The following is a 55,525-nucleotide window of genomic DNA, read 5'->3' as shown; positions in this document are numbered from 1 at the left end:
GGTGCGCCCGACCGCCGACGAAGGCGAGCAGGCCGGCAATGGCGGCAGCTATTACCTCTGCGACGGCGTGTCCCTGCCTTAGAGCAATATAAGAGGCTGAAATTGCTGCCGACGGCATGATGCACCGCACACATCTGCGTGCTAGCGTGGCCCCATGGGGATGCTGAAACGGGTGAGATCGCTTCTGCGGGAAGAGCAGCCGGTGTTCCGGAAGCTCGAACTGCATGTCGCGCATGGCTGCAACCTGGCCTGCGAAAGCTGTTCGCACTATTCCAACCATGCCCATTCCGGCACGGTGTCGCTTGAGGATGCCGACCGCTGGATGGGATTGTGGAGCCGGCACGTCTCGGTCACCCGGTTTTCCTTGCTTGGCGGCGAGCCCACCATCCATCCGCAATTGCCGCAATTTGTCGGTCTGGTGCGGCGACATTGGCCGCATACCCAGATCGAGATCGTCTCGAACGGCTTCTTCCTGCACCGCCACCCGACACTGCCGGTCGTCCTTGCGGCGGACCCGGACGCGCGCCTTGTGATCTCCGTGCATCACGATTCCGAGGAGTACCGGGACAGGTTGAAACCGGTCTTCGCGCTTCTGGAACAATGGCGCCAAGAACACGGTTTCGTCGCCAAGGTGCGTCCGGCGCACAAGAACTGGACCCGGCGTTACGAAGGTTTTGGCGACACCATGCTGCCATTCGAGGATGGCGACCCGCGTGCCAGCTGGGAGGCCTGTCCGGCCCGCCACTGCAAGCAGCTCCTCGATGGGCGCATCTGGAAATGCGCTGCATTGGCTTATTTGCCGATGCAGAAGGCAAAATACCGCCTTGCCGACAAATGGGATCGCTATCTCGCCTATCAGCCGCTCGACCCGGATTGCTCGCGCGCCGAACTTGACGCTTTCGCCGTCCTCGAGGACGAAGCTGCGTGCGGCATGTGCCCGGCCAAGGAGCGCCTATTCGAATTGCCGCTTCCGCTGCGCATGCCGAAGGCCCGGGCGGCCACCGCAGCGCAGCCCTGAGCACGATCCATGCCGGTTGCGGCATCACCCGAGTCGGCTGCCGAGGACCGCATCAAGGGCGTTTATCGTCGGCCCAAGTCCGGCAACACCGGCAGCTATTACCCGTACGACGGCGTCAATTTGCCTTGATTGTCGATGATCGTCTCAGAATGCAGACAAGGCACGGAGAGCGGCATGAACAAGGCGTCAAAGTTGAGTGCTGTGTTGGCATCAATCTTTTTGAGCCTGTTTTCACTGCCCGACACAGCCACAGCGTGCGCGACTTTTCACGAGCTGGATCTGAATTACATGAGCAATGCGCAGGTGATAGTCCGCGCCAAGATGACGTCCTACGAACCGCTATTCGACCCGGAAATACAGGAGCGGCAGCGCAAGTTTTTCGAAACACTGAGTAGGAATGGCAATCAACAACTGGCGGAGGAGCTATCGGGTCCCTCTGCGAATAGCATTCGTATCAAGTTCAAGGTTGTAGAGACGATTTCCGGTTTTCCCCGATTGGACGATTGGGATGCCAATTGGGTCCATTCGACGTTTGCTATGCCGGAACAATGGTCCGGTCGGGAAGATGTGATCGTTGGTTTGCGCACCGGCAATGATCCTTGGAGATACTCCAGACAACCGCAAACTGGTGATCGATGCGATCTCGGCGCAAAGCCGTAAGCGCGCAAGCTACGTCTTTCAGTAGGATACAGCCTGGCTGAGGCGTCAAATGTTGCCCGATATGTTGCGCGCGCCGCTCTGCGCCGCTATAGCGCGGGCTGGTTTTTCGAAGGTTTCAAAATGTCCGTTGATCTGCAGACAGTGAAGCGCGTTGCGCGTCTCGCCCGCATTGCGGTGAGCGAGGAGGATGCCGAGCGCATGACCGGCGAGCTGAACGCCATTCTGGGCTTTGTCGAGCAACTGAACGAGGTCGATGTCTCCGGCGTCGAGCCGATGACCTCGGTGACGCCGATGGAGATGAAGAAGCGCGAAGACATCGTTACCGACGGCAACAAGGCCGCCGACATCGTCGCCAACGCGCCGGCCACCGACGAGAATTTCTTCCTCGTGCCGAAGGTCGTGGAGTAGCCGGCCGATGGCAATCGAGATCGCCATCGAAACGCCGCTGCAGGACGACGTGCGCACCCTGGTCGAGGAGCTCAACGCGACGCTGCTCGAACTGACGCCGCCGGAGCACTGTTATCACCTGACCGTCGAGCAGATGGCGGGCGAAGACACCACGGTCTTCATCGCCCGCGACGAGGGCCTTGCCATCGGCTGCGGCGCGCTGAAGCGCCATGATGCCAGCGTCGGCGAGGTCAAGCGCATGTACACGCGGCCCTCGTATCGCGGGCGCAAGATCGGCGCGAAAATCGTCGAGCACGTCGAGACGCTGGCGCGTCAAGAAGGATTGAAGCGGCTGGTGCTGGAAACCGGCGATCGCCATCCCGCGGCATGGGCCGTCTATGAGCGCGCGGGCTTCTCACGTTGCGGCCCGGTGCTGGATTATCCCGATTCCGAGTGGTCGGTGTTTTACGAAAAGAGCCTTTGATGAGCGAACTGACCCATCTGACGATTTCGCAGGCCCGCGCCAAGCTGCGCGGCAAGGAGATCACCGCCGCCGAGATCACCGAGGCCTATCTCTCGGCCATCGAGCGCGCCAATCCGTCGCTGAACGCCTATATCGTCGTCACCGGCGACAGAGCGCGCGACATGGCCAAGGCCTCGGATGCCAAGCTGGCGAAAGGCGAGGGCGGTGCGCTGGAAGGCATCCCGCTCGGTATCAAGGACCTGTTCGGCACCGAAGGCGTCCACACCCAGGCCTGCAGTCATGTGCTCGACGGCTTCAAGCCGCGCTACGAATCGACCGTCACCGCCAATCTGTGGGCCGACGGCGCCGTCATGCTTGGCAAGCTCAACATGGACGAGTTCGCCATGGGCTCGTCCAACGAGACCTCCTACTACGGCCCGGTCGTCAACCCGTGGCGGCGCTCGCGCCTCGACACGGTGGTGATGCCGACCACGCATCAGGGCGATGGCGGTTTTGTTTCGGCCGGCGGCACCAAGACCGCGCGCACGCTGGATAATGCCCAGTTGGTGCCCGGCGGCTCGTCGGGCGGCTCGGCTTCGGCCGTCTCGGCCTTCCTGTGCGCCGGTGCCACGGCCACCGACACCGGCGGCTCGATCCGCCAGCCTGCCGCCTTCACCGGCACCGTCGGCATCAAGCCGACCTATGGCCGCTGCTCGCGCTGGGGCATCGTCGCCTTCGCCTCGTCGCTCGACCAGGCCGGTCCGATCGCCCGCGACGTGCGCGACGCCGCGATCCTGCTGAAGTCGATGGCGTCGGTCGATGCCAAGGACACCACCTCGGTCGACCGGGCGGTGCCGGATTACGAGGCGGCGATCGGCAAGCCGATCAAGGGCATGAAGGTCGGCATTCCCAGGGAATACCGCGTCGACGGCATGCCGGAAGAGATCGAGGCATTGTGGCAGAAGGGCATTGCCTGGCTGAAGGATGCCGGCGCCGAGATCGTCGATATTTCGCTGCCGCACACCAAATATGCTTTGCCGGCTTATTATATCGTCGCACCCGCCGAGGCGTCGTCCAACCTCGCGCGCTATGATGGCGTCCGCTACGGCCTGCGCGTGCCGGGCAAGGACATTGTCGACATGTATGAGAAGACCCGCGCCGCCGGTTTCGGCCGCGAGGTCAAGCGCCGCATCATGATCGGCACCTATGTGCTGTCGGCCGGCTACTACGACGCCTACTATCTGCAGGCACAGAAGGTGCGCACTCTGATCAAACGCGACTTCGAGACCGTCTTTGCCGCCGGCGTCGACGTCATCCTGACGCCTGCGACGCCGTCCGCCGCTTTCGGCATCGCCGACGAGGACATGGCCGCCGATCCGGTCAAGATGTATCTCAACGACATTTTCACCGTAACCGTGAACATGGCCGGGCTTCCCGGGATCAGCGTGCCCGCCGGCCTCGACGCCAAGGGCCTGCCGCTCGGGCTGCAGCTGATCGGCCGCCCCTTCGACGAGGAAACGCTGTTCCAGACCGCCAGTGTCATCGAACAGGCGGCGGGCACCTTCCAGCCGGAGAAATGGTGGTAGCATGCTGCCCCCGTCTCGCATTTCCATCGTCGAGACGGAAGACGAACTGCTGATCACGAACCCACCACGCACCTCGGATTTCAGGACAGGCTTTGTGCTGATCGGGGCAGCGATCGTTGCCTACACCGGCTACATGGGATTGACCGACACGTCGCCCGCGACGGTCACCAGCGGCACTCTCGGCCTGCTGTCGTTCGTGGCGGTTATTGCCCTCTTCACCTATTTCCTCGGCAAGGATTTCATCTGGCTGGTGTTCGGCAAGGAAACCCTGCGGCTGACCGAAGCCGCAGCCGTGCGCAACGTCAGGGGTTCTTTGCAAAATCGTTCGTCATTGCCTTTGAAAGGGCATCTTAGGGTCGAAATCCTCGACCATACCTATCCGACGGACGAAGTGGGACTGTCAGAAGTCATGAGCTTGACCAACGCGAATGGCGTCCTTGCTTTCGGCCGGGAGTTGAGCCGTTCCGAGGCGGAAGCTGTGGCAAGTGCGGTCGAGCATTTCATCGGCCGTGAAAATGCGAGCTGGCGATATGGCAGTTTCCCAGCTGATCGGCCGGCCCTTCGACGAGGAAACCTGTTCCAGACCGCCCATGTCACCTAACAGGCGGCCGGTACCTTCCAGCCGGAAAAGTGGTGGTAGACGAAAGTAACTTGAATTCTACCTTGAATAGCGGTTGACTGCCCGTGGGTGGGTTAAGGGCGGTTTCAATATGTCTAACTTTGGCATCGCGGCCTTTTTCTTGGCTAGTTTGCCTATTGGTGGAATGCTCGGTTCGTGGAGTCGCAAGTTTGTGACGACCACCCATAGCAGCAACGTTGTGGTGGATACGAAATTGGATATCCAAGACATACCGCCGAAATTGCATGAAGTTTTCTTAAGAGTAGGTGTGCCGGGTATCGCTGCAGCTTTTGTTGTTCCGCTTTTCTTGTCGGTCGGCCAAAATGAGATAATCTCTCAAATACTTGCTTCTGATGATATTCTTCCAATATTGGACGACATGCTTGTGGTTTTTGGATTCTGTATATTAGCTGGTGCAACGGCGTCAAATTTTATCGATAGTATGGCTGCCCGGGCACTGGAAGTTTCTGACCAAAATCGCAAATCGATTTCAAGTATAAAGCAAGAAAACAACGTACAAAGCGATTTGATTGCAGAGATAATAGAAAACAAAGGCCAGAGAGTGGAGTCTTCCACCGAGAGCCTAAATTACGATCCTAAGATTTTAAACGCAAAAGAAAACTCCGTGATGAGCGCGCTGCGCAATGATGAGTACGTCAGGAGATCGATAACGGGGATATCAAAAGAGACGGCGATAAGCATCCCGGAGCTTCGATCAATTTTGGCCGGACTCGCAAGAAAGGGTTTGGTAAAAGATTATATATCGAATAGGACAGGGTCTATTCTTTATCAAGCAATTTTGTGAGAGTATTTTTTGTTCTTCTATCTTTCCAAGATATTCTGGTTTTTCGTCCAGCCGCTCAATCTGGCGATCTTCCTGCTGCTGGCTGGCTTGCTCGCGGCGCTGTTCGGTCGCCGGCGGTTGGCCGCCACTGGCAGCGTGCTCGCCTTCCTGATACTCGCGCTTTCGGCCTGGACGTCGCTCGGTGCCATGATGCTCAATCCGCTTGAAGAGCGCTTTCCGAGGCCACCGCTGCCGCAAAAGGTCGACGGCATTGTCGTGCTCGGCGGCGGGTTCGAGGGCGCCATCAATCTGGTGCGCGGTGGTTATGAGCTGAATTCCGGCGGAGACCGTATGGTCGAGACCGCAATTCTTGCACGGCGCTTTCCCGACGCGAAGGTGGTTATCTCGGGTGGCACCGGCGAACTGTTCATCGAGGGTGAGGGCGACGCGGCCACCGCGCCACGCCTGCTCGACGCGCTCGGCGTGAGCGCCGATCGTCTGATGCTCGAGAACAAATCCCGCAACACCTATGAGAATGCCGTCTTCACCAGGGAATTGGTGACGCCGAAGCCGGGTGAGACCTGGCTGCTGGTGACCTCCGCCTTCCACATGCCGCGCGCCAAGGCGCTGTTCGACAAGGCCGGCTTTCCGACGGTTCCCTGGCCTGTCGATTATCGCACCTCGGGTACGGAGGGTATTGGCCTGTTCCGCGACAACGCACCCGATTCGCTGCAGACCACGACCATGGCGATCCGCGAATGGATCGGGCTTGCCGCCTATTGGCTGTCAGGCCGGATCGACCAGCTTTTCCCCGGACCGGGCGGCTGACCGATCACTGCTTGCCGCGCCGCCGAGAAGAACTGGCGCCGCACCAGCACCGCCAGAAGCAGCAGCGTCGACAAAACGAACACGATCGGGTCGACGAACCAGCCGAGATAGCCGATCGAGAAGAACACGGCGCGCAGGCCTGAGTTGAAATGCTTGCCGGCCAGCATGTTCATGCGCGCCGCGCGCCACACCGCCGTTTCGCTGACCGGATTGCGCGATGCTTCGCCATGTGGGATCGGCACCGCGCCGATCAGGATCGTGCAATAGTTGAAGAGACGGTAGGCCCAGCCGAACTTGAAGAAGGCGAAGGCCAGGATCAGCACCAGGCCAAAGACCTTGATCTGAAAGGCCGACCGCGACGAGGTCGCGTTTAGCGGCAAGTCGTTCAACACAGCAAGCACCTGGTCCGAGGCGCCGAGCAGTGCAAAGCAGCCGCCGAGCGCAATCAGCGAACTGGAGGCGAAAAAGGCAGTGCCTTGCTGCAGGCCGCTCATGATGGCGGTATCGACGATGCGGATCTCGCGCTCGGCCATGGTGCGCATCCAGGCCTCGCGCTGTACGTTCATCGCCATCGTCAGCGACACCCGGCTGACCAGTCGGCCGTCGGACGCCAGCGTATGCAGCACCCATGCGAGGAGGAAGAAGGCCAGCGCCGCGAGATCGGCCGTCGAAAGATGGAAGGAATCGCCCATGCCCCCTTTTATCACAGGCAACGCGGTCAGTTCGACGGTTGGCTCAGGCCGGCAAAGGCGCGGCGGTTTCCATCTGCAACGCCTCGACGACGCTGTCAGTCCTGGTGATCCATCCGAAGGCGTGTTCGAAATTCCACAGCGTCGACTGGCGGTTGAAGTCGGGGCCCGAATGGTTCATCGCGTCCTCGACCAGGATCGGCCAGAATTCCAGCATGTAGGCGTCACGCGCGGTTGCATCTACGCAGACGTTGGTGGCGACGCCGGTGAACAGCAGATTTCGGATTTTGCGGGCGCGCAGGTACGATTCCAGGCCAGTGTTGCCAAAACCGCTATAGCGCGATTTGCGGATGATTTGGTCGCCCGGCTCGGGCTTCAGCGCGTCGACGATCTGCCAGTCCCAGCTGTTGTCGATCAACAGTTTGCCGGCAAGTTCCGGACGCTCGCGCATCATGACCATCCCCAGTTCCTTGTGATGGTTCGGGGACGAGGCGTCTCCCGCATCGCTGAGATCGGGCTTGTACGACATCTGCAGGTAAATGACGCTGACGCCAGCCACGCGTGCCGCCTTGAGCAAGCGCCTGTTGGCGTCGATTGCCGGTGCGGCGCCGGATATGTCGAAGCCAGCGAGGTCGAACATGCCGCCTTTTGATGCAAAGGCGTTCTGCATGTCCACCACGACGACGGCGGTCTCGGCAGGCGCGATGCGCACCGGCTGCGGCCTGGCATTCAACGTAAGCACGGCTCTCTCCCTCGGCAGACGAGAAACGAACGCTGCGGGCGCACCCCGGGGCGCACTGTTCAGGATAGCCGCGCCGTCATGGTCGAGCAATCAATGTCGCTGCCGGAGCAAACAAGGTCGGCGGGTGCAGCGCCGCGTTTGTCAAAACAGCACAAACATCTTGGAAAGTCCTATATGTAGGTCTTGATCCCATTCTCGGAGACGGCGCAGCGTGTTCCTTTCGGTTTTCGACCTGTTCAAGATCGGCATCGGACCGTCGAGTTCGCACACGATGGGGCCGATGACAGCGGCGCGGCGGTTTCTCGACGAGATCGCCGGAGATGACTGGCCACGCCCGGCAGGCGTCAAGGTCGATCGCATTGCCGCCAGCCTGCATGGCTCGCTCGCCTATACCGGCATCGGCCACGGCTCCGATCGCGCCGTTGTCCTCGGCCTTGCCGGCCTGACGCCGCAGACGGTCGATCCCGATCAGGCTGACGGCATCGCCACGCGCATCGCGGCCGACAAGCGGATTTCGCCGCCTGGCCATCCCTCCTACCGCTTCGATCCGGCAACGGATCTGGTGCTCGACCGCAAGACACCGCTCACCGGCCACGCCAACGGTATGGCGTTTTACGCCTATGATGCCGGCGACCGGCTGCTGCTCAAACGCATCTATTATTCGATCGGCGGCGGCTTCGTCGTGTCCGAGGAAGAGCTGCAGCGGATGAAGGTGAAGGGTTCGGTGACCACCGAAGGCAAGAAAGTGCCTTATCCCTTCAAGAACGCCGTCGAGATGCTGAAGATGGCCGGCAAAAGCGGTCTGTCGATTGCCGACATGAAGCGCGTCAACGAGGAGTCGCATATGTCGCGCGAGGAGCTCGACAGCGGCCTCGACGCCATCTGGGGCGCCATGAAGGGTTGCATCGACCGCGGCCTGTCGCAGGACGGCATCATGCCGGGCGGCTTGAAAGTGCGCCGCCGTGCCCGCATGCTGCACGACAAGCTGCAGGAACAGTGGCAGCAGAACAAGCCCAACCCGTTGCTCGCCAATGACTGGCTGTCGATCTACGCCATGGCGGTGAACGAAGAAAATGCCGCCGGCGGCCGCGTCGTCACCGCACCGACCAATGGCGCTGCGGGCACGCTGCCGGCGGTGCTACGCTACTGGCTGCATTTCCACCCCGAGGCCGACCAGCCGAGCATCCGCGACTTCCTGCTGACCGCCGCCGCCGTCGGCGGCATCATCAAGACCAACGCCTCGATCTCCGGCGCCGAAGTCGGCTGCCAGGGCGAGGTCGGTTCGGCCTCGGCGATGGCCGCGGCCGGCCTCTGCGCCGTCATGGGCGGCACGCCCGAGCAGGTCGAAAACGCCGCCGAGATCGCGCTCGAACACCATCTCGGCATGACTTGCGATCCCGTCGGCGGCCTGGTTCAGGTGCCCTGCATCGAGCGCAATGCGCTCGGCGCCGTCAAGGCGGTGACCGCCGCATCGCTCGCCATCAAAGGCGACGGCATCCACTTCGTGCCGCTCGACGCGGCGATCGAAACCATGCGCCAGACCGGCCTCGACATGAACGAGAAGTACAAGGAAACCAGCCTGGGCGGGCTGGCCGTCAATGTCGTCGAGTGTTGAAGGGGCACAGCCCATTTTTCCATTGAAGCCTTGCGAAATGATACCATTTAATGGTACTAGATTGGCATGAAGCGCAAGCACCAAGCGACGCTGGTCCAGATTTTCGCGCGCCCCGTAAGCGGCACAATCCGATGGTCGGAAATTGAGGCTCTGTTCGTGGCCTTGGGTGCCGAGGTGAGTGAGCGCGAAGGATCACGCGTCGGTGTGTTTCTGTTCGGGGAGATTCGTGTCTTTCATCGACCACATCCAACACCGGACACGGACAAAGGTGCAGTGTCGAGCATCAGGAAATGGCTGGAAAGCCATGGAGTGAGACCATGAAAAACATCATAGAGATCGACGGTCACAAGGCGCTGGTGTCTTTCGATCCGGAGATCGAAATGCTCAGGGGCGAATTTCTGGGGCTGGCCGGGGGCGCGGATTTCTACGCCAAGGACGTCCAGCAACTCCATGTGGAGGGTGCGAAATCCCTGGAGGTGTTCCTCACCCTGTGCAGGGAGAAGAACATCGAGCCTTTCCGTGAATTCTCCGGCCGCTTCAATCTGAGGCTAGAACCCAGTGTGCATGAAGCGGCTGCGACCGCAGCGGCGGCGGAGGACAAGAGCCTCAACGAATGGGTTGCGGAAGCCATCAAAACAGCCGCTCAAGCTTCCTGAGCTGACGGGCTCTGCCTGTGCAAAACCTTCCAAAGCGTTGAAGGCTCGGCGTGCAGCCGCTAGATTGCCGCCATGGCACTCAATCTCCTAAAACTGTGCGTCGGTTGCGACAGCGTCGAGGATCTCGAAGAGTGGATCGCCTTTCGCCTCGATGAACGACGCCGCGCCGGCGAGCCGGCCGAACACTGGCACACGACCCGCATGGTGCCGACGCGCGGCGCCGAAGTCACCGATGGCGGCTCGCTCTATTGGGTGATCAAGGGCAGCGTCCAGTGCCGCCAGCTGATCACCGAAATCCGCCCCTTCACCGACGATGAAGGCATCGGCCGTTGCCGCCTGATGCTCGGCCTCGAAGTCGTGCGCACCGACTGGCAACCACGCCGTGCCTTCCAGGGCTGGCGTTACCTGAAACCATCGGATGCGCCGGCCGATATCGGCAAGAGTAAAGCCGGACTGGTCGAGATGCCGCCGAAACTGAAGCGTGAGCTCGCCGATCTCGGTCTGCTCTAGCGCCAGCGCCGGCATCCGCCTCACACCGCTGTCCCGGTCTCTGGCCCTCCATCTTGTCCAAGGCTGGACTTGCAAGCGGGCCGGCAACGCCACATCTTGCATCTTATGAGCGACAAGAAGCAGCCCGTGCCCGCAAAGGCCAGTCCTGCGCCGGTCAAGCCTCATTCCAATGCCGGCGAGATCGACGCCTTTGTCCGTCAGGCACGGGCGCTTGCCGCGTTCGCGACCGGTTCGGGGCGGCTGATCCTTGCGCTCGACGCGACGATGAGCCGCCAGCCGACCTGGGATCTCGCCACCAAGCTGCAAGGCGAAATGTTCGATGCCGTCGGCAAGGCCGGAACCCTCGGTGTCCAACTGGTCTATTTTCGCGGACTGGGTGAATGCCGGTCCTCGGCCTTCGTTGCCGATACCAACGCCCTGAAGCAATTGATGACCCGGATCGATTGCCGTGCCGGTCACACCCAGATCAGCAAGGTGCTGGCGCATGCGCTGAAGGAAACCGCGACAGCCAAGGTCAACGCGCTGGTCTATATCGGTGACGCCATGGAAGAGGATATCGACGACCTGGCGCAGAAGGCCGGCAGCCTCGGCCTGCACGGCGTTCCCGTCTTCGTCTTCCAGGAAGGTCATGATTCCGGCGCAGAAAAGGCGTTCAAGGAGATCGCGCGACTGTCCAAAGGGGCCTGGTTCCGATTTGACCGGCGGGCCGCCGCGACCCTGGCCGGACTGCTTTCCGCCGTCGCCGTCTATGCGACCGGTGGATTGAAGGCACTTGAGGCAAGGGACAGGCCGGGAGACCGGCTGTTGATCGAGCATCTCAGGGGCGGCGGGAATTGATGGGCGCAATCATTGCACTTGTTGCACTGTTTCTGGTGCTGCTTGGCGCGGCGACGATTTTCGTCCGCGCCGATCCGCAAAAACTGGCAAGCGGCATGCGCACGCTCGGGCCGGTGCTTCTGGGGCTGGTTGGCCTCGCCGTGCTGGTGGTCGGCCGTGAAGGCATTGCCGGCCTCATCCTGGCCGCGGCCCTTGCCTGGTATGGTTCGGTGCGGATGAAGCGGCCGACGGTCGGGCTGGCGCCCGGCAAGCGCTCGACGGTGCGCACTGCTGCACTGGAAATGGAGCTTGATCACGATACGGGCGGGCTTGAAGGCCTGGTTCTGGCCGGCCGCCATGAAGGCAAGATGCTGGGCGCGATGGGCCTGGCCGAACTGCAGCAACTTTACCGCGAGCTCCCCGGCGACCCGGAGAGCCGTCAGCTGTTAGAGACGTATCTTGACGGCCGTTTTCCCGTCTGGCGCAAAGACGCTGAGGCGAACGGTGGCGAAGGGCTGGGTGTTGCGCCAGGTGCGGGCGCCATGACTAAGGAGGAGGCCTACAAGGTCCTTGGTCTTGAAGCGGGGGCCGCCGCGGCGGATGTCCGCAAGGCGCACCGCCGCCTGATGCAGCGCCTGCACCCCGACATCGGCGGCACGTCTTTCCTGGCGGCGCGGATCAATGAAGCCAAGGACGTCTTGCTCTCCAATCACAACTAACTCCTTCGACGCAGTAAATTTCCGGGAGATGGTTTCGGCGCCGCCCTATTGCTGGACGGCGTAGCAGGCGATCTTCTTTTTCTTCAGGGCGTTGCAGGCATTCCAGGCCGCGTCCTTCGAGCCGAAGCCGCCGAACCGGGCGCGGTAATAGGTCTCGCCATCCTTGTCGAAGGCGACGGTGAAGCCGGAGGCATCCGCAAGGACTTTGGGCGCCTGCTTGGCGGTCTTGTCGAGGAAAGCCTGGGCTTCGGACTGCTTGGGCGAAGACGCCACCTGGACCGCCCAACCCGACGGCACCGAGGCCGTGTTGACCGGGTCGACCGCCTGAGGGGATGCTGGCGTGGGTTCGGCGTAGGCGGCAACCATTTGCGCCGTTTCCACCTTGGGCGCCGTCACGATGACGGTCTTGACCTTCCTGGTCTTGACGACGGGTGCGGGTTCTTCGACCGCGGCCACCGTCTGTTCGTCAGCAGACTGCTCGTCGGCAGATGTCGGATCGTCGTTGGACGCCACGGCATCGTCTTCCATCACCGGCTTGTCGTCGGGCGTCGGCGCGTCGTGCTTGGGCAGGAAGACCTTGGCCAGCGCCTTGATCGGACTGTCGCCGCCTGCCTTGGCGACCAGGGCGCCGCCACCGCGGGTCGACGCGCGCGGCATGTAGGCGTTGATCAGCCCGGCCATCTGGTTGTCGCGGCTGCGGCCCGAAGTGCCGCCCATGACGACGGCGACGAGGCGTCGGTTGCCGTCGGAAACCGACGAGACGAGGTTGAAGCCGGAGGCGCGGGTGTAACCGGTCTTGATGCCGTCGACGCCCTTGATGCGGCCGAGCAGCCGGTTGTGGCCATTGATGCGCTGGCGCCCATAGAGGAAGGAGCGCTGCGAGAAGTAGCCGTAGTACTGCGGATAATGTTCCCTGAGCGCGATGCCGAGCATCGCCATGTCGTGGGCGGTGGTGAACTGGCCGGGATCGGGCAGGCCGTTGGCATTGCGAAACACGGTGCCGTCCATGCCGAGCTGCCGCGCCTTGGCGGTCATCATGCGGGCGAAATTGCTTTCGCTGCCGCCGAGCAATTCGCCGAGCGCGGTCGCCGAATCATTGGCCGACTTGGTTACCATCGACAGGATGGCGGTCTCGACCGAAACCGCTGCGCCGGCCTTGACGCCGAGCTTGGTCGGCGGCTCGGCCGCCGCCTTGGCCGAAAACGGCACCGGCGTGTTCTTGCTGATCCGGCCCTTCGCCAAGGCCTCGAAGGTCAAATAGAGCGTCATCATCTTGGTCAGCGACGCCGGGTAGCGCCGGCCGTTGGCATCGGACGAATAAAGCACCTTGCCGGTCTTGGCATCGACGACGATCGCCGACGACCTGGCGGCCATCGACGATGCGGCGCCCGCAACGACGAATGACATCGCCAAAGCGAGGATCATGATCGTTTTGAGGGGAGATACGGATTTTGAACCGAAGACCGACAACGCCTGACGCACTGATAGTTCCTTTGAAACTCATTGCCCTGGAGGCGGCAAAGGGATCCGTCCTCACTTGCTGTCAAACTATCGCGGCCTGCGTTACCAATCCGTTTATGGTAACCGGCGCGTTCACCATTTTCCTCGGGCTTGAGCCTTTGTTTAGTCGAATTTTAGCGGTTGCCGGCGCAGCGCGGCCCGATGCCGCGGAAATCTTGACTTTTGTGCAGCGCACAATATATTCTCCTGCATTGCACAACCGCGCTCAGGCAAGGGCGCTTTAAAAACCGCCAAGGGAAACGTGAAATGACCCAGACCTATGAGGACTTCTCGAAATACGGCAAAGAGTTTGCCGACACCGGATTGAAGAGCTTCGCTTCGCTCTCCAAGGGCGCGCAGGCGATCGCCACCGAAGCTGGCGAATACACCAAGAAGAGCTTCGAAGCCGGCAGCGCCGCGGTCGAAAAGCTGATCTCCGCCAAGTCGCTGGAAAAGGCGATCGAGATCCAGTCCGACTTCGCCAAGCAGAGCTATGAGAGCTTCGTTGCCGAGGCCACCAAATTCGGCGATCTCTATGCCGAGCTCGCCAAGGAGGCCTACAAGCCCTTCGAATCGATTGTCGCCAAGGCGAAGTAATTTCGCTCGAAAATACCAGGCACGGCCTTTCGGGCTTGCAAAACAGACCCGGTCGCGGATGCGCGGCCGGGTTTTTTCATGCCGGTTTCAATTCCGGGGCTTTGGCGGTTCACGATTTTGAAAATCGCCTGGGTTTGCCCACCTAGCCATATTGTCAGCTAACAAGAAGGGCTTAAAATCGTCCATCGAACACCTACATGTCGAACTCGCATGGGGATTCGAAAGAGGCAGGATACGTGACGATCGGTTTGACTGCCACGACAAGCGTGGTGCGGATGCAAAGTGACGGCGACGGCAATGAGGCCGGTCGCGGCACGGCCGTCATTACGCGCACGAAAACCAAGACCAAGAAGCCCAGCCTTTATCGGGTCCTTATCCTCAACGACGACTACACGCCCATGGAGTTCGTGGTTCACGTCCTGGAGCGTTTTTTTCAAAAGGACCGCGAAGCCGCCACACGCATCATGCTCCATGTTCACAATCATGGAGTGGGCGAGTGCGGGGTCTATACATTCGAGGTGGCCGAGACCAAAGTGTCCCAGGTCATGGATTTCGCCCGACAGAATCAGCATCCGCTGCAATGCGTGATGGAGAAGAAGTGAGGTAACATGCCGGCTTTCTCCCAAGGCCTGGAAAAGGCGCTTCACCAGGCGCTGACGCTCGCCAATGAGCGGCACCATGAATATGCAACCCTTGAACATCTGCTGCTCGCGCTCATCGACGACACCGAGGCGGCCGCAGTCATGCGCGCCTGCAACGTCGACCTCGACGAGCTGAAGCACACTGTTCTCACCTATATCGACACCGAGCTCGACAACCTCGTCACCGGTTACGATGAGGATTCCAAGCCGACCGCCGGCTTCCAGCGCGTCATCCAGCGCGCCGTCATCCATGTGCAGTCATCCGGCCGCGAGGAAGTGTCCGGCGCCAACGTGCTCGTCGCCATCTTTGCCGAGCGCGAGAGCCACGCCGCCTATTTCCTGCAGGAACAGCAGATGACCCGCTACGACGCGGTCAACTACATCTCGCACGGCATCGCCAAGCGCCCGGGCGCATCGGAAACGCGCTCGCCGCGCGGCGCCGATGACGAGCAGGGCGGCCAGAACGGCGCCGAGCCGCAGGAGGAAGGCGGCAAGAAGAAGCAGCAGCAGGATGCGCTGACGGCTTATTGCGTCAACCTCAACAACAAGGCCAAGGCCGGCAAGATCGATCCGCTGATCGGCCGCGAGAGCGAGATCAACCGCACCATCCAGGTGCTGTGCCGCCGCTCCAAGAACAACCCGCTCTATGTTGGCGACCCCGGCGTCGGCAAGACGGCGATTGCCGAAGGTCTGGCCAAGCGCATCGTCGAAGGCGACGTGCCCGAAGTGCTGCAGGACGCCACCATCTTCGCGCTCGACATGGGCACGCTTTTGGCCGGCACCCGCTATCGCGGCGATTTCGAAGAGCGGCTGAAGCAGGTCGTCAAGGAGCTCGAGGATTATCCGGGCGCCGTGCTGTTCATCGACGAGATCCACACCGTGATCGGTGCCGGCGCCACCTCGGGCGGCGCCATGGACGCGTCGAACCTGTTGAAGCCGGCGCTGTCGTCGGGCGCCATCCGCTGCATCGGCTCGACCACCTACAAGGAATTCCGCCAGTTCTTCGAGAAGGACCGTGCTTTGGTGCGGCGCTTCCAGAAGATCGACGTCAACGAGCCGACCATCGAGGACGCCATCGAGATCATGAAGGGCCTCAAGCCCTATTATGAGGAATTCCACAAGGTGAAGTTCACCAACGAGGCGATCAAGGCCTCGGTGGAACTGTCGGCCCGCTACATCAACGACCGCAAGCTGCCGGACAAGGCGATTGACGTGATCGACGAGACCGGCGCTTCGCAGATGCTGGTGCCCGAGGCCAAGCGCAAGAAGACGATCGGCATCAAGGAGATCGAAGCCACGATCGCCACCATGGCCCGCATCCCGCCGAAGACGGTTTCGGCCGACGACGAGAAGGTGCTGCAGGGTCTCGACATCGAGCTGAAGCGCGTCGTCTATGGCCAGGACACCGCGATCAGCGCGCTGACCTCGGCGATCAAGCTGGCGCGTGCCGGCCTGCGTGAACCGGAAAAGCCGATCGGCTCGTACCTGTTCTCGGGTCCGACCGGCGTTGGCAAGACCGAAGTAGCCAAGCAATTGGCTGCCTCGCTCGGCGTCGAGCTGATCCGCTTCGACATGTCGGAATATATGGAACGCCACACCGTTTCGCGGCTGATCGGCGCGCCTCCGGGCTATGTCGGCTTCGACCAGGGCGGCCTGTTGACCGACGGCGTCGACCAGCATCCGCATTGCGTGCTGCTGCTCGACGAGGTCGAGAAGGCGCATCCGGACCTGTTCAACATCCTGTTGCAGGTCATGGACCACGGCAAGCTGACCGACCACAACGGCAAGCAGATCGACTTCCGCAATGTCATCCTGATCATGACCACCAATGCGGGCGCTTCCGATGCGCAGCGCGCGGCGATCGGTTTCGGGTCGACCAAGCGCGAAGGCGACGATGTCGAGGCGATCAACCGGCTGTTCACGCCGGAATTCCGCAACCGTCTCGATGCGATCATCCCGTTCGGCTCGCTGCCGATCCCGGTCATCCATCAGGTGGTGCAGAAGTTCGTGATGCAGCTCGAGGCCCAGCTCTCCGAGCGCGGTGTCACCTTCGACCTGTCGCCGGATGCGATCGCCTGGCTGGCCGACAAGGGCTATGATGAGCGCATGGGTGCGCGGCCGCTTGGCCGGGTCATCCAGGAGCACATCAAGAAGCCGTTGGCCGACGAGGTGCTGTTCGGCAAGCTCAAGAAGGGCGGCACGGTGCGCGTCACCGTCGAGAAGAAGGAAACCGGCGAAACCGGCCTGAAGCTCGAATCGCTGGCCGACGAGGCGCCGGTGCAGCCGAAGCAGGAGCCGGAAGAAGCGCCGAAAGCGCGCAAGGCGGTGGCCAAGAAGCCTGTCGCCAAGAAGGCGGTGGCGCAAAAGCCGGAGCCCAAGGGCAAGGACGGCGGCAAGCGCAGCCTGGTGCCGCAACTGCCACGCAAGGGCTAAAAAATTCGCCAATGAAAAGGCCCCGGTGACGGGGCCTTTTTCATGGCTGGCCGATGTGCCGAAACAGCACTTTCAGGTCAGGCCGCGACGCCGTCGGGTGCGAAGCGAGCCAGGAAAAGACCGCACGCCTTCCAGATGGCGATCGAGATCAGCACGCTCGCATAGCCATCGACAGCATAGTGCCAGCCAAGGACGACCGAGCCGACCATGATGATTGCAGCGAATGTCCACATCAACAGACCAGCCAGCCGAGAGCGGCGTGTTGCATAAAGCGCGAAAAGCACCGCCATCGCTACATGCATGGACGGGAAGGCGGATATACCGAGACTGCCGGGGGTCGCCCCGATATAGCCGCTCCACAAAATGTCCTGCGTGCTGAGCGCCCAGATAGGATAGGACCGATTGGCAGCGGTGAGTGCTTGCATCAGGAAATGATAGTCGCTGCCGAGCCCCAGCCGCTCGTAAAAGCACGGCCCTGCCGAAGACAGGCCCATCGCCAGGAAGAACCCCGCCAGTATCCACACAAGCATGAAGCTCATCAGGAACTGGTGGCGCAGCTTCGTGTCGTTGCGCGTGATGCAAGCGATGAAGACCGAGGCGATGAGGACGACGAACCAGGAATTGTAGGCCAGGTTGAACAGTCTGACCGCAAGCGGCGACTGGACGATAAACCATAGCCATTCATGGGGAGCTCGACCGAAATGCAGCGCCCGGTCGGCCTGAGCCAATGCGTGGTCCCACGCGAATGGCGAAAGGATCGCGACCGCGCCCTTCAACACACCGAAAGCGGATATGAGCGCGATGCTCGCAGCCAGACCATTGAGGCTGTTGGCGTTGCGCTTGGCGTTGCCGAAGAAGCTCGCCATCGATCGCAGAAAAGTGCCGAGCGGTTCGCGATCCCGCTTGATGAGCGCAAGGTGAAAAAAACTGCCGAGTGCGAAGGCACAGCCGCCTATCCAGAAAGCGAAGAGAAGGTATTGGGCGTAGTCTTCCAGCACGCTGAAATCCGGCATGTTTCCGGTACGCAGGCCGACCGCGGCTGCCAAAAGCAAGGAAACGATGGCCATCGCGTGCAGCAGCCGATGTCGCCGGTATGCGTCCGCCAGGATGCTCAGAAAGAGCCGCCCGGCAACTGCCTTTGCCAACGGCTCCGATGTCGCAACCGAATTTCCCATGGTTTTTGAGAACCCAAACGCATCACAGTGTGCGGGAAGCTACCACGGGGTGGCTTGATACTTCCCTAACCGATCCAAATGGATTTTGCCTGAGCGCATCGCCCGAGGCGCCCCACCTCAACCGTTCAGCACTGCCCGGATCTTGCCCGCGTTCTCAGCCAGCACTTCGGGCTTCTCCATCTGTCCCGTATGCGGCTTGAGCGCGATGCCTTCGAAGCGAGGGATGACGTGCACATGCAGGTGATAGACGGTCTGGCCGGAGGCCGGTTCGTTGAACTGCAGGATGGTGACGCCGTCGGCGCCGAAAGCCTTTTTGACCGCCATTGCAACCTTCTGGACGACCGTGAACAGCGGGCCGAGCGCCGCCGGATCGGCATCGAGCAGGTTGCGCGACGGCGCCTTCGGCACAACCAGCGTGTGCCCGGGCCCTTGCGGCATCACATCCATGAAGACGACCACCGCGTCATCCTCGTAGACACGGTGCGAGGGGATTTCGCCGCGCAGGATCTTTGCGAAGATGTTGCTGGGGTCGTAAGTCATGGCGGCGCTCCGGGAGTATGCTCCCGGTTTAGCGAAGCTGCCCCGGACCGACAAGCCAGGTCAGGCGAGATCGGCCCATGTCGGCTTCGACCAGCGCGCGATCGAAACGCCGTTCCTTTGTCGAGGCGATGTTGAAACAGGCGACTGGATCGTCGTTGCACAAGGCGGCACGGCTGGCGAGCACGGATCGAACCGCACCCGGGACTGCAAGACCGCTATTCCTCAAGGTCCTTGCGGAACGGCGTATGCTCTTCCAGAATTTCGCCCATCCGCTCGACTTCGCGCCGTTCGCGCCGGAGATAATCGGCCACAGCATTGCGCAGGCCGGGATGTGCGATGTAGTGCGCCGAATGCATGGTCACGGGACGATACCCGCGCGCCAGCTTGTGCTCGCCTTGCGCGCCGGCCTCGACCACCTTCAGCTTGCGCTCGATGGCGAAGTCGATGGCCTGGTGGTAGCAGACTTCGAAATGCAGGAACGGGTGGTCCTCGATGCAGCCCCAGTTGCGCCCGTAGAGCGCATCGGAGCCGATGAAGTTGATGGCGCCGGCGATATAGCGGCCATTGCGCTTGGCCATGACCAACAGAATGTCGTCGGCCATGCGCTCGCCGATCAGCGAGAAGAACTTGCGGTTGAGATAGGGCCGGCCCCATTTGCGGCTGCCGGTATCCATGTAGAAGGCGAAGAAATCGTCCCAGGCCTTTTCGGTCAGGTCCTTGCCGGTCAGCCGGTCGATCGAGATATCGTTTGCGAGCGCCTCGCGGCGCTCCTTCCTCATCGCCTTGCGCTTGCGCGACGCCAGCGTGGCGAGGAAATCGTCATAGGTCGAAAAGCCTTCGTTGAAGAAATGGAACTGCTGGTCGGTGCGGTGCAGGAAGCCGGCCGCCTCCAGCGTCTCGACGTCGCTTTCCTGCGCGAAGGTCACATGCGCGGACGAGACACCGAGCTTTTCCGTTACCGCCTTCAGGCCCGCCGCGAGACCTGCCTTTACAGTTGCGCTGTCCTCGCCCTTGCTGACCAGCAGGCGAGGGCCGGTGACCGGGGAGAATGGCACGGCGCATTGCAGTTTCGGATAGTAGTTGCCGCCGGCGCGTTCGAACGCATCCGACCAGCCATGGTCGAAGACATATTCGCCCTGGCTGTGCGATTTGAGATAGCAGGGCACCGCGCCCAGCAATCGGCCGTCTGCGTTCTCCAGCCGGAGGTGATGGCCCTGCCAGCCGGTGCGCCGCACGGCGCAGCCGGAATCCTCAAGCGCGCTCAGAAAAGCATATGAAACGAGAGGGTTATAGCCGTTTTCTGTGCCGCCGCGCGTGGTGCCGGCAAAGCCGTTCCACTCATCGCAGGTGAAGGCATTAATCCCAGCGGCGATGCGGATGGAAAACTCCGCATTCGCCGTTTGCCCATCGCCTTCATCACCCTGATCCATGACGCTTATTTAAGCTCTGTCGGGGCCGCTACAAGTCACGTTTCAGACACTCCCGTCAGGCGACTTTGACCAGATCGGGTTCAAACCCTTCGAACGTCATCTGGTCAGCATATTTGAAGGTGAGATCGACCGCCGGCTGGTCATGCACCGTCCAGGTGATCACAGGCATTTTCAGCTTTTCGCGCACGAAGCTGACGAACGGGTTCGGCAGGTCGCCGGCGGCATAAGAGGTGAAGGCGAGGTCGTGCGCCAGCATGGCGAAATGCGCCTCGATCAGCCTGATATCCTTGCCATAGGCCGTCAACCCGCCCGGAATGCCCGGCGCGTCCTTGGGGAAATCGCGAACCAGCCAATGGTCGAACGACATGATCGCCGCCTTGCCCTTGTAGCGCTTCAGCATCTTGCCGACGCTGGCCACCAGCCCTTCGTCATAGCCGGGCACGCCCTTCAGTTCGACGACCATCGGCACGCGGCCGTCGACCAGGTCGAGCACTTCCTGCAGCGTCGGCACGTGGTCCTTGGTGCCGCCGATCCTGAGTGCCGCCAGTTCCGCCGCCGTACGCTGCCAGACGAAGCCGTCCTGGCCGGTGAGCCGCTTGAGGTCGCCGTCATGCATGATGACGGGAACGCGGTCGGACGACAAATGCACGTCGCATTCGATCGCATAGCCGCGCTCGGCGGCCGCAGCGAAGGCTGATAGCGTGTTCTCCCAGCGCGTCTTGTTCATATCATGGAAACCGCGATGGGCGACGGGCCGCTCGGTCAGCCAGGAAAGATCGGTCATTGCTCAGTCCCTGCTTATGCGACTTCGAAGACGGCTTCGATTTCCACTGCGGCATTAAGCGGCAGCGACGCGGTGCCGACGGCTGATCGGGCATGCTTGCCGCGTTCGCCAAGGACGGCGACCAGGAAATCGGAGGCGCCGTTGGCGACCAGATGCTGCTCGACGAAATCCGGCACTGATGCGACGAAGACAGTGATCTTGACTAGACGCTGGATCTTTTCGAGATCGCCAAGCGCTGCCTTGGCTTGCGCCAGAATATTGATTGCGCAGTATTTTGCGCCTTCCTTGCCGGTTGCCGTGTCGACGTCGCGGCCGAGCAGTCCGCTTGCCTGCAGTTTGCCGTCCTTGAGCGGCAATTGCCCCGCGGTGAACAAAAGATTGCCGGACCTGCAATAGGGCACATAGTTGGCGGCGGGCGCTGCGGCGGCCGGTAACGTCACGCCGAGATCGCTTAGCCGCTTTTCGATTGTTTCACTCATGGTATTTCCCTATTGCTTGGAGACGCCGCGCTGGCAGGGGCCGAAATTGCTATTTTTGCCTCGCTTCCGCCACGACTTTTTTTAAGCTGGACCATCTTTCCCTGCGGCCTGCCATCAGCCGCGACGATCGGAGCCCCCTATGCGCGCAACGCGCCTTGCCTTCCACGCCGTTCTTGTCCCAGCGCTGTTCTCGATCGCTCCCGCCTTTGCCGTGCCGGCGCTGCAGGCGCATCGCGCCGTCTACGATCTTACCCTCAGCAAGGCGTCGGACCGCTCGGGGATCACCGGCATTTCCGGCCGCATGGTCTATGAGTTCAACGGCTCGGCCTGCGAGGGCTATACGGTAAAATTCCGTTTCGTCACCCAGATCGTCACCGGTGACAACACCAGGCTGACCGACCAGCAGACGACCACGTTCGAGGACGCCGAAGGCAAGACCTTCTCGTTCGTGACCAAATCCTTCGTCGACCAGAATCTCGACAAGGAGGTCAAGGGCACCGCCACGAAGGAGACCAAGGGCCTCAAGGTCAACATCGACAAGCCCGAGAAGAACAGCCTCGAACTCGCAGCCACCCAGTTCCCGACCCAGCATCTGGTCGAACTGATCGGCAAGGCTGAGAAGGGCGAGAATTTCTACGAGACCAGCCTGTTCGACGGTTCGGAGGACGCCAACAAGGTGATGACCACCACCGTCATCGTCGGCAAGAAGACCGACGGCGACAAGGCCGATCCCGAAGCGCCGGCGCTGGCAAAGCTCGCCGGCGACAAATACTGGCCGGTCGACATCGCCTATTTCGACGCGACCGACAAATCGGGCGAAGAGGTGCCGGAATACCGCATCAGCTTCAAGCTGCATGAGAACGGCATCACCCGTGACCTCACCATGGACTATGGCGAGTTCTCGATGACCGGCAAGCTGGTCAACCTGTCGCTGTTCGACCAGACCAAGCCTTGCCCGATCTCGAAATAACAACAGGGCGGAGCTGGCCACGGCAGGCTTGATGGCGGTCTATGTCGATGCGGCGATCTGGAAGTGGGCCGGCCATCGCTGGTGCCATCTGATGGCCGACGATACCGACGAACTGCATCGTTTCGCCGCCGAGCTTGGCGTCAAGCATTCGTCCTACCAGGGCCCGCCCAAGACATCGGCGCCGCACTATGACATAACCGGCTTCGAGCGCGACCGCGCGGTGCGGCTCGGCGCCATCGAATGCAGCCGCGAGGAGATCGTCGCGATCTTCCGGCGTGTGCGGGTACCCAACGGAAAGGGCCGATCGTGACAGTAACGGCATTCCTGGCCTATTGCCTTGCCATCACGCTTGCCGCCGCGACGCCGGGTCCGGCGATGTTCACGGTGATCACCAACGGCGTGTCGCGCGGCTTCCTGCGCGCGTTCGTCGCCGGAATTGGCATCGCCGCCGGCGATGCCGTGCTGGTCACTCTGGCACTGCTCGGACTTGTGGCGCTCGCCCAGACTTTCGAATGGGTGTTTCTCCTATTGAAATACGCCGGTGCGGCCTACCTGATCTTCCTCGGCATCAAGATGTGGCGGGCCGCCGCCACGCAGTCGGCCATGCAGGGGATGCCTCAAACCAGATTGTCGCGGTCGTTCCTGCTTGGCGCATCCGTTGCGCTCGGCAACCCGAAAGCGATCCTGTTCCATGCCTCGATCATGCCGCTTATCCTCAACCTCGACACCATGACGTTTGCCGATGGCCTGCTGGTGGTCGCGGTGGTCGTTAGCGTCAACATTGTCACCATGGGCGGCGTCTATGCGGCGCTGGCGGGCCGGGCGTCCGGCTGGTTCAGGACACCCAGACGCATGCGGCTGATGAACAGGTTTGCCGGCAGCGCCATGATCGGCACCGGAGCACTGATTGCCGCACGCTGAGCGGTAAAGCGCCTCACCGCTTGCGTTTGCAGCACTTCCCCTCTATATGCGCGCTCATTCCACACACGGACTTTGGTGTCTGCCCGGGAGAAATCCGGCTGAAACCTCCGGTGGCGTTCGAGGACAAAGTCCAAAAATGCCTGTGTCCGTGGAGGCTAACCGGAAAGGACCTTTGAATGGCACTGCCTGATTTCAGCATGCGCCAGCTTTTGGAAGCTGGCATTCACTTCGGCCACCAGACCCACCGCTGGAACCCGAAGATGGCGCCCTACATCTACGGCGCCCGCAACAACATCCACATCATCGACCTCTCGCAGACGGTGCCTTTGCTGCACCAGGCGTTGAAGCAGGTTTCCGACACTGTCGCCAAGGGCGGCCGCGTGCTGTTCGTCGGCACCAAGCGCCAGGCGTCGGACATCGTCGCTGACGCGGCGCAGCGTTCGGCCCAGTACTACGTCAACTCGCGTTGGCTCGGCGGCATGCTGACCAACTGGAAGACGATCTCGAATTCGATCCAGCGCCTGCGCAAGCTCGACGAGATGCTGGCCGGCGAAGCCCAGGGCCTGACCAAGAAGGAACGCCTGAACCTCGACCGCGAGCGCGAGAAGCTCGACAAGGCGCTGGGCGGTATCAAGGACATGGGCTCGACGCCCGACCTGATGTTCGTCATCGACACCAACAAGGAAGCGATCGCCATCCTCGAGGCCAAGCGCCTTGGCATCCCGGTCGTCGCCATCATCGATTCGAACTGCGATCCGGACAAGATCGACTTCCCGATCCCCGGCAATGACGACGCCGCGCGCGCCATCCAGCTCTATTGCGATCTGATCGCCAAGGCCGCTATCGACGGCATCGCTCGTCAGCAGGGCGCGCTCGGTGTCGACATCGGCGCCTCGGTCGAAGCTCCGGTCGAACCGGCGCTCGATCCGACCCCGGCGGCCGAGACCCCGGAAGCCTGATAGTCGAAGGCCGGTCCCGGCCTTCATCTTTCTAATATTTTGCCACGCTAAACGGACGCATCACCGAGTACCGGTGGTGCGTCGGTGCATTTAAAACAAAGAGGCGACAATGAGCATTTCGGCTGCACAGGTCAAAGAACTCCGCGACTTGACGGGCGCGGGCATGATGGACTGCAAAGCGGCGTTGACCGAGACCAACGGCAATATGGAAGAGGCCGTCGACTGGCTGCGCAAGAAGGGCATTTCCAAGGCCGACAAGAAGGCCGGCCGCACCGCGGCAGAGGGATTGATCGGCGTCGACAACGGCGTGCGCGAGGCTGCTGTCGTCGAAGTCAATTCCGAAACCGACTTTGTCGCCCGCAACGCTGCTTTCCAGGAAATCGTCGCCAACGTCGCCAAGGTTGCACTTGCCTATGGCACAACCGAAGCCGTGGCTGCCGCAAAGTACCCGGGTTCGGACAAGTCGGTTGCTGACACCATCAAGGATGCTGTCGGCACAATCGGTGAGAACATGGGCTTCCGCCGCTCGGCCAAGCTGACCGTTCCGCACGGCGCAGTCGCGACCTATGTCCACAACGCGGTTGCCGATGGCCTTGGCAAGCTTGGCGTGCTGGTCGCGATCGAAACCACGGGCAATGAGCATGCCGCCAACGCTTTTGGCCGTCAGGTCGCCATGCACGTCGCCGCCACCAACCCGATGGCGCTGACGGCCGAGCAGATCGATCCGGCCGCGGTCGAGCGCGAGAAGGCGATCTTCTCCGATCAGGCACGCCAGTCCGGCAAGCCGGAAGCGATCATCGAAAAGATGGTCGAGGGCCGCCTGCGCAAGTTCTACGAGGAAGTTGTGCTCTTGAAGCAAGCCTTCGTGCTCAATCCCGACATCACCGTCGAGAAGGCGCTGAAGGATGCCGAGAAGGAAATCGGCGCTCCGGCCAAGATCTCCGCCTATCTGCGCTTTGCGCTCGGCGAAGGCATCGAAAAGGAAGAGACCGATTTCGCGGCGGAAGTCGCGGCTGCGGTGAAGAAATAATCCTTGGAAATAGTCCCTGAAAAGGGGCTTCTCAGCTCAGGCAACTCGGCCGGGTGTCCGCAAGGATGCTCGGCCGATTTCTTGTGCGGTGTCGATGAAGGCCCTGAGCTTCGGCGCCATTGACGCCCGGCGCGGGAAGTAAAGGAAGAGGCCGGGCTCTTCGATCGCCGTTTGCGGCAGGATCTGAACGAGACGGCCGGCGGCCAACTCCGCGCGCACCAGCGGCTCGAACGCGTAGGTCAGCCCGACGCCGGCAAGCGCAAGGTCGATCGCGGCGAGCGAATCCGTGACGATGACCGTACCCTTCGTCTCGACCACGACATCCTTGCCATCCTCCGTCAGGTCCCAGCGGTAGAGTGCACCGGAGCGGACGAGCCGGTAGCCGATGCAATTGTGGTTGGCGAGATCGGACACGCTGCGCGCGCGGCCATGCCGGCCGACATAGGCGGGAGAGGCAACGATGACGGCCTTGAACGGTGGCGTCAGCCGGACCGTAATCATGTCCTGCGCGATCATCTCGCCCAGCCGGATGCCGGCGTCGAAACCTTCGCCGACTATATCGATCAGCCCCTGGTCGGTGAGTAATTCGACCGTCACATCCGGATAGCGCTCCGCCATCGCCGCGACCACAGGCGTGACGGCAAGTGGAACCGCGATGTTGGGAACGTTGAGCCTGAGCAGGCCCGAGGGCCGGCCCTTGATGGCGCGGATGCGATCCATCCGCTCGGCAATGTCCTGAAGGGCAGGGGCCGCCGTCTCCACCAGCGCCTTGCCGGCTTCCGTCAATGAGACGCTGCGCGTCGTGCGCGCGAACAGCGGCTGGCCGATGCGCTCCTCCACGAGGCGCACGGCGTGGCTGACCGCGGACGGGCTCATGCCGAGTTCGGCCGCGGCAAGCGCGAAGCCGCCGCGCCGGGCAACGGCGACGACAACAGGCAGATGGCTGAGCAGATCCCGGTCCATTCATGCATGATATCGCATAGTCCATGCAAACAATGCAATCTTACCGATGCCAGCGTGGCGGGCCATGTTGTGGTCAGCACATCGGCGGCGGGCCAATGCACAAGGAGAAAAAACATGAACGCCTTGAAAAACGTAGCCTTCGCCGCAGGCCTTGCCTTGGCGCCGACAGATGCCGGCGGCGCCGAACCGTCCGGCTGGCGCGCGCTGGCCGACGAACGCGCCGTCATCCGTATCGCCGACGCCATTGACCGTGCCGTTGATGCGCAGGACTGGAAGCTTGCGCGTTCCTATTTCGCCCACCGGGTCACCGTCGACTTCAGCAGCCTGTCGGGATAGCCCGCGGCCACCATCCCCTCCGACGATCTGATCGGCACGTGGGCCGGCAACCTCAGGGGTAGCAAGGCGAGCCTGCATCTGCGCACCAATCATCAGGTGGTGCTTGAGACCGCCGCGGCCACCGTCTCCTCCAATGGCTATGCCTGGAACCGGATGGAAGGCAATGGCGACCCGCTGTGGGAAGTCTGGGGCACCTACGAGCACCATCTGGTCCGCTCCGGCGCCGGCTGGAAAGTCGACGGCTTCATTTTCCGCGCCATGCATGAGCGCGGCAATTCTTGGGTCAAGACGACCCCCGGCCAGTGAGCCGGAATTAAAAAAATCAGGATCGGAATGACATCATGACCATGACCTACTACACGCTCGGCAACAGCGGCCTGCGAGTCAGCCGGCTGGCGCTCGGCACCATGACCTTCGGCACCGAATGGGGCTGGGGCGCGGACAGGGAAACGGCGCGCGCCATGTTCGACGCCTATGTCGAGGCCGGCGGCAATTTCTTCGACACCGCCGACCTTTATACCGGCGGCACAGCCGAGAGTTGGCTCGGCGAATTCATCGCCGACCGCGGCTTGCGCGACAGAGCGGTGATCGCCACGAAATTCACCTTCAACGCGGACCCTGGCAATCCCAACGCCGGCGGCAACGGCCGCAAGAACATACTGCGTGCCGTCGACGCCTCGCTGAAGCGGTTGGGCACCGACTATATCGACCTCTATCTCCTGCACGTCTGGGACAGCCTGACACCGGCCGAGGAGGTCATGCGCACGATGGATGATCTCGTGCGCGCAGGCAAGATTCGCCATGTCGGCCTGTCCGACGTGCCGGCATGGTATGCTGCCCGCGCGCAAACGATCGCCGAATTGCGCGGTTACGAGCCTGTCTCGGCCTTGCAGCTCGAATACTCCCTGGCCGAGCGCTCGATTGAACATGAATTCGTGCCCTTCGGCACCCGCCACGGTGCCGGTATCATGGTGTGGAGTCCGCTGGCCAGTGGCCTGCTCAGCGGCAAGTACCGGCCGACGCAGGATGGCAATGCCGGTCGGCTCGACGGCTTTCGCAACACCACCCATCCGGGGTTCCAGAAGTTTACCGAGCGCAACTGGGCAATCGTGGCGGAACTCGAAAAGGTCGCCGCCGAGCTCGGGCGCAGCATGCCCCAAGTTGCCGTCAACTGGGTGGCAACGCAACCGGGCATCGCCTCGGTGATCCTTGGCGCCACCAAACTGGCGCAACTGCAGGACAATCTGGCGGCGCTGGATTTCACGATCCCGACCGAGCTTCGCGCGCGGTTGGACCACGTCAGCAAGACACCGCCGCCATTCCCCTATTCCTTTTTCGGTTCCGAGATCCAGGCCCGGGTTACCGGCGGCGCCGTGACCGGCGACAAGCCGTCCGGCTACGCGCCGCCGCTGCTTGTCGAAGGCGACGCGGTCAGCATCACCAGCCGCTGACTGGCCGCGACAAGACAGGCGGAATTGGCGAGGGGCGCCGCGTGACATCGCAGCGCCCTTCGTGTATCGGAACTCGGCATCGCGCCAGCGGCGGCGCCCGCATGAGCGTGGCCTGCCCAGCCGCGCCACACGCAATAATGACGAGGTCCAGATGACGGCAAAGCCCCTCTATCGACGTGTCTTGCTGAAAGCGTCGGGCGAAGCATTGATGGGCGAGCAGCATTTCGGCATCGACGTCTCGGTCGTCGACCGCATCGCCGCCGATATTGCCGAAGCCCGCGCGCTCGGCATCGAGGTCGGCGTCGTCATTGGCGGCGGCAACATCTTTCGCGGCGTTGCGGTTGCGTCCAAGGGCGGCGACCGCGTGACCGGCGACCACATGGGCATGCTGGCCACCGTCATCAACTCGCTGGCGCTGCGCACCTCGCTGAACAAGATCGGCGTCGACGCCGTCGTGCTGTCGGCGATCGCCATGCCCGAACTGTGCGAGAGTTTTTCCCAGCGCCAGGCCACCGCCTATATGAACCAGGGCAAGGTCGTCATTTTCGCCGGCGGCACCGGCAATCCGTTCTTCACCACCGATTCGGCCGCAGCCCTGCGCGCCGCCGAGATCGGCGCCGACGCCCTGTTCAAGGGCACTCAGGTTGACGGCGTCTATTCAGCCGATCCCAAGAAGGATCCGAATGCGACCCGCTTCGAGCGCATCAGCCATGCCGAAGTCATCAACAAGGGGCTTTCGATCATGGATACCGCCGCAATTGCACTTGCGCGCGAAAACAACATCCCGATAATCGTCTATTCGATCCACGAAAAAGGTGGTTTCGGCGATATTCTGAGGGGCGGCGGCCGTTGCACGATCGTCGCCGACGAGTGATCCGGAGTATACTCTCCGGAAAGGGGATCAGTTTTTCGAAAGCGGGCTATTCGGGCCCTAAGCAGTGAACCCGGGTCAAACGGGTCGAGGAGACTAAGATGAGTGGTGAGTTCGACGACCTCAAGCGGCGCATGGATGGCGCGATCGCAGCCTTCAAGCACGACCTGGCTTCGCTGCGCACCGGCCGCGCCTCCAGCAATCTGCTCGACGCCATCCAGGTCCAGGCCTATGGCACCACCATGCCCATCAACCAGGTGGCAAACGTGTCGGTGCCGGAGCCGCGCATGATTTCGGTTTCGGTCTGGGACAAGTCGATGGTCGGCGCCGTCGATCGCGCTATCAGAGAATCCAATCTCGGCTTCAATCCGATCGTCGATGGCACCAATCTGCGGATCCCGCTGCCCGAACTCAACGAGCAGCGCCGCAAGGAACTGGTCAAGATTTCGCACGGCTACGCCGAGAACGCCCGCGTTGCGGTGCGCCATGTCCGCCGCGACGGCATGGACTTCTTGAAGAAAGCGGAAAAGGACGGCGATATCAGCGAGGACGATCAGCGCAAGCGCTCCGATCAGGTCCAGAAACTGACCGACGAGACGATCAGCACCATTGATCACCTGCTTTCCGATAAGGAAGCTGAAATTATGCAGGTTTAGGGTCGGCCCACACCGGCCCGAAAGCGAGACCATGGCAACGCCCGCGCATGTCGCGATCATCATGGATGGAAACGGACGCTGGGCCAAGGCACGCGGCCTGCCGCGGCTTGCCGGCCATCGCGCCGGCGTCGAGGCGTTGCGCAAGACGGTGCGCGCCGCGCCCGGTCTCGGCATTTCCTTCCTGACCGTCTACGCCTTTTCGTCGGAAAACTGGTCGCGGCCCAAATCCGAAGTCAGCGACCTGATGGGGCTTTTGAAGCTGTTCATCCGCCGCGATCTGGCCGAACTGCATCAAAGCGGCGTGCGCGTCAGGATCATCGGCGACAGGGCAGCGCTGCAGCCGGACATCAGGGGTCTGCTCGAAGAGGCCGAATCGCTGACCGCCCGCAATGAGGCGCTGACGCTTATCATCGCCTTCAACTATGGCGGGCGCGACGAGATTGTGCGCACGGCGCGCAAGCTCGCAGCCGCCGTAGCGCGCGGCGAGATCGTCAGCGAGGCGATCACGGCGGACACTTTTGCCGCCTCGCTCGACACCGCGGGCATTCCCGATCCGGAACTGGTCATCCGCACCAGCGGCGAGCTTCGGCTGTCGAATTTCCTTTTGTGGCAGGCAGCCTACAGCGAACTGGTCTTCCTGCCTTGCTATTGGCCCGATTTCAGCCGCGAACACCTGGCCGACGCACTGCGCGATTTTGCTGGCCGCGAGCGACGCTTCGGCGGGCTCGCCGCCCAAGATGTCGCCGCCTCGTGACCGGCGGCGAGATGAACAATCTTCAGCTTCGCATCGTCTCGGCGCTGGTGCTGGCTGCAGTAGCGCTTGGCCTGACCTGGTTGGGCGGGCTGTGGTTCCGCCTGCTTTGCGCCTGCATGGCGGCGGTCATCTTCTATGAATGGGCGCGCATGTCGCGCCCTGCGGCCGGTGCGGCCCTCGGTTTCGTTCCAGAGGCGCTGCTTCTGGTTTTCGTCGGCGCCCTGATCGCCGGCGTGCCGGCGTCGTGGCTTCTGTCTTTTGTCCTGGCCATGGTCGTCGTTGCGGCCGTCGGCGCACGCATGCGCGGAGCCGCGCAATGGGATGCCGCCGGCCTTGCCTACGCAGCGCTGTCCGGCCTGTCGCTGGCGCTGCTGCGCGACGGCGACCGTTCCGGCCTGGTCGCGATCCTGTTTTTGTTCGCCGTGGTCTGGGCGACCGACATCTTTGCGTATTTCGTCGGCCGCGCCGTCGGCGGCCCCAAGCTTGCGCCATCCATTTCACCTGGAAAGACGCAGAGCGGCGCGCTCGGTGGCGCCATAGGCGGTGTCGTAGCCGGCCTGCTTCTGGCGGTTGCGGCGGGAGCCAGCAATCTTGTTGTCCTGGCGCTGGTCGCATTGGTGCTGTCGATCGTCTCCCAGGCTGGCGACCTCTTCGAGTCCTGGGTCAAGCGCCGCCACGGCCGCAAGGATTCCAGCGCATTGATACCAGGGCATGGCGGCGTCATGGACAGGGTGGACGGGCTTGTCGCGGCGGCTTTTGCCCTATACGTCATCGGTTGGATTTCGGCGGGCGCCGATCATCCGGCGCAGGGGCTTTTTCCGGCTTGAGCGGTATTTGACGGCGAAGAAATGGCGCGCGCCACGGATTCGCCTGGATTGATGTCACAGTCGCGGCGTCACCTTTTCGCCGTGGGTGAATTTGAGGGCACGACTTGAACGAGATTCTGCACGCGTTTTTCAGCACGCAAGGCTTTGTCCTCGGCACGCTTGTGCCGTTTCTGTTCGTGCTGACTGTCGTCGTCTTCGTTCACGAAATGGGCCACTACCTCGTCGGCCGCTGGTGCGGCATCGGCGTAAAAGCCTTTTCGATCGGCTTCGGCCCCGAGCTTTTCGGCTTCAACGACAGCCACGGCACGCGCTGGAAGCTCTGCGCCATACCGCTCGGCGGTTATGTCAAATTCGTCGGCGACATGAGCGTCACGTCGAGCAAGCCCGGCACGAAAGATCTGGACAAGCTGACCGATGCCGAACGCGAAGTTGCCTTCCACACGCAGCCGATCTGGAAGCGCGCGGCCACGGTGGTTGCCGGGCCGTTGTTCAACTTCCTTTTGACCATCGCCGTCTTCACCGTGATGTTTTCCCTTTATGGCCGCCCGGTGCTGGAGCCGATGGTGGCTCAGGTCACCGCCGGCAGTCCGGCTGAAAAGGCCGGCATCTTGCCCGGCGATCGATTCGTCGCCGTCAACGGCAGCAAGGTAGAGACCTTCGCCGACGTCCAGCGCCTTGTGCAGGGTCGCGCCGGCGATTCGCTCACCTTTACAATGCTGCGCGATGGCAAGGAGATTACCGTCACCGCGACGCCGGAGTTGATGGAACAGCAGGACGCGCTGGGCAACAAAACCAAGGTGGCTGTCATTGGCGTCGTCAACAACAAGGAGCTCGGTCAGCCAAGGGTGATCACCTACAGCCCGATTGGCGCGCTGGGAGCGGCGGTCGAGCAGACGGGGCAGGCCATTCAGGGCACTGGTCACTTCCTGCAACGTTTCGTTGTCGGCCGCGAGGACAAATGCCAGCTGGGCGGCCCGATCAAGATCGCCAAGATGTCGGGGCAGGCGGCCAAACTCGGCTTCGAATGGCTCGTGCAACTTGTTGCATTACTGTCAGTCGGGATCGGAATTCTGAACCTTTTGCCGATTCCCCCCCTCGACGGCGGCCATCTCCTGTTCTACGCCATCGAAGCCGTTTTCCGACGTCCGGTATCGGAGCGGATGATGGAAATGGGGTACCGGGCCGGCCTCTTTCTGGTGCTGGGATTTATGGGCTTCGTTTTCTGGAACGATCTGTTTGGGTGCTGAAATCATGAAGAAATTCGGCTTCGGCACCGGCAATGTTGAGACGCCGTTTACCATGCACGGGGGTATGCGTGACGCGAAAGCCACGCATCAGGGTTAAGTAATTACAAATTAACCAGAAGCCTTGCGTGTAGGGAAAATCCGGTTAATACGGTAGGGGAAATTACCGCACGTCCGGTTTTCTCGCCGTGGGGACTTCGAGAAAAGGTACAAAAGCCCGATGAAGGCAGCATCCAAGTTTTTGAGCGCCGCGTCCGCGGTGGCTATGTCCGCCGCTCTGGTTGTGCCAGGCGCGCTCGCAGTGCAGTTCGTTGCCACATCTGCGGCTGAAGCCGCCGTTGTCTCGAGAGTCGAGGTCAGCGGCAACCAGCGAGTCGACGCCGACACCATTCGCAATTACATCACGATCAAGCCCGGCAAGGCGTTTTCCAGCGCCGATATCGACGATGCGGTCAAGGCGCTGTTCGGCACCGGGCTGTTCTCCGACGTGCAGATCAACCAGGTCGGCTCGACGCTGGTCGTCAAGGTTGCCGAATATCAGGTGGTGAACCAGGTTCTGTTCCAGGGCAACAAGAAGCTCAAGGACAATGCGCTGGCGATCGCGGTGCAGTTGAAGCCGCGCGGTACGTTCTCGCAGGCAACGCTGGATTCCGATGTCGAAGCGGTCAAGGCCGCCTACAGGCGAATCGGCCGTGACGATGCCGCCGTGACGACGCAGATCATGGATCTCGGCGACAACCGCGTGAACGTGGTCTTCAACATCAACGAAGGCGGTCGCACCAAGATCGCTGCTGTCAATTTCGTCGGCAACAGCGCCTATTCAAGCCGCCGCCTGTCCGACGTCATCGCCACCAAGCGCTCAAGCTTCCTGTCCTTTGTGCTGCGTGACGACGTCTATGACGAGGACAAGCTGCGCGCCGACCAGGAGACGCTGCGTCGCTTCTACTACAATCACGGCTATGCCGACTTCCAGGTGGTCTCCGCTGTCGGCGAGCTCGACGACACCACCAACCAGTACACGGTCACCATCACCGTGCAGGAAGGCGACCGCTATACGTTCGGCGACGTCAGCGTCGAGAGTACCATTCCGGAAGTCGACTCGAAGTCGCTGGAATCGGTGGTCCAGACCCACAAGGGTGACGTCTACAACGCCAAGGATGTCGAAGACACGATCATCGCGCTGACCGAGAAGGTCGCGGGTTCGGGCTATGCCTTCGCCCAGGTGACGCCGCGCGGCGACCGCAACTTCGAGAACCACACCATTTCGGTCGTCTATACGATCGACCAGGGCACCAAGGCCTATATCGAACGCATCGAAATCCGCGGCAACGATCGCACGCGCGACTATGTCATTCGCCGTGAGTTCGACGTCAGCGAAGGCGACGCCTTCAACCAGGTCCTCATCCAGCGCGCGAAGAAGCGGCTGGAAGCACTGGATTATTTTGAGAAAGTCGACATCTCGACTGTTCCCGGCTCCGAGCCTGATCAGGTCGTGCTCGTGGTCGACGTGGTCGAGAAATCGACCGGCGAGTTCTCGGTCGGCGCCGGTTATTCGACCGGTGGTGACACCGCGGGTCCGTCCGTCGAAGGATCGATTGCGGAGCGCAATTTCCTCGGCCGCGGCCAGTACATCAAGGTCTCGGCCGGCGGCGGCAAGAATTCGCGCGACTACAGCCTGTCCTTCACCGAGCCTTATTTCCTCGGGCGACGCATCGCAGCGGGCTTTGACATCTATCAGCAGACCCGGAATTACTCGCACTACGACAGCGAGACGCTGGGCGCGACCGTTCGTTTTGGTCTGCCGATCACCGACAACATCTCTACTCAGCTGGCTTATAATATTGCCCAGGAGAAATATGAATTCTCCGACAGTTGCGATGGAAGCACCGATCCGAACAGCCCTGACCTAGACTGCGACGTCTCTCAGGCAATCATCGATGGTGTGGAGCAAAGCCCGTGGATCAAGTCGTCGGTCAGTCTCGGCTTGGTATACAACACCATCGATGACATGAAGAACCCGCATGAAGGTATCTACGCCACCTCGACAGTGGAGGTGGCAGGCCTTGGTGGCGACGCCAAATTCGTCAAGGTCACAGGCCGCGGCAGCATCTACCAGACGCTTTCAGAGCAACTTGATCTGGTGGGGCTGATCTCCGGCGGCGCTGGTCATGTCGAAGGCTATGGCGGTGACGGTCTGCGCGTCTTCGACCATTTCCAGAGCAGTGACCGAATGATCCGCGGTTTTGCCTATGGCGGCATTGGACCGGTAGCCTCCGACAATAACGACGACCATCTCGGCGGCGTCACTTATTTCAACGCTTCGGCGGAAGCGCAGTTTCCGCTGCCGGTCATCCCGGAAAGTTTTGGCCTGCGTGGCGCGGTCTTCGCCGACGCTGCAACGCTCTATGGCAACAAGATCAAAGATCAGAGCCTGGTCGACCAGTCGAGTGCCGACATGAATTTGCGCGCGTCGGTCGGTGTTGGCCTGATGTGGGCATCGCCCTTTGGCCCGATCCGCATCGACTACGCGATCCCGGTCAAGAAAGAGTCGACCGACGACGTGCAGGAATTCAACTTCGGCATTTCGACCCGATTCTGATGTGCGGGTAACGATGCTTCCGGGCCGTTGGGGTCCGGAAGAGAACTGATCCAACCTAGCTGGATATTGCTTCTGGAATGACCGATCCGGTGTTCTTCGCGCCATCACGCCGGTATACGGCCGGCGAAGTCGCGAATCTGACCGGCGCGTCGCTTGTCGATTCCGACCTTGCCCACATATCGATCGATGCGTTGGCGCCAGCCAACGAAGGCGGCGAGGGTGCGCTCGTCTTCGTCGACGGCAAGCGCAATTTCGCGCTGATGCAGTCGCTGAAGGCGGCGGCCGTGCTGTGTCCCACCGAATTCGCCACCAAGGCGCCGGCCGGCATTGCGGTTCTGGTCCATCCGCGGCCGCAACAGGCTTTCGCCATGGTCGGCCGGCTGCTGTTCCCGATGGCGGCCACTCCGGGACCGATGACCAGCGAAACCGGGGTCTCGCCGCAGGCTCATGTCGATGCCTCTGCGCATGTCGAGGCCGGCGCCATCATCGAAGCCGGTGCGGTCATCGGCCCACGCGCTTCCATCGGCAGCGGAACGGTCATCGCGCCGCACGCCGTTATCGGGCCCTCCTGCCAGATCGGCCGCGATGGCTATATTGGTCCGGGCGTCAGCGTCCAGTATGCGCTGATCGGCAACCGCGTCATCATTCATGGTGGCGCCCGCATCGGCCAGGACGGGTTCGGGTTCGTGGGCGGTGCCAAAGGGCCCGAGCGTGTGCCGCAGATCGGCCGCGTCATCATCCAGGACGATGTTGAAATCGGCTCGAACACGACAGTCGATCGCGGCGCCATGTCGGATACGATCATCGGTCAAGGCACCAAGATCGACAATCTGGTGCAGATCGCCCATAACGTTCGCATCGGCCGCAATTGCATTATAGCCGGGCTTTCGGGTATTTCCGGCTCCGTCGTCGTCGGCGATGGTGTCACCATGGGCGGCGGCGTCGGGCTTGCCGATCATTTGACCATAGGATCGGGAGCCAAGCTTGCGGCGAGAAGCGGGTTTATGAGCAACGTGCCGGCGGGCGAGATCTGGGGAGGCTATCCGGCGCAGCCGATGGCGGAAGCCATGCGCGAGATCGCCATGCTGCGCAAGCTTGCCAGGACGCGCAAGCAGGGCGAGGGGGGAAGTAGCTGAGATGGTGCCTGCGACGCTCGAAGCGGTCGATATATTGGGGTTGATGAAGCTTTTGCCGCATCGCTATCCCTTCCTGATGATCGACCGCATCGTCGAGATCGACGGCAACGACTCGGCCATCGGCATCAAGAATGTGACCATCAATGAGCCGCATTTTCAGGGCCATTTCCCGGACCAGCCGGTGATGCCGGGCGTGCTGATCGTCGAGGCCATGGCGCAGACGGCTGGTGCGATCTGCATTCGCAGCCTCAACACGGAAAAGCCGTCACTGGTCTATTTCCTGACCATCGACAACGCGAAATTCCGCAAACCGGTCGTTCCGGGCGACCAGTTGAAGATCCACGTCAAGAAAATCAAGATGCGCGGCAACCTGCTCAAATTCGCCTGCGAGGCCATGGTGGAAGGCGCGAAGGCCGCCGAAGCCGAGATCTCGGCTATGATGGTTACCGGCTGACGGTTCGAAATGCTTATGAAAATCCAGACTTCAATCCATCCCTCGGCCGTTATTGAGGCCGGTGCCCAAATCGGCGACGGCGCCTCTATCGGGCCTTTCTGCTACGTCGGCACTGACGCCGTGATCGGCGACCGCGTCGAACTGGTCAGCCATGTCTCGGTGCTGGGTGCTACCACTATCGGCGCTGGGACCAAGGTTTATCCGATGGCGACACTGGGTGGGCCGCCACAAAACACCAAGCACAAGGGCGGCCGCACGACATTGGTTATCGGCCAGAACTGCACGATCCGCGAAGGCGCGACCATGCATCTCGGCACCGATTCCAGCCGTGGCGAGACGACCGTCGGCGACAATGGCAATTTCCTTGCCTATGCCCACATTGCTCATGACTGCATCGTCGGCAACAACGCTACCTTCGCCAATGGGGCCACGCTGGGCGGCCATTGCGAGGTCGGCAACAATGTCTATATCGGCGGCCTGACGGCCGTTCATCAGTTTGTCCGTATCGGCGACAACGCCTTTCTCGGCGGCTGCTCGGCAATCGTCGGCGATGTCATCCCCTACGCCATTGCTGTCGGCAACCGCGCCAGCTTGCGCGGCCTCAACATCATCGGCCTGAAGCGCTCCGGCCTGCCGCGCGCCGAAATCCAGGTGCTGCGCAAGGCTTACAAGACGATCTTCGACCGCTCCCGCACCGTCGGCGAAAACATCGAATTCGCCAAGGCCGAGTTCGCCTCGTCGCCGACCGCCATGAAAATCATCGATTTCATCGCCAGTCGCGGCAAGCGGCACTATGCCGTCCCGTCGCTTAAAGGTGGCGCCGGCGACGATGCCGATGACGAAGACTGAGGCCAGCTCAACGGGCCTCGATCTCGCGCCGGACGCCAGGGTCGGCATCATTGCCGGCGGCGGCAGCCTGCCGGTCGAAGTTGCCGCCGGCCTGGCAGAGGCCGGACATCCGCCCGTCATCATCCTGGTCGACGGTCAGGCCGACCGTCAGTCCGAGCTCACAATCTACGAGCATGAAAGCCTCGCCCTTGAAGACATCGGCTCGCTGGTTGCGTTGCTGAGGCGGCGACGGATCACCCATCTTGTGCTTGCCGGCGAGATCAGGCGCCGGCCGCGGCTGGTCGACATGCGCCCGAGCCTTGGGCTACTGGCGCTGATACCCTCGGTCGCCATGGCGCTTGCGCGCGGCGATGACGGCCTGTTGAAGATATTGACCCGCGGCCTGGAGGCGCGGGGCGTCAAAGTTGTCGGCGCGCATGAGGTCGTGCCCCGGCTTGTCGCGGCCGAAGGGCCGCTGACCAAGGCAGTGCCTCGAAAGTCCGACTGGCGCGACATCGAGGCGGCACATGCCGCGGCAAAGGCCATCGGCGCACTTGACATCGGCCAGGCGGCGATTGCCATCGGCGGGCGCGCGATCGCCCTGGAAGGCGTCGAGGGCACCCACGGATTGCTCGAGCGGACGCAGCAGCTGCGCGGCCATGGCAGGCTCGCCGGCAAGACGCGCGGTGTCCTGGTCAAATGCGCCAAACCCGGCCAGGAGCTGCGTGCCGATTTGCCGTCCATTGGTCCCCAGACGGTCGAGGCGGCACACGCCGCCGGGCTTGCCGGCATTGCCGTCGAAGCCGGCCGTTCGCTGATCCTCGAAGGCCCCGCTGTTATCGCGCGCGCCAATGCACTCGGCCTTTTCGTGTTCGGCCTGCCGGCCGCGGAGCTGGCCCATGGCAGCTGAGAAGCCGCTGAAAATCGCCATCGTCGCCGGCGAAGAGTCCGGTGACCTGTTGGGCGCCGACATCGTGCAGGCGCTGAAACGCATGACCGGGCGCGATATCAGGCTGGTCGGCATTGGCGGGCGGCATCTGCAGGCACTCGGGCTGGTGCCGCTGTTCGACGGAGCCGAGATCGCGCTGATGGGGCTCAGCGCCATCCTGCGCGACCTGCCGCGCCTGATGCGGCGCATCAGCCAGACGGCAAGTGCCGTTGCCGCTGAAAAACCCGACTGTCTCATCACCATCGACAGCCCGGATTTTTCGCTGCGCGTCGCCAAAAAGGTCCGTTCCGCCGACCCCTCTATCCCGATCGTCCACTATGTCTGCCCGAGCGTCTGGGCGTGGCGGCCGGGCAGGGCGCTGGCGATGAAGCCGTATGTCGACCACATATTGTGCATCCTGCCTTTCGAGGTGAAGGAACTTAGTCGCCTCGGCGGCCCGCCCGGCACCTATGTCGGACACCGCCTTACGCATGATCCGGGCGTGATGAGCGCGGCCAGGACGCAAGCCCAGCTACGCGATCTCTCGGGTGACCGCATCAAGACGCTGCTCGTCCTGCCCGGGTCGCGGCGCGGTGAGGTGAGCCGGCTTATCGAACCGTTCGGCGAGACGGTCTCGGCCCTGCGGGCGCGCGGACACCGCCTGCGCCTGCTGTTGCCCACGGTGCCGCATGTCGCCGACCTGGTCAAAACATCAGTCGCGCGCTGGGATGAAAAGCCTGAGATCATCCTCGATGCCGAGCGCAAATGGCAGGCCTTCGGTAAGGCCGATGCGGCGCTGATTGCTTCGGGAACGGTATCGCTCGAACTGGCACTGTCTGATGTGCCGATGATCTCATGCTACCGGCTCGATCCGGTGATGCGCATGGTCCAGGGGCTGGTCACGGTGTGGAGCGCCGCCTTGCCCAATCTGATCGCCGACCAGACGATCGTGCCGGAGCACTACAACCAATATGTGCGACCGCGCTATCTGGCGCGGCAGCTTGAGGGTCTGTTTTCAGACACCGCCTATCGCACCTGGCAAAAGGACGGCTTTGCCGAAGTCGCCAGGCGCATGGCCACGGACAAGCCCTCCGGCGACATTGCCGCAGACGTTGTTCTTCGCCATATCAAGCTTCGTCACGCCAACTAAAAAGCGCCCTTGCGGGCGCCTTTTGCAGTGTCGTGGTGAAGCCTAATGCGCCGACGATCAGCGCTTGGCGATCGGCACGTAATCGCGCTCCGGGGCGCCGGTGTAGAGCTGGCGCGGGCGGCCGATCTTCTGGTGCGGATCCTCGATCATCTCCTTCCACTGCGCGATCCAGCCGACGGTGCGGGCAACCGCAAACAGTACGGTGAACATCGTGGTGGGGAAGCCCAGCGCCTTCAGCGTGATGCCGGAGTAGAAGTCGACGTTCGGATAGAGCTTCTTCTCGATGAAGTAGGAATCGGTCAGCGCGATCTTTTCCAGCTCCATGGCGATGTCGAGCAGCGGATCGTCCTTGATGCCGAGTTCGCCCAGCACTTCATGTGCCGTCTTCTGCATGATTTTCGCGCGAGGATCGTAGTTCTTGTAGACGCGGTGACCAAAGCCCATCAGCCGGAACGGATCGTTCTTGTCCTTGGCGCGGGCGATGAATTCCGGGATGTGGTCGACATGGCCGATCTCGCCCAGCATGTTGAGCGCCGCTTCGTTGGCGCCGCCATGTGCCGGGCCCCACAGGCAAGCGATGCCGGCGGCAATGCAGGCGAACGGGTTGGCGCCCGACGAACCGGCAAGCCGCACCGTCGAGGTGGACGCGTTCTGCTCGTGGTCGGCATGCAGGATGAAGATGCGCTCCATGGCGCGCGCCAGCACCGGGTTGATCTTGTACTCCTCGCACGGCACCGCAAAGCACATATGCAGGAAGTTGGCGGCGAAGTTCAGCTCGTTCTTCGGGTAAATGAAGGGCTGGCCGATATGGTATTTGTAGGCCATCGCCGCGATCGTCGGCATCTTGGCGATCAGCCGCATCGAGGCGACCATACGCTGGTACGGGTCCGAAATGTCGGTGGAGTCGTGATAGAAGGCCGACAGCGCGCCGACCACGCCGCACATGACAGCCATCGGATGCGCGTCGCGGCGGAAGCCGGTGAAGAAGCGCGACATCTGCTCGTGCACCATGGTGTGGCGCGTCACCCGGTAGTCGAAATCGTCCTTTTGCGCCTTGGTCGGCAGTTCGCCGTAGAGCAGGAGGTAGCAGACTTCGAGGAAGTCGCCATGCTCTGCTAACTGGTCGATCGGATAGCCGCGGTGCAGCAGGATGCCGGCATCGCCGTCGATGAAGGTGATCGCCGATTCGCAGCTCGCCGTCGAAGTAAAGCCGGGGTCATAGGTAAAGGCGCCGGTGGTGCTGTAGAGCGCACCGATGTCGATGACGTCAGGCCCGACAGAGCCGCTTCGCACCTTGAATTCGTGCGTCTTGCCGGCCAGTTCGAGCGTGGCAGTCGACGGGTGCGTCGTCTTGCTGCCGGTGTCCAGTTTTGTCGCAGCTTCGCTCATTCTCAAACTCCTTCATGTTCCTCATGCCGGCAAGGCAATTCCTGCAAACGACACGTCGAAATCACCGGAATGCGCGAACTCGCCACCGCATTTTGGGAGGTGCGTGCCAGATTGGGCCAAGGCCTAATGTTGCACTGCGAAACGCGCCTTTCAATGCCAATCTTCTTGGGCCAGTTCGCTCCTAATCGATTTGATCCGCAATCCGCGCCAGGCTTTCCTCGCGACCGAGCACGGCAAGCACGTCGAACACGCCGGGCGAGGTGCTGCGACCGGTCAGGGCTGCTCTCAGCGGTTGAGCCACTGCGCCGAGCTTGTGGCCGCAGGTCGTCGCGAACTCGCGCACCGCGGCTTCCGCCGCAGCGGCCGTCCACTCACCCGAAACCGTCTGCAAAGCCGCGTGTGCCCCGCGCAGGATCGTACGAGCATCGGCATTGAGAAGCGCTGCCGCCTTGTCGTCGACCGGCAGCGGCCGCTCGACGAACAGGAAGCCTGCGCCATCGGCCAGTTCCACCAATGTCTTGGCGCGCTCCTTCAGGCCAGGCAGCGCGGCCAGCAGCTGCGCCTTCCTGGTGTCGTCGAGGCGTGCGGCGAGCGCCGGGCCACCTTCGAGATAGGGAAGAGTGGCGACGAAGATGTCGAGCAGCTGGACGTCGTCCATCTTGCGCATGTGGACGCCGTTCAGCGCATCGAGCTTGGCGAAGTCGAAGCGCGCCGCCCCCTTGTTGACGTCGCCAATGTCGAACCAGGTGATCATGTCCTTGATCGACATCACTTCGTCGTCGCCATGGCTCCAGCCGAGGCGCGCCAGATAGTTGAGCAGCGCCTCGGGCAGATAGCCCATGGCGCGGTAGGCCTCGACGCCGAGCGCACCGTGCCGCTTCGACAATTTGGCGCCGTCGGCGCCATGGATCAGCGGGATGTGCGACATGGACGGCACCTCCCAGCCCATGGCGTTGTAGATCACCGTCTGGCGCGCGGCATTGGTCAGATGGTCGTCACCGCGAATGATGTGGGTGACGCCCATGTCGTGGTCGTCGACGACGACGGCATGCATGTAGGTCGGGACGCCATCCGAACGCAGGATGATGAAATCGTCGAGATCCTTGTTGGGAAAACGCACCTCGCCCTGCACGCGGTCGTGCACCACGGTCTCGCCCACGGTCGGCGCCTTGATGCGGATAGCGCCCTTTACGCCGGCGGGCGCCTCGGAAGGGTCACGGTCGCGCCACGCGCCATTATAACGCGGCGGCAGGCTCTTGGCGCGTGCCGCCTCGCGCATCGCTTCGAGCTCTGCGGGGGTCTCGTAGGCGTAGTAGGCCTTGCCCAGGCGCACCAGCTCCTCGGCCACCTCGCGGTGGCGCGGCGCCCGCTCGAACTGCGAGACGGCTTCGCCGTCCCAGGACAGGCCGAGCCAGGTCAGCCCATCGAGAATTGCCTGGGTTGCCGCTTCGGTGGAACGCTCGCGATCGGTGTCCTCGATGCGCAGCACCATCGTGCCGTCGGTGTGCTTGGCGTACAGCCAGTTGAACAGCGCCGTGCGCGCGCCACCGATATGCAGATAGCCGGTAGGCGAGGGGGCAAAACGGGTGACCACCCTGTTGGACATGGCAATTTTGTTGGACATGGCAATTCTCGGGCAAAGCTGGAAAGTGGGACGTGATCGCGCGGACTTTCGCGCTTTGCGCGTTCATGTAGCATAGGAGGTCTGGGGCGCAAGGGGCAGACCCGATGGCTGGACGTGGCCGGGGCACGGATCAAGGCGAGGGCGCTGCGACAAGCGTCAACGAACGCTCCCTGTTTGCCGACAGTCCCTACGCCGAGCCGATGCCCGTCGCGCTGCCCGAGATGCGACCTGGCCTCCGGCCTTTGTCTCCGGATGACACTGCGTCGGTGCCGGTCGCCGTGCCCGGATCCGCCATCCGTTTGCGCAGGCTGCTACGCCGTTCGACATGGCCAGCAATCCGTCGCAGCCTTGCCGTGGCCGCCGTCACCGAACTCGACCGTGGTGTTGCCTTCCTGCTGGTGCCGGTTTTCCTGGCGGCCGGCGTCATTGCCTATTTCTCGCTGGCCAGCGAGCCGGGCTTTGCCCAGCCAATCGCCATTGTGGTGCTGACGACATGCTGTGCTGTTGTCACGCGGTCGTGGCCGAGGACGCATCTGTGCTTTATGGCCGCGATGCTGTGCGCGCTCGGCGTCGTGGCCGCCAAGGTCGAGACCTGGCGCGCCGGAACGCAAATGCTCGGCTCCGAGATCCAGACAAGGCTGACCGGGCGCGTCGTCAGCCTTGAGGATATGGAGAACGGCCGCGTCAGGCTGACGCTCGACGTCATTTCGACCGCTCGCCCCAAGCTGCGCTACGCGCCGGAGCGGGTCAGGCTTTCGGCGCGCACTGTTCCCGCCGATATGACCGCCGGCTCTCTGATCACCGGCTATGCCCGGTTGTTGCCGCCGACCGGTCCGGTGCGGCCGGAGAGCTACGATTTCTCCTTTGACAGCTATTTCACCGGCATCGGCGGCAGCGGCTTCTTTCTCGGCAATCCCAAAACCATCGCCGCGCAAGGAACGCCGCCGCTGACCGCACGGCTCTCTTCGGCAATTGAGAATGCGCGCGAAAACATTGCCGACCATATCAGGGGCAAGATCGGCGGCGCCGAGGGCGAGATTGCCGCGGCGCTCATCGTCGGCGTGCGCGCCGGCATTCCGGACGAGGTCAACGAGGCGATGCGGCGCACCGGCATCTACCACATCATCTCCATTTCGGGCCTGCACATGGCGCTGGTCGCTGGCACCATCATGGTGTTGCTGCGCGGCGCCTTTGCGCTGTTTCCGGATTTCTCCTCGCGTCGGCCGGTGAAGAAATATGCGGCGGCCGCAGCGCTTGTCTCCATCGCCGCCTATCTCGTCATTTCGGGCATCGTGGTTGCCGCCGAGCGCAGCTTCATCATGCTGGCGGTCATGCTCGTCGCGGTGCTGTTCGACCGTGCCGCGCTCACCATGCGCAATCTTGCGATCTCGGCCATCGCCGTCATCCTGGTGTCACCGCATGAAGTGGTCGGCCCGAGCTTCCAGATGTCGTTTGCCGCAACCGCCGCCCTTGTCGGCGCCTATGCCGGCTGGGCCGACTATCGCGCCGACAAGGTGAGACCGCCGCCGGCGAAACGCTCCTTTGTCAGCTTCGTGTCGCGAAAATTCCTGCTGGCCATGGGCGGTCTCGCCATGACCTCAATTATCGCCGGCAGTGCTACTTTGCTGTTCGCCATCTGGCATTTTCAGCGCGTGTCGCCACTCAGCCTGCTCGCCAATCTCACTGTGATGCCGATCGTCTCGCTGGTGGTTATGCCGTTCGCCGTGCTCAGCGCGCTGGCTATGCCGTTCGGCGCCGATGGGCCGTTCCTCTATGTGATGGGCAAGGGCCTGACGGCGATGATCGCCATATCGGCCTGGATTTCCGAGCGCTCGCCGGTCGACGCCGTCGGGCTGATCTCCGTTCGCTCTGTGCTGCTGGTGGCAGTCGCCCTCGTTATCGCCACCATGGCCACCACCTGGCTGAGGCTCGCGGCCGTGCCTTTCGCGCTGGCCGGCCTTTTGACCGTGCCGCAGGTGCGCACGCCTGACGTGCTCATTTCCGAGGATGCGCATCTGGTGGCCATGCCGATTGGCGGCGGCGAGCTAGCCATCAACCGCGAACGCTCGAACGAATTCACCACCGACAATTGGAAACGCGCACTGAGAGTCGAAACCATTATCCCGCCTGAGATTTTCGAGGCAACAGATACGCGGTTCGATCTCGATCCGCTCGACTTGCCGCCAGGCGCGCCCTTCTATTGCAAGGCCGATTTCTGCATTGCCCGGCATCCATCCGGCGCCATCATCGCGCTAGCGAAGGATCGCAACACGGCTCGGCCGGCTTGCGCTTTTGCGAGCCTGATCGTCATCGACGACGCCACGGCCTACAACCCGTGCCGCGACCCGCTGGTGCTCGTCGTGACGAAGAAGAAGCTTGCTCGGGACGGCAGTGCAGCCGTCTTCTTCAATCCACAATCGGCCGCGGTAGCGCCAACCATCCGCTTCGCCGTCGACAAGCCTTATCGCCCCTGGCACGAGCAACGCCGCTTCTCACGCGAAGCGCGTGGCCTGCCGCCTTACAAGCAGCCCGAACGGTCCGCCAAGCCGGCGTACAAACCTGAGCCGGCTCAGTAACGCCGGATCAATCCGACAAGCTTACCCTGCACCTTGACCCGGTCCGGCCCGAAGATGCGCGTCTCATAGGCCGGGTTGGCGGCTTCCAGCGCGATCGAGGCGCCCTTGCGGCGGAAGCGTTTCAGCGTCGCTTCCTCCTCGTCGACCAGTGCCACGATGATCTCGCCGGGACTCGCCGTATCAGCATTGCGGATGATGACCGTGTCGCCGTCGAAAATGCCGGCCTCGATCATCGAGTCGCCCTTGACCTCAAGCGCGTAATGTTCGCCGCCCATGATCATATCCGGCGGCACCGAGATCGAATGCGTCTGGTGCTGGATAGCGTCGATCGGCACACCGGCGGCGATACGTCCCATCACCGGGATCGACACCGCGGAAACCGCGTCGTCATTGCCGGCGGACATCGAACGCGACGATGAGGCCGGCTTGATCTGGCGGCCGAGACCGCCTTGCCCCACACCGCCTTGTCCGAGACTGCCCTGGATGACGCTTGGCGAAAACTTCCTCGCCGCATTGAGGCCGGGCGCGATCGAGTCGGGCAGCCGCAGCACTTCCAGCGCACGCGCCCGGTTCGGCAGCCGGCGAATGAAGCCGCGCTCCTCCAGCGCCGTAATCAGCCGGTGGATGCCGGACTTCGAAGCGAGGTCCAGCGCCTCCTTCATTTCGTCAAACGACGGCGGGATTCCGCTCTCCTTCAGGCGTTCATGGATGAACATCAGAAGTTCATGTTGCTTGCGCGTCAGCATCGCGGCCCCCACGGGTTCTGAAACCAGAATCGGAAAAAACAAACCCAGAACAAACACTATCTGTTCCAGTTGTGTTCCGCAACCATTTAAAGTTTAATGAATGTGTTGACGTTTTGTTCAGCATACGTCAGCGCGCGGCAGGCAGCCTGCGCTCGTTTGCCGGCAACGGTGTTGAACGAAGCCAAAGCGCTGAGGGTCGCGCCATCGGCTAGTTCACGCGTTGCCCGATCGCCGTTTCTTTTTCGGGTGGGGTTGGGCCGCGTCCGCCGCGCCGCCCGGTTCACTCTGGGCATAGACCTGCAGCGTGTAGCCGATGTGAATGGTCATCAGTGTTTTCGCGCGCTCAGTGTCGCGATCAAGGGCTGCTTCCATCAGTGCGGTGTGGTGTTCGATCGCCACGGCGTCGCGCAGGGCCTGCATGGCCTTCTGGTGTCCATCCTTGCGGCCGGCAGCCGCGCGCAGCGTTGGGGCCAGGCCCAGAAAACGGTGATGGCGATGCAATTGGTCGGATATCGTCGCATTGAAGCGCAGCAGCCAGCTGGATGTCGCGGCATTGAGCAGCGCCGCGTGGAAGGCATCGTGTTTTTCGTACCACGCATCGACGGCATCATCCGAGGGATCGTCGAGAACGGACCCGCACCGTGAGAGACGATAATGGGCGGCAACGACCGCGTCTTCCCACTGACGGTCACCTTTCTCGATCGATTCCACCAGCAAGGGCAGTTCGACCACCAGCCGCGCACGCGCCAGATCCTCGAGCTCCGCCCGAGAGACGGGAGCGACCGCAAACCCACGGTTGCTGATGGCCGTCACAAGCCGTTCGGCCTCCAGCCGCGACAGCGCCTCGCGCAGCGGCGTCCAGCCGATGCCGTAGGTGCCGCGCAGCGTGCTCAGCTTCAACGGCGCGGCAGGCGCTAGCCGGGTCGCAAGAATATCGCGCCTGAGCAGCCGATAGGCCGCTTCCGTCTTCGAGGACTGCTCGTCATCCAGCATCGTGACCCATTCAACAGATTGCTCGGCTGATGATTATATATCAAAGCCTTTCATTGCGTAAATTATATATAATGTTTGACAGCTTCCGGAGGACCGCTCAAGATCGCCGGCATGTTTGGGGCGGGCAGGCTCCGCCGCGTGCGTTTGTCCATGGAGGGACACCGGATCATGAGCATGACACCCGATCTCGCTGCAATCGAAGCGATGGACGCCGCCGATCCGCTGCGTTCCATGCGTGAACGCTTTGTCTTGCCGGAGGGCGTGATCTATCTCGACGGCAATTCGCTGGGTGCCGCATCACCAGCCGTCTTCAGCGAACTGCAGCAGGCCGCGACGCGGGAATGGGCGCAGGATCTCATCCGCGCCTGGAACACCGCAGGCTGGTTCAACATGCCGGTGGAACTCGGAGATCAGCTTGGACGGCTGATCGGTGCGGCCGACGGGCAGACGGTGGTCTGCGACACAACCTCGATCAACATCTACAAGCTGCTGCACGCCGCGCTCGGCATGCGGCCGGATCGGTCGGTCATCGTTGCCGAGGGCGACAGCTTTCCGACCGACCTCTACATGGCCGAAGGCGTGGCCTCGACCCGGCCGGGAACGCGGCTGCGGCTGGAGGGTGTCGACGCGGCCGCAATCGAGGAGCTGATCGACGACAGCGTTGCCGTCATCCTGGTCAACCACGTCAACTACAAATCCGGCCGGTTGCGCGACATGGCGGCGCTGACGCGCAAAGCCCATGACGCCGGCGCGCTGATCATCTGGGATCTCTGCCACACGGCCGGCGCCTTGCCGGTCGAACTCGACCGTGCCAATGCCGATTTCGCCGTCGGCTGCACCTACAAATACCTCAATGGCGGCCCGGGTTCGCCGGCCTTCATCTACGCTGCCGCGCGCCACCATGGCGATGTCCACCAGCCGCTTAGCGGCTGGTGGGGCCATGCGCGGCCCTTTGCCTTCGAACAGGGCTTTGCCGTCGGCAGCGGCATCCGCCGCTTTCTGTGCGGAACGCAGCCGGTGCTGTCGATGCGGGCGCTCAAGGGCGCGCTCGATATCTGGAACGATGTCGACATGACGGCGGTGCGCAAAAAGAGCATCGCGCTGACGGACCTGTTTATCCAGCTCGTCGAAGCCAGATGCGGCGCCTACGGGCTTGAACTGGAAAGTCCTCACGACGGCAGCCAGCGCGGCAGCCAGGTGTCGTTCCTCCACCCGCACGGCTATCAGGTGATGCGCGCACTGATCGAGCGCAGCGTGATCGGCGATTTCCGGGCGCCGTCGACCATCCGTTTCGGCTTCACGCCGCTCTATGTCGGTTATGGCGATGTCTGGCAGGCAGTCGACGTGCTGGAGGATATTCTGCGCACAGGCGCCTGGCAGGACGCCCGCTTCGCAGTGAAGACCGCGGTTACCTGAAGTCGGCGCAATTCCAGGAAAAGTGTGACGCCAAAACAAAGAGCTCAGAGCCGGGTGCGGACCGTCCAGAGCTCCGGAAACAGCACGACCTCCAGCATCTTCTTCAGGTAGGAGGCGCCTGAGGTACCGCCGGTGCCGCGCTTCAAGCCGATGATGCGCTCGACCGTGGTGACGTGGTTGAAGCGCCAGCGGCGGAAGTAATCCTCGAAGTCGACCAGCTTCTCGGCCAGTTCGTAGAGCATCCAGTAGCGCTGCGGGTCGCGGTAGACGGTTTGCCAGGCAACCAGCACTTCTTCGTTCTCGCCGCGCGTCTCGCGCCAGTCCGTGCGCCTGGCGTCGGCGCCGATGTCGAAGGCGTTGCGCGCCAACAGCAGCAGCGCCTCGTCATAGAGCGACGGCGTGGCTAGGATCGCTTCCAGCCTGTCCGTAAGATCGGGCCGGTGCTTGTGCGGGCCGAGCATGGCGAGGTTGCGGTTGCCGGCCATGAACTCGATGGCGCGGTACTGCCAGGACTGGAAGCCCGAGGATTGGCCGAGCGCGTCGCGAAACTCGGTGTACTCGCTGGGCGTCATCGTGCGCAGCACGTCCCAGGCATTGTTGAGCTGCTCGAAGATGCGCGCGACGCGAGACAGCATCTTGAAGCTCGGTTCGAGGCGGTCGGCACGGATCGCGCGGATGGCGGCGCCGATCTCGTGCAAGGCCAGCTTCATCCACAATTCCGAAGTCTGATGCTGGATGATGAACAGCATCTCGTCATGGGCAGAAGACAGTGGCGTCTGCGCGTCGAGCACCTTCTCCAGGTGCAGATAGTCGCTGTAGGACATTCGCTCCTTGAACGACATCTGCGCGCCATCCGACTCCGGATCGTAGGGCTGGCTCAATTGCTCTTCTCCGCGCGCAACCGGAAGCGTTGGATTTTGCCGGTCTGGGTTTTGGGCAAGGCGTCGATGAACTTTACCGAACGCGGATATTTGTACGGCGCGATCGTGGCCTTGACGTGGTCCTGCAGGCGTTTGACGGTCAATGCGTCTGGCGTCACGCCTTGCACCAGCACGATATGCGCCTCGACGATCTGGCCGCGCTCGCGGTCCTCGGCGCCGGTCACCGCGCATTCGGCGACGTCGGGATGCGAAAGCAGCGCCGCTTCGACCTCGGGACCTGCGATGTTGTAGCCGGCGCTGACGATCATGTCGTCGGAGCGCGCGGCGAAATGGAAGAAACCGTCCTCGTCCTGGGTAAAAGTGTCGCCGGTGAGGTTCCAGCCATCGCGGACATAGTCCTTCTGCCTGGCATCGGCCATGTAGCGGCAGCCGGTCGGGCCGCGCACCGCCAGCCGGCCTGTCGAACCGCGCGGCACCTCCCGCATCTCGTCATCGACGATGCGTGCCTCATAGCCGCCGACGGCCTTGCCGGTGGAGGCCGGTTTCATGTCATCGAAGCGGTTGGAGATGAAGATATGCAGCATCTCGGTGGCGCCGATTCCATCGAGGATCGGCTTGCCGGTCTTTTCGGTCCACTCCTCGAAAACAGGTGCCGGCAGCGTCTCGCCAGCTGAAACCGCGACGCGCAGCGAGGACAGGTCCGCTCCTTCATCCATGGCCTTGAGCATCGCTCGATAGGCGGTCGGCGCGGTGAAGGAAATTGTCGCTTTGTAAGTCTCGATAATGTGGATCATGTTGGGCGGCGTCGCCTGTTCCAGCAACGTCGCCGCAGCGCCAAAGCGCAGCGGGAAGATGGCGAGGCCGCCAAGACCGAAGGTAAAGGCAAGGGGCGGCGAGCCGACGAAGATATCGTCCGGCGTCACCTCCAAGATTTCGCGGGCATAGGCGTCGGCGATGATCAGGAGGTCGCGGTGGAAATGCATCGTCGCCTTAGGCACACCGGTGGTGCCGGAGGTGAAGCCGAGCAGGGCGACGTCGTCGCGGCCGGTGTTGACGGCAGTGAAGGTGACCGGCTTGTCGAGGGCGACGCGATCGAGTTCCGCGTCATGGTTGGCTGTGCCGTCGAAGCCGATGACCTGCTTGAGATACGCACTGCCCTTGGCGCAGGCGGTCATCTCGTCCATCAGCCTTGTATCGCAAAGTGCGATTGTGATTTCCGCCTTGTCGACAATCTTGGCGAGTTCGCCTGCACGCAACATCGGCATGGTGTTGACGACCACCGCGCCCACCTTGGTGGCGGCCAGCCAGCAGGCGACCATGGCTGGGTTGTTGGCCGAGCGGATCAGCACCCGGTTGCCCGGCTTGACGCCGTAGTTCTCGACCAGCGCATGGGCGAGCCTGTTGGTCCAGTCGGACAGTTCCTTGTAGGTGCGGCGGCGGCCATTGCCGATCAGCGCGGTGTGGTCGCCAAAGCCCTTTTCGACCAGCCTGTCGGTCAATTCGACGCCGGCGTTTATGTGGTCGGGATAGTGGAAGCCGTCGAGCAGAAACTCCGGCCATTGATCCGGCGGCGGCAGGTTGTCGCGCGTGAATGTGTCGGTATGCGCTGATGGCCCAAGCATTTTTCGGCTGCCCCTGTCTGCCTCACGCCCACGGCTGAACAATCACAGGATCGCACCAGTCGAAATTTGTTTCAAGCCTAAAATGTTTTTAGGGTGGAGCATTGACGTCGCCTTTGCCGGCGGCCATTCCTGTCGACTGAACTGAAGTCATCTGGGAGGGTGCAGATGCTCGAACACCGTGTTGCCGATTGGGACAATGCCTACGCCAACGGCGACAACATCGCTGGCAGCAATCGCTGGCCGGCCGCGTGGGACGCACCGGCACAGGCTTTTCGCGACACACTGTCAGCGGCCGGTCGGGCCAAGCTCGACATCGCCTATGGCGACAGCCCGCGCAACCGGCTCGATCTGTTCCTTCCCGATGCCATGCCCAAAGGGCTCGTCGTCTTCATCCATGGCGGCTACTGGAAGGCATTCGACAAGAATCCCTGGTCGCATCTGGCCAAAGGCGCGGTCGCCAGCGGTTTTGCCGTGGCAATGCCGACTTACACGCTTTGTCCCGACATACGCATTTCCGGCATCGTCAGGGAAATTGCGGCGGCGATCGCCAAGGCGGCGACGATGGTCGGCGGGCCGGTGATCCTGACCGGGCATTCCGCCGGCGGCCATCTCGCCTCAAGGATGGTGACGACAACGACGCCTCTGGCCGCCGATGTGGCAGGCCGTGTGCGCAATGTCGTCTCGATCTCCGGCGTTCATGACCTGCGTCCGATCATGCGCACCGGCATGAATACGACATTGGCCATCGATGAAGCGGAAGCACTGGCCGAAAGCCCGGCGCTGCTGCGCCCGATGGACGGCGCACGCATCACCTGCTGGGCCGGCGGCGGCGAGCGGGCGGAGTTCCTGCGCCAGAATGCGCTGCTCGCCAACATCTGGACCGGCCTCGGCGCCATGACCAGCACGGTGGTCGAGCCGGATCGGCATCATTTCAACATCGTCGACGGGCTTGCCGATCCGACACATCCGCTGACGCGGACATTGCTTGCCGAATAAAAACCAGTTTCATCTCTAAAATTAATGGCTTGGACGCTTGATCTTCAGCGTAGCATCAGGACGCGACACTCAGTGCCCACGGCTGCCGCCGGAGCGAATGGCGCCCGCACGATCAACCCGTTGGCGTCGGCCAGCATTCTCAGCATCGAGGAATCCTGGATGCCGAACGGGGTCGCCACCAGTGCGCCGGCTTCTTCGCTCACCACGGCGCGCACATAGTCCTGTCTCAGATCATTGGCCGGCATCGCGGCGCCGAGCTGCGCCAGGCGCACATCCTGCCGGTGGACGCGGCCGCCGAGCTGCGCCAAAAGCGGCTTCAGGAACAATTGCGAGCAGACCAGGCTCGCCACCGGGTTGCCGGGCAGGCCGATGCACCTGATATCGCCTAGCCGTCCGAACATCAGCGGCTTGCCCGGGCGCATGGCGAGCTTCCAGAAGTCGAGCGTCATGCCTTCGCCGGTGAGCACATCGTGGACGAGGTCGTGGTCGCCGACCGAGGCGCCGCCGAGCGTGACGATGACGTCGGCTTTCGCCGCGACGGCCTTTTTCACCAGCGCCGCAATCGCTTCCTTGCGGTCGGCGGCGATACCGAGATCGAGCGCACGCGCGCCGACCGATTGCGCGGCGGCCGCCACGCCGTAGGCGTTGGACGAGATGATCTGATCGGGGCCAAGCGCGCTGCCCGGCGGCAGCAACTCGTCGCCGGTGGCGATGATGGCGACCAGCGGCCGTTGCACCACGTTCAGGGTCGGGTGATTGGCCGACGCCGCCAGCGAGAGTGCGGCCGGATCGAGCACGCGGCCTTTCTCCAGCAGGACATCGCCTTGCGCAAAATCCAGACCACGGCGGCGGATGTTGCGTTCCTTAGCCGTCGGTTCGGTGACCTCGATCTGACCACCGCCGAGATCCCTGACATTTTCCTGAATGACGATGGTGTCTGCGCCTTCAGGCAGCGGCGCGCCGGTGAAGATGCGCACAGCCTGCGCCTTGCCGACAGTGCCATCAAAGCCGCGCCCGGCGGGCGCCATACCGATCACCGAAAGCCGCACCGGGGCGGATGCTACGTCCTGCGCCCGCGCGGCGTAGCCGTCCATGGCAGATGCATTGAAAGGCGGCTGAGTGCGCAGCGCCACGACAGGCTCCGCCAGCACCCGCCCAGCCGCATCCGCCAGCGCGACGCTTTCACCTGGTAGCGCCAAAGCGCCTTCCAGCAGGCGCTCCAGCGCCTCGGCAACCGGGACAAGCGCCATCAAGCGCCCGCCTTGTAGTCGCCGGACTTGCCGCCGGTTTTTTCGACCAGCCGGATGCCGGAAATGACCATGGCGCGGTCGGCCGCCTTGGCCATGTCGTAAATGGTCAGGCAAGCCACCGAAGCAGCGGTCAGCGCCTCCATTTCGACGCCGGTCTTGCCAGTGACGCGGGCGAGCGCGGTGACCCTGAGGCCGGGCAGGGCCGTGTCCGGCTCGATGTCGACCGACACCTTGGTCAACAACAGCGGATGGCAGAGCGGGATCAATTCATGTGTTTTCTTGGCCGCCATGATGCCGGCAATGCGCGCTGTGCCCAGCACATCGCCTTTCTTGGCATCGCCGTCGAGGATCATCTTCAGGGTTTCCGGCCGCATCGAGACAAAGCCTTCGGCGATCGCCGTGCGTGTCGTCTCTTCCTTGTCGCCAACATCGACCATGTTGGCCTCGCCCTTGGCGCCGAGATGGGTGAGGGCGGCTGCCATCTCAGGCTACCTCGGCCTTCGCCTTGCCTGTCAAAAGCAGGCGCGTCGCCGCCGCCACATCCTGTTGCCGCATCAGGCTTTCGCCGACCAGGAAGGTGCTGATGCCGGTCTTTTGCATCCTGAGGCAATCGTCGTGGGTGAAAATTCCGCTCTCGCTGACCAGCAAGCGGCCACCCGGCACCATCGACGCCAGCCGCTCCGAGGTTCCAAGGCTGGTCTCGAATGTCCTCAGATTGCGGTTGTTGATGCCGATCAGTTGCGACGACAGTTTTACCGCGCGCTGCGTCTCTGCCTCGTCATGCACCTCGATCAGTGCATCCATACCGAGTTCGAATGCGGTCGCTTCCAATTCGCTGGCCAGGGCATCGTCGACGCTGGCCATGATGATCAGGATAGCGTCGGCGTCCCAGGCGCGTGCTTCGTAGACCTGGTAGGGGTCGAACAGGAAATCCTTGCGCAGCGCGGGCAGCGACACAGCCTTGCGGGCATTGGTCAGAAACTCCGGCGCGCCCTGGAAGGACGGCGCATCGGTCAGCACCGAAAGGCAGGCGGCGCCGCCTTTCTCATAGGCCTGCGCCAGTGCCGGCGGGTCGAAATCAGCGCGGATCAACCCTTTGGACGGGCTTGCCTTCTTGATTTCGGCGATCAGCCCGAAACTGCCCGATCTGCGCGTCGCCTCTAGCGCCCTCAGAAAGCCACGTGGTGCGTCTGCATCCTTGGCCCGCGCCTTGATCTCGGTCAGCGGTATCCGCGCCTTCGCCGCCGCGATCTCGTCGCGCTTGTAGGCCTCGATCTTGCGCAGAATGTCAGCCACGGCTCTATCCGTTCGAAATCTCGACCAGCCTGTCGAGCACGCCCATCGCCCGGCCGCTGTCGATGGCTTGCGCTGCGGCCGCCATGCCGTCGGCAAGCGTTGTTGCCTTGCCGGCCACCACCATGCCGGCACCGGCATTCATCAGCACCGTGTCGCGATAGGCGCCGGCCGCGCCGCCCAGCATGTCGCGCAACGCGTTTGCGTTGTAGGCGGCGTCGCCGCCACGCAACTCATCCTTGGTGTGGCGCTGCAAGCCGACCGCTTCCGGGGTGAGCGTGAAATGGCGGATCTCGCCGCCGGCCAGTTCCGCAACCTGCGTCTCGCCTGTGGTGGTGATCTCGTCATAGCCATCGCCATGGACGACCCAGGCATGGTCTGTGCCCAGCGCCTTCAATGTCTCGGCCACCGGCACGATCCATTCCGGCAGGAACACGCCGACCATCTGCCTGCTGACGCCGGCCGGATTGGACAGCGGTCCGAGCAGGTTGAAGATGGTGCGGGTGCCTAGCTCGACGCGGGTCGGGCCGACATGTTTCATCGCCGGATGATGCGCCGGCGCGAACATGAAGCCGACGCCGGCCTCATGGATGCAGCGGCCGATCACCTCCGGCGGGATATCGATCTTGACACCGAGCGCAACCAGCACATCGGCAGCGCCTGTCAGCGACGACAGGCCGCGATTGCCATGCTTGGCGACCGGCACGCCGCAGCCGGCGATGACGAAGGCGGACGCCGTCGAGATGTTGACGGAATGCGAGTTGTCGCCGCCGGTGCCTACAATGTCGATGGCGCCTTCAGGGGCTTCGACGCGCAGCATCTTGGCGCGCATCGTGGCGACGGCGCCGGAAATCTCGCTCACCGTCTCGCCGCGCACCCGCAGCGCCATCAGGAAGCCGCCGATCTGGCCCGGCGTCGCGTCGCCCGACATGATGATGTCGAAGGCTTCGCGCGCTTCCTCAAAGGTCAACGCGCTGCCGGTGGCGACCTT

60 protein-coding genes (2 of these 60 cut by a window edge) are annotated in these 55,525 nt (G+C 62.5%); 41 read left to right on the top strand and 19 right to left on the bottom strand.

From position 1 onward, the window contains the following. The 9 genes from H0241_RS09025 to H0241_RS08985 form a co-directional block, all read left to right on the top strand. Positions 1-82, top strand: the end of a protein-coding gene (locus tag H0241_RS09025; RefSeq protein WP_181057082.1) for a hypothetical protein. The gene continues 335 nt to the left of window position 1, outside the view; the window shows 82 of its 417 coding nt (coding positions 336-417); the start codon falls outside the window, past its left edge; the stop codon is at positions 80-82. A 90-nt stretch (positions 83-172) separates the two neighbouring features. Continuing rightward, complete coding sequence (locus tag H0241_RS09020; protein WP_328824642.1) at positions 173-1,018, top strand: radical SAM protein; 846 nt, start codon at positions 173-175, stop codon at positions 1,016-1,018. Positions 1,019-1,192: 174 nt separating this feature from the next. Beyond that, positions 1,193-1,678: a hypothetical protein gene (locus H0241_RS09015; RefSeq protein ID WP_181057081.1), complete on the top strand. Its 486-nt coding sequence runs from the start codon at positions 1,193-1,195 to the stop codon at positions 1,676-1,678. Between the two features lie 120 nt (positions 1,679-1,798). Beyond that, complete coding sequence (gene gatC, locus H0241_RS09010; protein ID WP_181057080.1) at positions 1,799-2,086, top strand: Asp-tRNA(Asn)/Glu-tRNA(Gln) amidotransferase subunit GatC; 288 nt, start codon at positions 1,799-1,801, stop codon at positions 2,084-2,086. Positions 2,087-2,093: 7 nt separating this feature from the next. Then, positions 2,094-2,549: a GNAT family N-acetyltransferase gene (locus H0241_RS09005; protein WP_181057079.1), complete on the top strand. Its 456-nt coding sequence runs from the start codon at positions 2,094-2,096 to the stop codon at positions 2,547-2,549. Then, complete coding sequence (locus H0241_RS09000; RefSeq protein ID WP_181057078.1) at positions 2,549-4,114, top strand: amidase; 1,566 nt, start codon at positions 2,549-2,551, stop codon at positions 4,112-4,114. The genes H0241_RS09005 and H0241_RS09000 overlap by 1 nt, the downstream gene beginning before the upstream one ends. A 94-nt stretch (positions 4,115-4,208) precedes the next feature. Further along, a complete protein-coding gene (locus tag H0241_RS08995; protein WP_328824641.1) occupies positions 4,209-4,715 on the top strand; it encodes a hypothetical protein in 507 nt (168 codons plus the stop codon). Positions 4,716-4,824: 109 nt separating this feature from the next. Continuing rightward, positions 4,825-5,538, top strand: coding sequence for a YEATS-associated helix-containing protein (locus H0241_RS08990; RefSeq protein WP_181057077.1), 714 nt, complete (start codon positions 4,825-4,827; stop codon positions 5,536-5,538). Between the two features lie 9 nt (positions 5,539-5,547). Beyond that, on the top strand, positions 5,548-6,345 hold the full coding sequence (locus H0241_RS08985) for a YdcF family protein (RefSeq protein WP_181057076.1): 798 nt from the start codon (positions 5,548-5,550) through the stop codon (positions 6,343-6,345). On the opposite strand, the gene H0241_RS08980 is transcribed toward H0241_RS08985, so the two are convergent. Together H0241_RS08980 and H0241_RS08975 are read right to left on the bottom strand one after the other, a co-directional pair. After that, the gene (locus H0241_RS08980; RefSeq protein ID WP_181057075.1) at positions 6,294-7,037 is read right to left on the bottom strand and encodes a DUF599 domain-containing protein; all 744 of its coding nucleotides are present in this window, start codon (positions 7,035-7,037) and stop codon (positions 6,294-6,296) included. The genes H0241_RS08985 and H0241_RS08980 overlap by 52 nt on opposite strands. 43 nt (positions 7,038-7,080) lie before the next feature. Then, complete coding sequence (locus H0241_RS08975) at positions 7,081-7,776, bottom strand: cysteine hydrolase family protein (RefSeq protein WP_181057074.1); 696 nt, start codon at positions 7,774-7,776, stop codon at positions 7,081-7,083. Between the two features lie 211 nt (positions 7,777-7,987). Between H0241_RS08975 and H0241_RS08970 the strand changes: the two genes are divergently transcribed. The 6 genes from H0241_RS08970 to H0241_RS08945 all read left to right on the top strand — a co-directional run bounded on the left by H0241_RS08970 (position 7,988) and on the right by H0241_RS08945 (position 12,092). Continuing rightward, positions 7,988-9,391, top strand: a complete 1,404-nt coding sequence (locus tag H0241_RS08970) for an L-serine ammonia-lyase (protein WP_181057073.1) — start codon at positions 7,988-7,990, stop codon at positions 9,389-9,391. 66 nt (positions 9,392-9,457) lie between these two features. Then, complete coding sequence (locus H0241_RS08965; RefSeq protein ID WP_181057072.1) at positions 9,458-9,712, top strand: type II toxin-antitoxin system HicA family toxin; 255 nt, start codon at positions 9,458-9,460, stop codon at positions 9,710-9,712. Next, positions 9,682-10,047 (top strand): type II toxin-antitoxin system HicB family antitoxin, encoded by a 366-nt coding sequence (locus H0241_RS35595; RefSeq protein WP_235984192.1) that lies wholly within the window; start codon positions 9,682-9,684, stop codon positions 10,045-10,047. Before H0241_RS08965 ends, H0241_RS35595 begins: the two co-directional genes overlap by 31 nt. Before the next feature lie 72 nt (positions 10,048-10,119). Continuing rightward, the gene (locus H0241_RS08955; protein ID WP_181057071.1) at positions 10,120-10,557 is read left to right on the top strand and encodes a DUF1489 family protein; all 438 of its coding nucleotides are present in this window, start codon (positions 10,120-10,122) and stop codon (positions 10,555-10,557) included. 105 nt (positions 10,558-10,662) lie between these two features. Next, positions 10,663-11,394, top strand: coding sequence for a vWA domain-containing protein (locus H0241_RS08950; RefSeq protein WP_181057070.1), 732 nt, complete (start codon positions 10,663-10,665; stop codon positions 11,392-11,394). After that, positions 11,394-12,092, top strand: coding sequence for a DnaJ domain-containing protein (locus H0241_RS08945; RefSeq protein WP_181057069.1), 699 nt, complete (start codon positions 11,394-11,396; stop codon positions 12,090-12,092). The genes H0241_RS08950 and H0241_RS08945 overlap by 1 nt, the downstream gene beginning before the upstream one ends. Positions 12,093-12,137: 45 nt before the next feature. Here H0241_RS08945 and H0241_RS08940 read toward each other — a convergent pair whose 3' ends face one another. Beyond that, a complete protein-coding gene (locus H0241_RS08940; RefSeq protein ID WP_210284824.1) occupies positions 12,138-13,517 on the bottom strand; it encodes an SPOR domain-containing protein in 1,380 nt (459 codons plus the stop codon). A gap of 342 nt (positions 13,518-13,859) precedes the next feature. Here H0241_RS08940 and H0241_RS08935 point away from each other — a divergent pair, with 342 nt between their 5' ends. The 3 genes from H0241_RS08935 to clpA all read left to right on the top strand — a co-directional run bounded on the left by H0241_RS08935 (position 13,860) and on the right by clpA (position 17,263). Beyond that, entirely contained in the window at positions 13,860-14,189 is a 330-nt protein-coding gene (locus H0241_RS08935; protein ID WP_112561625.1) for a phasin family protein, read from the top strand. 275 nt (positions 14,190-14,464) lie between these two features. After that, positions 14,465-14,791 (top strand): ATP-dependent Clp protease adapter ClpS, encoded by a 327-nt coding sequence (clpS, locus tag H0241_RS08930; protein ID WP_023671012.1) that lies wholly within the window; start codon positions 14,465-14,467, stop codon positions 14,789-14,791. A 6-nt stretch (positions 14,792-14,797) separates the two neighbouring features. Beyond that, positions 14,798-17,263 (top strand): ATP-dependent Clp protease ATP-binding subunit ClpA, encoded by a 2,466-nt coding sequence (gene clpA, locus H0241_RS08925; RefSeq protein WP_181057067.1) that lies wholly within the window; start codon positions 14,798-14,800, stop codon positions 17,261-17,263. Positions 17,264-17,340: 77 nt separating this feature from the next. On the opposite strand, the gene H0241_RS08920 is transcribed toward clpA, so the two are convergent. After that, entirely contained in the window at positions 17,341-17,991 is a 651-nt protein-coding gene (locus tag H0241_RS08920; protein WP_235984191.1) for a phosphatase PAP2 family protein, read from the bottom strand. On the opposite strand from H0241_RS08920, the gene H0241_RS35590 reads away from it, so the two are divergent. Beyond that, on the top strand, positions 17,965-18,447 hold the full coding sequence (locus tag H0241_RS35590) for a hypothetical protein (RefSeq protein WP_235984190.1): 483 nt from the start codon (positions 17,965-17,967) through the stop codon (positions 18,445-18,447). The two genes, H0241_RS08920 and H0241_RS35590, sit on opposite strands and share 27 nt — an antisense overlap. A gap of 108 nt (positions 18,448-18,555) precedes the next feature. Here the strand turns inward: H0241_RS35590 and H0241_RS08915 are convergent, their stop codons facing one another. From H0241_RS08915 to H0241_RS08900, 4 genes are all read right to left on the bottom strand, one after another. After that, positions 18,556-18,978, bottom strand: coding sequence for an HIT family protein (locus H0241_RS08915; protein ID WP_181057066.1), 423 nt, complete (start codon positions 18,976-18,978; stop codon positions 18,556-18,558). A 215-nt stretch (positions 18,979-19,193) separates the two neighbouring features. After that, positions 19,194-20,408, bottom strand: a complete 1,215-nt coding sequence (locus tag H0241_RS08910; protein ID WP_181057065.1) for a GNAT family N-acetyltransferase — start codon at positions 20,406-20,408, stop codon at positions 19,194-19,196. Positions 20,409-20,463: 55 nt separating this feature from the next. Continuing rightward, a complete protein-coding gene (locus H0241_RS08905; RefSeq protein ID WP_181057064.1) occupies positions 20,464-21,192 on the bottom strand; it encodes a glycerophosphodiester phosphodiesterase in 729 nt (242 codons plus the stop codon). A 14-nt stretch (positions 21,193-21,206) separates the two neighbouring features. Beyond that, entirely contained in the window at positions 21,207-21,671 is a 465-nt protein-coding gene (locus tag H0241_RS08900) for a RidA family protein (RefSeq protein ID WP_181057063.1), read from the bottom strand. Between the two features lie 139 nt (positions 21,672-21,810). Here H0241_RS08900 and H0241_RS08895 point away from each other — a divergent pair, with 139 nt between their 5' ends. From H0241_RS08895 to tsf, 5 genes are all read left to right on the top strand, one after another. Then, positions 21,811-22,641, top strand: a complete 831-nt coding sequence (locus tag H0241_RS08895; protein WP_181057062.1) for a cell envelope integrity EipB family protein — start codon at positions 21,811-21,813, stop codon at positions 22,639-22,641. Positions 22,642-22,672: 31 nt separating this feature from the next. Beyond that, on the top strand, positions 22,673-22,951 hold the full coding sequence (locus H0241_RS08890) for a DUF4031 domain-containing protein (protein WP_181057061.1): 279 nt from the start codon (positions 22,673-22,675) through the stop codon (positions 22,949-22,951). After that, positions 22,948-23,562, top strand: coding sequence for a LysE family translocator (locus tag H0241_RS08885; protein WP_181057060.1), 615 nt, complete (start codon positions 22,948-22,950; stop codon positions 23,560-23,562). The genes H0241_RS08890 and H0241_RS08885 overlap by 4 nt, the downstream gene beginning before the upstream one ends. 176 nt (positions 23,563-23,738) lie before the next feature. After that, positions 23,739-24,521 carry a 30S ribosomal protein S2 gene (gene rpsB / locus H0241_RS08880; protein WP_142865747.1) on the top strand — a complete coding sequence of 261 codons (783 nt, stop codon included), beginning with the start codon at positions 23,739-23,741 and terminating at the stop codon, positions 24,519-24,521. 109 nt (positions 24,522-24,630) lie between these two features. After that, on the top strand, positions 24,631-25,551 hold the full coding sequence (tsf, locus tag H0241_RS08875; RefSeq protein WP_181057059.1) for a translation elongation factor Ts: 921 nt from the start codon (positions 24,631-24,633) through the stop codon (positions 25,549-25,551). 36 nt (positions 25,552-25,587) lie between these two features. On the opposite strand, the gene H0241_RS08870 is transcribed toward tsf, so the two are convergent. After that, positions 25,588-26,514 (bottom strand): LysR family transcriptional regulator, encoded by a 927-nt coding sequence (locus tag H0241_RS08870; RefSeq protein ID WP_181057058.1) that lies wholly within the window; start codon positions 26,512-26,514, stop codon positions 25,588-25,590. A gap of 114 nt (positions 26,515-26,628) precedes the next feature. Between H0241_RS08870 and H0241_RS35585 the strand changes: the two genes are divergently transcribed. The 14 genes from H0241_RS35585 (at position 26,629) to lpxB (ending at position 39,748) form a co-directional block, all read left to right on the top strand. Continuing rightward, entirely contained in the window at positions 26,629-26,850 is a 222-nt protein-coding gene (locus H0241_RS35585) for a nuclear transport factor 2 family protein (protein WP_235984188.1), read from the top strand. A gap of 12 nt (positions 26,851-26,862) precedes the next feature. Continuing rightward, positions 26,863-27,156 carry a nuclear transport factor 2 family protein gene (locus H0241_RS35580; protein WP_328824645.1) on the top strand — a complete coding sequence of 98 codons (294 nt, stop codon included), beginning with the start codon at positions 26,863-26,865 and terminating at the stop codon, positions 27,154-27,156. Between the two features lie 35 nt (positions 27,157-27,191). Next, positions 27,192-28,301: an aldo/keto reductase gene (locus H0241_RS08860; protein WP_181057057.1), complete on the top strand. Its 1,110-nt coding sequence runs from the start codon at positions 27,192-27,194 to the stop codon at positions 28,299-28,301. 151 nt (positions 28,302-28,452) lie between these two features. Next, positions 28,453-29,175: a UMP kinase gene (gene pyrH / locus H0241_RS08855; RefSeq protein ID WP_023671026.1), complete on the top strand. Its 723-nt coding sequence runs from the start codon at positions 28,453-28,455 to the stop codon at positions 29,173-29,175. A 98-nt stretch (positions 29,176-29,273) separates the two neighbouring features. Continuing rightward, on the top strand, positions 29,274-29,828 hold the full coding sequence (gene frr / locus H0241_RS08850) for a ribosome recycling factor (protein ID WP_023671027.1): 555 nt from the start codon (positions 29,274-29,276) through the stop codon (positions 29,826-29,828). 31 nt (positions 29,829-29,859) lie between these two features. Next, positions 29,860-30,582 carry an isoprenyl transferase gene (locus H0241_RS08845; RefSeq protein ID WP_181057056.1) on the top strand — a complete coding sequence of 241 codons (723 nt, stop codon included), beginning with the start codon at positions 29,860-29,862 and terminating at the stop codon, positions 30,580-30,582. A gap of 11 nt (positions 30,583-30,593) precedes the next feature. After that, on the top strand, positions 30,594-31,409 hold the full coding sequence (locus H0241_RS08840) for a phosphatidate cytidylyltransferase (RefSeq protein WP_181057055.1): 816 nt from the start codon (positions 30,594-30,596) through the stop codon (positions 31,407-31,409). A 104-nt stretch (positions 31,410-31,513) separates the two neighbouring features. Then, positions 31,514-32,656, top strand: coding sequence for an RIP metalloprotease RseP (gene rseP, locus H0241_RS08835; protein ID WP_181057054.1), 1,143 nt, complete (start codon positions 31,514-31,516; stop codon positions 32,654-32,656). 217 nt (positions 32,657-32,873) lie between these two features. Next, positions 32,874-35,252: an outer membrane protein assembly factor BamA gene (bamA, locus tag H0241_RS08830; protein ID WP_181057053.1), complete on the top strand. Its 2,379-nt coding sequence runs from the start codon at positions 32,874-32,876 to the stop codon at positions 35,250-35,252. 77 nt (positions 35,253-35,329) lie between these two features. Beyond that, positions 35,330-36,388: a UDP-3-O-(3-hydroxymyristoyl)glucosamine N-acyltransferase gene (gene lpxD, locus H0241_RS08825; RefSeq protein ID WP_181057052.1), complete on the top strand. Its 1,059-nt coding sequence runs from the start codon at positions 35,330-35,332 to the stop codon at positions 36,386-36,388. Between the two features lies 1 nt (position 36,389). Beyond that, positions 36,390-36,842 (top strand): 3-hydroxyacyl-ACP dehydratase FabZ, encoded by a 453-nt coding sequence (gene fabZ / locus H0241_RS08820; protein ID WP_142865736.1) that lies wholly within the window; start codon positions 36,390-36,392, stop codon positions 36,840-36,842. A gap of 15 nt (positions 36,843-36,857) precedes the next feature. Next, entirely contained in the window at positions 36,858-37,691 is an 834-nt protein-coding gene (gene lpxA / locus H0241_RS08815) for an acyl-ACP--UDP-N-acetylglucosamine O-acyltransferase (RefSeq protein WP_181057051.1), read from the top strand. After that, on the top strand, positions 37,678-38,580 hold the full coding sequence (locus tag H0241_RS08810) for an LpxI family protein (protein ID WP_181057050.1): 903 nt from the start codon (positions 37,678-37,680) through the stop codon (positions 38,578-38,580). The genes lpxA and H0241_RS08810 overlap by 14 nt, the downstream gene beginning before the upstream one ends. After that, positions 38,570-39,748, top strand: a complete 1,179-nt coding sequence (gene lpxB / locus H0241_RS08805) for a lipid-A-disaccharide synthase (RefSeq protein ID WP_181057049.1) — start codon at positions 38,570-38,572, stop codon at positions 39,746-39,748. The genes H0241_RS08810 and lpxB overlap by 11 nt, the downstream gene beginning before the upstream one ends. 57 nt (positions 39,749-39,805) lie before the next feature. On the opposite strand, the gene gltA is transcribed toward lpxB, so the two are convergent. Both gltA and gltX read right to left on the bottom strand, forming a co-directional pair. Continuing rightward, positions 39,806-41,137: a citrate synthase gene (gltA, locus tag H0241_RS08800; RefSeq protein ID WP_181057048.1), complete on the bottom strand. Its 1,332-nt coding sequence runs from the start codon at positions 41,135-41,137 to the stop codon at positions 39,806-39,808. Between the two features lie 181 nt (positions 41,138-41,318). Further along, on the bottom strand, positions 41,319-42,743 hold the full coding sequence (gene gltX, locus H0241_RS08795) for a glutamate--tRNA ligase (protein WP_181057274.1): 1,425 nt from the start codon (positions 42,741-42,743) through the stop codon (positions 41,319-41,321). Positions 42,744-42,865: 122 nt separating this feature from the next. On the opposite strand from gltX, the gene H0241_RS08790 reads away from it, so the two are divergent. Next, positions 42,866-45,337, top strand: a complete 2,472-nt coding sequence (locus tag H0241_RS08790) for a ComEC/Rec2 family competence protein (RefSeq protein ID WP_181057047.1) — start codon at positions 42,866-42,868, stop codon at positions 45,335-45,337. Here H0241_RS08790 and lexA read toward each other — a convergent pair. Then, positions 45,331-46,083 carry a transcriptional repressor LexA gene (gene lexA, locus H0241_RS08785; protein WP_181057046.1) on the bottom strand — a complete coding sequence of 251 codons (753 nt, stop codon included), beginning with the start codon at positions 46,081-46,083 and terminating at the stop codon, positions 45,331-45,333. The genes H0241_RS08790 and lexA overlap by 7 nt on opposite strands. Before the next feature lie 213 nt (positions 46,084-46,296). Continuing rightward, positions 46,297-47,076 (bottom strand): GntR family transcriptional regulator, encoded by a 780-nt coding sequence (locus H0241_RS08780; RefSeq protein WP_181057045.1) that lies wholly within the window; start codon positions 47,074-47,076, stop codon positions 46,297-46,299. Positions 47,077-47,244: 168 nt separating this feature from the next. Between H0241_RS08780 and kynU the strand changes: the two genes are divergently transcribed. Then, complete coding sequence (gene kynU, locus H0241_RS08775) at positions 47,245-48,492, top strand: kynureninase (RefSeq protein ID WP_181057044.1); 1,248 nt, start codon at positions 47,245-47,247, stop codon at positions 48,490-48,492. Positions 48,493-48,536: 44 nt separating this feature from the next. Here kynU and kynA read toward each other — a convergent pair whose 3' ends face one another. Further along, a complete protein-coding gene (gene kynA, locus H0241_RS08770; RefSeq protein WP_235984186.1) occupies positions 48,537-49,373 on the bottom strand; it encodes a tryptophan 2,3-dioxygenase in 837 nt (278 codons plus the stop codon). Further along, on the bottom strand, positions 49,370-50,995 hold the full coding sequence (locus H0241_RS08765) for an AMP-binding protein (RefSeq protein ID WP_181057043.1): 1,626 nt from the start codon (positions 50,993-50,995) through the stop codon (positions 49,370-49,372). Before H0241_RS08765 ends, kynA begins: the two co-directional genes overlap by 4 nt. A gap of 165 nt (positions 50,996-51,160) precedes the next feature. Between H0241_RS08765 and H0241_RS08760 the strand changes: the two genes are divergently transcribed. Beyond that, positions 51,161-51,991: an alpha/beta hydrolase gene (locus tag H0241_RS08760; RefSeq protein WP_181057042.1), complete on the top strand. Its 831-nt coding sequence runs from the start codon at positions 51,161-51,163 to the stop codon at positions 51,989-51,991. 44 nt (positions 51,992-52,035) lie between these two features. Here the strand turns inward: H0241_RS08760 and H0241_RS08755 are convergent, their stop codons facing one another. The 4 genes in view from H0241_RS08755 to trpD are tightly spaced (at most 4 nt apart) and all read right to left on the bottom strand, a layout consistent with a single transcriptional unit that may run on beyond the window. Beyond that, positions 52,036-53,241, bottom strand: coding sequence for a molybdopterin molybdotransferase MoeA (locus H0241_RS08755; protein ID WP_181057041.1), 1,206 nt, complete (start codon positions 53,239-53,241; stop codon positions 52,036-52,038). Beyond that, the gene (gene moaC, locus H0241_RS08750) at positions 53,241-53,723 is read right to left on the bottom strand and encodes a cyclic pyranopterin monophosphate synthase MoaC (RefSeq protein ID WP_181057040.1); all 483 of its coding nucleotides are present in this window, start codon (positions 53,721-53,723) and stop codon (positions 53,241-53,243) included. Before moaC ends, H0241_RS08755 begins: the two co-directional genes overlap by 1 nt. 1 nt (position 53,724) lies before the next feature. Then, positions 53,725-54,537 carry an indole-3-glycerol phosphate synthase TrpC gene (gene trpC, locus H0241_RS08745; RefSeq protein WP_181057039.1) on the bottom strand — a complete coding sequence of 271 codons (813 nt, stop codon included), beginning with the start codon at positions 54,535-54,537 and terminating at the stop codon, positions 53,725-53,727. 4 nt (positions 54,538-54,541) lie between these two features. After that, positions 54,542-55,525, bottom strand: partial view of an anthranilate phosphoribosyltransferase gene (gene trpD / locus H0241_RS08740; RefSeq protein WP_181057038.1) — the 3' portion only. It continues 27 nt past the right edge of the window; only the last 984 of its 1,011 coding nucleotides appear in the window; its start codon lies off the right edge, out of view; its stop codon occupies positions 54,542-54,544.

The organism is Mesorhizobium neociceri (genome assembly GCF_013520985.1).
GTDB classification, from domain to species: Bacteria; Pseudomonadota; Alphaproteobacteria; order Rhizobiales; family Rhizobiaceae; genus Mesorhizobium; species Mesorhizobium neociceri.
This window is presented reverse-complemented; position numbering and strand designations above follow the sequence as displayed.

Coding starts and splice junctions, on each gene's coding strand:
- kynU (WP_181057044.1), top strand. CDS start 47,245: ATGAGCATGACACCCGATCTCGCTGCAATCGAAGCGATGGACGCCGCC.
- H0241_RS35590 (WP_235984190.1), top strand. CDS start 17,965: ATGCAGCGCCCGGTCGGCCTGAGCCAATGCGTGGTCCCACGCGAATGG.
- lpxA (WP_181057051.1), top strand. CDS start 36,858: ATGAAAATCCAGACTTCAATCCATCCCTCGGCCGTTATTGAGGCCGGT.
- lexA (WP_181057046.1), bottom strand. CDS start 46,083: ATGCTGACGCGCAAGCAACATGAACTTCTGATGTTCATCCATGAACGC.
- H0241_RS08870 (WP_181057058.1), bottom strand. CDS start 26,514: ATGGACCGGGATCTGCTCAGCCATCTGCCTGTTGTCGTCGCCGTTGCC.
- tsf (WP_181057059.1), top strand. CDS start 24,631: ATGAGCATTTCGGCTGCACAGGTCAAAGAACTCCGCGACTTGACGGGC.
- H0241_RS08940 (WP_210284824.1), bottom strand. CDS start 13,517: ATGATCCTCGCTTTGGCGATGTCATTCGTCGTTGCGGGCGCCGCATCG.
- fabZ (WP_142865736.1), top strand. CDS start 36,390: ATGGTGCCTGCGACGCTCGAAGCGGTCGATATATTGGGGTTGATGAAG.
- H0241_RS08845 (WP_181057056.1), top strand. CDS start 29,860: ATGGCAACGCCCGCGCATGTCGCGATCATCATGGATGGAAACGGACGC.
- H0241_RS08910 (WP_181057065.1), bottom strand. CDS start 20,408: ATGGATCAGGGTGATGAAGGCGATGGGCAAACGGCGAATGCGGAGTTT.
- lpxB (WP_181057049.1), top strand. CDS start 38,570: ATGGCAGCTGAGAAGCCGCTGAAAATCGCCATCGTCGCCGGCGAAGAG.
- H0241_RS08950 (WP_181057070.1), top strand. CDS start 10,663: ATGAGCGACAAGAAGCAGCCCGTGCCCGCAAAGGCCAGTCCTGCGCCG.
- H0241_RS08900 (WP_181057063.1), bottom strand. CDS start 21,671: ATGAGTGAAACAATCGAAAAGCGGCTAAGCGATCTCGGCGTGACGTTA.
- H0241_RS08895 (WP_181057062.1), top strand. CDS start 21,811: ATGCGCGCAACGCGCCTTGCCTTCCACGCCGTTCTTGTCCCAGCGCTG.
- H0241_RS08755 (WP_181057041.1), bottom strand. CDS start 53,241: ATGGCGCTTGTCCCGGTTGCCGAGGCGCTGGAGCGCCTGCTGGAAGGC.
- H0241_RS08810 (WP_181057050.1), top strand. CDS start 37,678: ATGACGAAGACTGAGGCCAGCTCAACGGGCCTCGATCTCGCGCCGGAC.
- gltX (WP_181057274.1), bottom strand. CDS start 42,743: ATGTCCAACAGGGTGGTCACCCGTTTTGCCCCCTCGCCTACCGGCTAT.
- H0241_RS08860 (WP_181057057.1), top strand. CDS start 27,192: ATGACCATGACCTACTACACGCTCGGCAACAGCGGCCTGCGAGTCAGC.
- H0241_RS08955 (WP_181057071.1), top strand. CDS start 10,120: ATGGCACTCAATCTCCTAAAACTGTGCGTCGGTTGCGACAGCGTCGAG.
- H0241_RS08945 (WP_181057069.1), top strand. CDS start 11,394: ATGGGCGCAATCATTGCACTTGTTGCACTGTTTCTGGTGCTGCTTGGC.
- clpS (WP_023671012.1), top strand. CDS start 14,465: ATGCAAAGTGACGGCGACGGCAATGAGGCCGGTCGCGGCACGGCCGTC.
- H0241_RS09005 (WP_181057079.1), top strand. CDS start 2,094: ATGGCAATCGAGATCGCCATCGAAACGCCGCTGCAGGACGACGTGCGC.
- H0241_RS08790 (WP_181057047.1), top strand. CDS start 42,866: ATGGCTGGACGTGGCCGGGGCACGGATCAAGGCGAGGGCGCTGCGACA.
- gltA (WP_181057048.1), bottom strand. CDS start 41,137: ATGAGCGAAGCTGCGACAAAACTGGACACCGGCAGCAAGACGACGCAC.
- bamA (WP_181057053.1), top strand. CDS start 32,874: ATGAAGGCAGCATCCAAGTTTTTGAGCGCCGCGTCCGCGGTGGCTATG.
- H0241_RS08905 (WP_181057064.1), bottom strand. CDS start 21,192: ATGACCGATCTTTCCTGGCTGACCGAGCGGCCCGTCGCCCATCGCGGT.
- H0241_RS08990 (WP_181057077.1), top strand. CDS start 4,825: ATGTCTAACTTTGGCATCGCGGCCTTTTTCTTGGCTAGTTTGCCTATT.
- H0241_RS08965 (WP_181057072.1), top strand. CDS start 9,458: ATGAAGCGCAAGCACCAAGCGACGCTGGTCCAGATTTTCGCGCGCCCC.
- moaC (WP_181057040.1), bottom strand. CDS start 53,723: ATGGCAGCCGCCCTCACCCATCTCGGCGCCAAGGGCGAGGCCAACATG.
- H0241_RS08890 (WP_181057061.1), top strand. CDS start 22,673: ATGGCGGTCTATGTCGATGCGGCGATCTGGAAGTGGGCCGGCCATCGC.
- H0241_RS09015 (WP_181057081.1), top strand. CDS start 1,193: ATGAACAAGGCGTCAAAGTTGAGTGCTGTGTTGGCATCAATCTTTTTG.
- H0241_RS08760 (WP_181057042.1), top strand. CDS start 51,161: ATGCTCGAACACCGTGTTGCCGATTGGGACAATGCCTACGCCAACGGC.
- H0241_RS35585 (WP_235984188.1), top strand. CDS start 26,629: ATGAACGCCTTGAAAAACGTAGCCTTCGCCGCAGGCCTTGCCTTGGCG.
- frr (WP_023671027.1), top strand. CDS start 29,274: ATGAGTGGTGAGTTCGACGACCTCAAGCGGCGCATGGATGGCGCGATC.
- H0241_RS08765 (WP_181057043.1), bottom strand. CDS start 50,995: ATGCTTGGGCCATCAGCGCATACCGACACATTCACGCGCGACAACCTG.
- H0241_RS35595 (WP_235984192.1), top strand. CDS start 9,682: ATGGCTGGAAAGCCATGGAGTGAGACCATGAAAAACATCATAGAGATC.
- gatC (WP_181057080.1), top strand. CDS start 1,799: ATGTCCGTTGATCTGCAGACAGTGAAGCGCGTTGCGCGTCTCGCCCGC.
- clpA (WP_181057067.1), top strand. CDS start 14,798: ATGCCGGCTTTCTCCCAAGGCCTGGAAAAGGCGCTTCACCAGGCGCTG.
- H0241_RS09000 (WP_181057078.1), top strand. CDS start 2,549: ATGAGCGAACTGACCCATCTGACGATTTCGCAGGCCCGCGCCAAGCTG.
- lpxD (WP_181057052.1), top strand. CDS start 35,330: ATGACCGATCCGGTGTTCTTCGCGCCATCACGCCGGTATACGGCCGGC.
- H0241_RS08915 (WP_181057066.1), bottom strand. CDS start 18,978: ATGACTTACGACCCCAGCAACATCTTCGCAAAGATCCTGCGCGGCGAA.
- rpsB (WP_142865747.1), top strand. CDS start 23,739: ATGGCACTGCCTGATTTCAGCATGCGCCAGCTTTTGGAAGCTGGCATT.
- pyrH (WP_023671026.1), top strand. CDS start 28,453: ATGACGGCAAAGCCCCTCTATCGACGTGTCTTGCTGAAAGCGTCGGGC.
- H0241_RS08935 (WP_112561625.1), top strand. CDS start 13,860: ATGACCCAGACCTATGAGGACTTCTCGAAATACGGCAAAGAGTTTGCC.
- H0241_RS08780 (WP_181057045.1), bottom strand. CDS start 47,076: ATGCTGGATGACGAGCAGTCCTCGAAGACGGAAGCGGCCTATCGGCTG.
- H0241_RS08980 (WP_181057075.1), bottom strand. CDS start 7,037: ATGGGCGATTCCTTCCATCTTTCGACGGCCGATCTCGCGGCGCTGGCC.
- H0241_RS08840 (WP_181057055.1), top strand. CDS start 30,594: ATGAACAATCTTCAGCTTCGCATCGTCTCGGCGCTGGTGCTGGCTGCA.